General features: G+C 60.7%; 35 protein-coding genes, 2 tRNA genes and 1 pseudogene. 13 read left to right on the top strand and 25 right to left on the bottom strand.

All coding sequences use genetic code 11. From position 1 onward, the window contains the following. Positions 1 to 132: 132 nt before the first annotated feature. Together PMI26_RS15525 and PMI26_RS15530 are read right to left on the bottom strand one after the other, a co-directional pair. Positions 133 to 208 (bottom strand) — tRNA-Gly (locus PMI26_RS15525). Positions 209 to 210: 2 nt separating this feature from the next. After that, positions 211 to 286 (bottom strand) — tRNA-Glu (locus PMI26_RS15530). A 383-nt stretch (positions 287 to 669) separates the two neighbouring features. Here PMI26_RS15530 and PMI26_RS15535 point away from each other — a divergent pair. Then, positions 670 to 1,428 (top strand): hypothetical protein, encoded by a 759-nt coding sequence (locus tag PMI26_RS15535; protein ID WP_033047853.1) that lies wholly within the window; start codon positions 670 to 672, stop codon positions 1,426 to 1,428. A gap of 155 nt (positions 1,429 to 1,583) precedes the next feature. Here PMI26_RS15535 and PMI26_RS32355 read toward each other — a convergent pair whose 3' ends face one another. The 4 genes and pseudogenes from PMI26_RS32355 to PMI26_RS15550 form a co-directional block, all read right to left on the bottom strand. After that, positions 1,584 to 2,447, bottom strand: coding sequence for a methyl-accepting chemotaxis protein (locus tag PMI26_RS32355; RefSeq protein WP_371321749.1), 864 nt, complete (start codon positions 2,445 to 2,447; stop codon positions 1,584 to 1,586). Beyond that, a pseudogene (locus PMI26_RS32350) lies at positions 2,445 to 2,642 on the bottom strand (HAMP domain-containing protein); the annotation flags it as partial. The gene PMI26_RS32355 and the pseudogene PMI26_RS32350, both read right to left, overlap by 3 nt. 1,014 nt (positions 2,643 to 3,656) lie before the next feature. Beyond that, positions 3,657 to 5,042, bottom strand: coding sequence for an aminotransferase-like domain-containing protein (locus PMI26_RS15545; RefSeq protein ID WP_007974581.1), 1,386 nt, complete (start codon positions 5,040 to 5,042; stop codon positions 3,657 to 3,659). Positions 5,043 to 5,298: 256 nt separating this feature from the next. Further along, on the bottom strand, positions 5,299 to 6,060 hold the full coding sequence (locus tag PMI26_RS15550) for an SDR family oxidoreductase (protein ID WP_007974580.1): 762 nt from the start codon (positions 6,058 to 6,060) through the stop codon (positions 5,299 to 5,301). A 236-nt stretch (positions 6,061 to 6,296) separates the two neighbouring features. On the opposite strand from PMI26_RS15550, the gene PMI26_RS15555 reads away from it, so the two are divergent. Then, positions 6,297 to 7,301, top strand: a complete 1,005-nt coding sequence (locus PMI26_RS15555; protein ID WP_007974579.1) for an NADP-dependent oxidoreductase — start codon at positions 6,297 to 6,299, stop codon at positions 7,299 to 7,301. Between the two features lie 139 nt (positions 7,302 to 7,440). On the opposite strand, the gene pyrF is transcribed toward PMI26_RS15555, so the two are convergent. The 6 genes from pyrF to PMI26_RS15585 form a co-directional block, all read right to left on the bottom strand. Beyond that, a complete protein-coding gene (gene pyrF / locus PMI26_RS15560) occupies positions 7,441 to 8,139 on the bottom strand; it encodes an orotidine-5'-phosphate decarboxylase (RefSeq protein ID WP_007974578.1) in 699 nt (232 codons plus the stop codon). Positions 8,140 to 8,573: 434 nt separating this feature from the next. Further along, positions 8,574 to 9,629, bottom strand: a complete 1,056-nt coding sequence (locus PMI26_RS15565) for an AI-2E family transporter (RefSeq protein WP_007974577.1) — start codon at positions 9,627 to 9,629, stop codon at positions 8,574 to 8,576. A gap of 69 nt (positions 9,630 to 9,698) precedes the next feature. Next, complete coding sequence (locus tag PMI26_RS15570; protein ID WP_007974576.1) at positions 9,699 to 10,505, bottom strand: DUF4892 domain-containing protein; 807 nt, start codon at positions 10,503 to 10,505, stop codon at positions 9,699 to 9,701. An 8-nt stretch (positions 10,506 to 10,513) separates the two neighbouring features. Further along, positions 10,514 to 11,173 carry a glutathione S-transferase family protein gene (locus PMI26_RS15575; RefSeq protein WP_007974575.1) on the bottom strand — a complete coding sequence of 220 codons (660 nt, stop codon included), beginning with the start codon at positions 11,171 to 11,173 and terminating at the stop codon, positions 10,514 to 10,516. 50 nt (positions 11,174 to 11,223) lie between these two features. Beyond that, on the bottom strand, positions 11,224 to 12,078 hold the full coding sequence (locus tag PMI26_RS15580) for an alpha/beta hydrolase (RefSeq protein ID WP_007974574.1): 855 nt from the start codon (positions 12,076 to 12,078) through the stop codon (positions 11,224 to 11,226). After that, complete coding sequence (locus tag PMI26_RS15585; protein WP_007974572.1) at positions 12,075 to 12,881, bottom strand: alpha/beta fold hydrolase; 807 nt, start codon at positions 12,879 to 12,881, stop codon at positions 12,075 to 12,077. The genes PMI26_RS15580 and PMI26_RS15585 overlap by 4 nt, the downstream gene beginning before the upstream one ends. Positions 12,882 to 13,077: 196 nt before the next feature. On the opposite strand from PMI26_RS15585, the gene PMI26_RS15590 reads away from it, so the two are divergent. Continuing rightward, entirely contained in the window at positions 13,078 to 16,068 is a 2,991-nt protein-coding gene (locus tag PMI26_RS15590) for an RHS repeat-associated core domain-containing protein (protein ID WP_007974570.1), read from the top strand. On the opposite strand, the gene PMI26_RS15595 is transcribed toward PMI26_RS15590, so the two are convergent. From PMI26_RS15595 to PMI26_RS15615, 5 genes are all read right to left on the bottom strand, one after another. Further along, positions 16,065 to 16,508: a hotdog fold thioesterase gene (locus PMI26_RS15595; RefSeq protein WP_007974567.1), complete on the bottom strand. Its 444-nt coding sequence runs from the start codon at positions 16,506 to 16,508 to the stop codon at positions 16,065 to 16,067. The two genes, PMI26_RS15590 and PMI26_RS15595, sit on opposite strands and share 4 nt — an antisense overlap. Before the next feature lie 32 nt (positions 16,509 to 16,540). Continuing rightward, positions 16,541 to 18,208 (bottom strand): AMP-binding protein, encoded by a 1,668-nt coding sequence (locus PMI26_RS15600; RefSeq protein ID WP_007974565.1) that lies wholly within the window; start codon positions 18,206 to 18,208, stop codon positions 16,541 to 16,543. A 198-nt stretch (positions 18,209 to 18,406) separates the two neighbouring features. Continuing rightward, on the bottom strand, positions 18,407 to 18,862 hold the full coding sequence (gene sixA, locus PMI26_RS15605) for a phosphohistidine phosphatase SixA (protein WP_007974563.1): 456 nt from the start codon (positions 18,860 to 18,862) through the stop codon (positions 18,407 to 18,409). Further along, positions 18,859 to 19,206 carry a DUF4389 domain-containing protein gene (locus PMI26_RS15610; protein ID WP_007974561.1) on the bottom strand — a complete coding sequence of 116 codons (348 nt, stop codon included), beginning with the start codon at positions 19,204 to 19,206 and terminating at the stop codon, positions 18,859 to 18,861. The genes sixA and PMI26_RS15610 overlap by 4 nt, the downstream gene beginning before the upstream one ends. 31 nt (positions 19,207 to 19,237) lie before the next feature. Beyond that, positions 19,238 to 20,263: an NAD(P)H-dependent glycerol-3-phosphate dehydrogenase gene (locus tag PMI26_RS15615; protein WP_033047849.1), complete on the bottom strand. Its 1,026-nt coding sequence runs from the start codon at positions 20,261 to 20,263 to the stop codon at positions 19,238 to 19,240. A 194-nt stretch (positions 20,264 to 20,457) separates the two neighbouring features. On the opposite strand from PMI26_RS15615, the gene PMI26_RS31405 reads away from it, so the two are divergent. From PMI26_RS31405 to PMI26_RS15640, 6 genes are all read left to right on the top strand, one after another. Continuing rightward, positions 20,458 to 20,619: a hypothetical protein gene (locus tag PMI26_RS31405; RefSeq protein WP_007974557.1), complete on the top strand. Its 162-nt coding sequence runs from the start codon at positions 20,458 to 20,460 to the stop codon at positions 20,617 to 20,619. Between the two features lies 1 nt (position 20,620). Beyond that, a complete protein-coding gene (locus tag PMI26_RS15620) occupies positions 20,621 to 21,553 on the top strand; it encodes an ABC transporter substrate-binding protein (protein ID WP_007974555.1) in 933 nt (310 codons plus the stop codon). Further along, positions 21,550 to 23,451, top strand: coding sequence for an ATP-binding protein (locus PMI26_RS15625; RefSeq protein WP_007974553.1), 1,902 nt, complete (start codon positions 21,550 to 21,552; stop codon positions 23,449 to 23,451). The genes PMI26_RS15620 and PMI26_RS15625 overlap by 4 nt, the downstream gene beginning before the upstream one ends. A gap of 247 nt (positions 23,452 to 23,698) precedes the next feature. Further along, positions 23,699 to 24,214 carry a 3-hydroxyacyl-[acyl-carrier-protein] dehydratase FabA gene (gene fabA / locus PMI26_RS15630; protein WP_003227150.1) on the top strand — a complete coding sequence of 172 codons (516 nt, stop codon included), beginning with the start codon at positions 23,699 to 23,701 and terminating at the stop codon, positions 24,212 to 24,214. A gap of 11 nt (positions 24,215 to 24,225) precedes the next feature. Then, positions 24,226 to 25,446 (top strand): beta-ketoacyl-ACP synthase I, encoded by a 1,221-nt coding sequence (gene fabB / locus PMI26_RS15635; RefSeq protein ID WP_007974551.1) that lies wholly within the window; start codon positions 24,226 to 24,228, stop codon positions 25,444 to 25,446. Between the two features lie 400 nt (positions 25,447 to 25,846). Further along, positions 25,847 to 26,035 (top strand): hypothetical protein, encoded by a 189-nt coding sequence (locus PMI26_RS15640; protein WP_007974549.1) that lies wholly within the window; start codon positions 25,847 to 25,849, stop codon positions 26,033 to 26,035. A gap of 57 nt (positions 26,036 to 26,092) precedes the next feature. On the opposite strand, the gene PMI26_RS15645 is transcribed toward PMI26_RS15640, so the two are convergent. The 8 genes from PMI26_RS15645 to PMI26_RS15680 all read right to left on the bottom strand — a co-directional run bounded on the left by PMI26_RS15645 (position 26,093) and on the right by PMI26_RS15680 (position 35,736). Then, entirely contained in the window at positions 26,093 to 27,040 is a 948-nt protein-coding gene (locus tag PMI26_RS15645) for a hypothetical protein (protein WP_007974547.1), read from the bottom strand. A 186-nt stretch (positions 27,041 to 27,226) separates the two neighbouring features. After that, positions 27,227 to 27,769, bottom strand: a complete 543-nt coding sequence (locus PMI26_RS15650; RefSeq protein WP_007974544.1) for a DUF2058 domain-containing protein — start codon at positions 27,767 to 27,769, stop codon at positions 27,227 to 27,229. Positions 27,770 to 27,797: 28 nt separating this feature from the next. Next, complete coding sequence (gene mazG, locus PMI26_RS15655) at positions 27,798 to 28,631, bottom strand: nucleoside triphosphate pyrophosphohydrolase (protein ID WP_007974542.1); 834 nt, start codon at positions 28,629 to 28,631, stop codon at positions 27,798 to 27,800. A 129-nt stretch (positions 28,632 to 28,760) separates the two neighbouring features. Next, entirely contained in the window at positions 28,761 to 31,004 is a 2,244-nt protein-coding gene (gene relA, locus PMI26_RS15660; protein ID WP_007974540.1) for a GTP diphosphokinase, read from the bottom strand. 122 nt (positions 31,005 to 31,126) lie between these two features. After that, on the bottom strand, positions 31,127 to 32,479 hold the full coding sequence (rlmD, locus tag PMI26_RS15665; protein WP_007974539.1) for a 23S rRNA (uracil(1939)-C(5))-methyltransferase RlmD: 1,353 nt from the start codon (positions 32,477 to 32,479) through the stop codon (positions 31,127 to 31,129). Further along, positions 32,479 to 33,381 (bottom strand): cysteine synthase CysM, encoded by a 903-nt coding sequence (gene cysM / locus PMI26_RS15670; protein ID WP_007974537.1) that lies wholly within the window; start codon positions 33,379 to 33,381, stop codon positions 32,479 to 32,481. Before cysM ends, rlmD begins: the two co-directional genes overlap by 1 nt. Positions 33,382 to 33,605: 224 nt before the next feature. Further along, complete coding sequence (locus tag PMI26_RS15675) at positions 33,606 to 35,027, bottom strand: sensor histidine kinase (RefSeq protein WP_007974535.1); 1,422 nt, start codon at positions 35,025 to 35,027, stop codon at positions 33,606 to 33,608. Further along, a complete protein-coding gene (locus tag PMI26_RS15680) occupies positions 35,017 to 35,736 on the bottom strand; it encodes a response regulator transcription factor (RefSeq protein WP_007974534.1) in 720 nt (239 codons plus the stop codon). Before PMI26_RS15680 ends, PMI26_RS15675 begins: the two co-directional genes overlap by 11 nt. Positions 35,737 to 35,951: 215 nt before the next feature. Here PMI26_RS15680 and PMI26_RS15685 point away from each other — a divergent pair, with 215 nt between their 5' ends. The 4 genes from PMI26_RS15685 to PMI26_RS15700 all read left to right on the top strand — a co-directional run bounded on the left by PMI26_RS15685 (position 35,952) and on the right by PMI26_RS15700 (position 40,759). Then, a complete protein-coding gene (locus tag PMI26_RS15685) occupies positions 35,952 to 38,705 on the top strand; it encodes a response regulator (RefSeq protein ID WP_007974532.1) in 2,754 nt (917 codons plus the stop codon). A 145-nt stretch (positions 38,706 to 38,850) separates the two neighbouring features. Next, a complete protein-coding gene (locus tag PMI26_RS15690) occupies positions 38,851 to 39,843 on the top strand; it encodes a 2-hydroxyacid dehydrogenase (protein WP_007974530.1) in 993 nt (330 codons plus the stop codon). Between the two features lie 77 nt (positions 39,844 to 39,920). Then, complete coding sequence (locus PMI26_RS15695) at positions 39,921 to 40,355, top strand: hypothetical protein (protein ID WP_007974528.1); 435 nt, start codon at positions 39,921 to 39,923, stop codon at positions 40,353 to 40,355. After that, on the top strand, positions 40,355 to 40,759 hold the full coding sequence (locus PMI26_RS15700; protein ID WP_007974527.1) for an META domain-containing protein: 405 nt from the start codon (positions 40,355 to 40,357) through the stop codon (positions 40,757 to 40,759). Before PMI26_RS15695 ends, PMI26_RS15700 begins: the two co-directional genes overlap by 1 nt. The last annotated feature ends 24 nt before the right edge of the window (positions 40,760 to 40,783 follow it).

Here is a 40,783-nt window from a genome sequence, read left to right as displayed (position 1 = left end):
GTGTCCTAGGCCACTAGACGAAGGGGACACGCTGCCCGGAACACATGGTGTGTGTTTCGGTGCCCAGATCCGCATCCGAAGACTTGGTTCTGGTTTCACTCAGCCCTGCCCGAAAGCAACGCTGTTTAAAATTGGAGCGGGAAACGAGACTCGAACTCGCGACCCCGACCTTGGCAAGGTCGTGCTCTACCAACTGAGCTATTCCCGCATTGGCGTCCCCTAGGGGACTCGAACCCCTGTTACCGCCGTGAAAGGGCGGTGTCCTAGGCCACTAGACGAAGGGGACACACTACAACATTCACTCCCTGCTTCGTTTCGCTGTGTGCTTTACGCTGCAAGTGGCGCGCATTCTATGGATGGATTGAGAGGTCGTCAACCCCCTGATATAAATTTATTTAAATCAATGACTTCGCCCTGCTTTTGGACGCCATTGCGGTTTTTCCGCTGCCCGGTGTTTGACGCCTATATTCTGGCACCCGCCAAGACGTTATAGTCCTCCAGTGATGGCAATCTGTATATCGCGTGCCACCATTTATAGAAGCGAGGCTGCGGCCGATATAAGCGCAGGCATGTCCGATCCAACCCTTCATGCGGGCCCAGGCGCTCAAATGCCAAGCCACCAGACTCGCATGCGTACCCTAAAAAGAGGTCTTACCGGTGACGCCACTCATGATCACCCTGCTAGTTGTAGTCGGGATCGCCCTGTTGATCGCCATTGGCTACATGAACCATGTGGTGGAAAACAACAAGCTGGAAAAGGCCCGTACCAAGATTGAACTCAATGATCGTCTGCGTCGCTGCGGAGAAATCACCGAGACTTTCCCCGGCCAGTTGATGACCCCGGCACTCAAACTGTTGTTGGCCCGCCTGGAACTGAACGTCTGTCAGCGCCTGCTCAACCTGGAAAAATCCAGCGCCAACCTCAAGGCACGGATCGTCGAACTGGAGGCCCTTGTCGGCCAGGGTGAATCAATCCCGGTCAACAATCCGCCAGCCCCGATCCAGACCGAAGCCAAGGCCAAGGATGTACGTTTCCTGCTCGAAGCCCTGCACGGGCAAATCACCCGCGCGGCACAGGACGGCTTCCTGCCTCCCAGCGAAGCCAAGGGCTGGATTCGTGAAGTGCGCCACATCCTGGTGCTGCTGCACATCGAGTTCTTCAACAATCTCGGCCAGCACTCCCTGCAAAAGAACCAGCCCGGGCAGGCTCGCCTGGCATTCGAGCGCGGCGTGCAATACCTGCGCAAGCAACAGGACCCACAGGTCTACGCCGAGCAACTGGAATACCTGGAAAAACTCCTGGCCCGCGCCAATGACCAGGTCATGGATCGCATTGCACCGGTCGAAGGCGAGGTCAACCAGTTGACCGAAGGCCTCAAGGACGTCGAAGCTGACGCGGACTGGAAAAAGAAAGTGATCTATGACTGATCAGCGAAAACAGAAAAGCCACCGAGAGGTGGCTTTTTTTTGTTCTTCTGTAGGAGCAGCCCGTCGACGCTCGATTGCTCGCGATGGACTCCAGAACACCGCGCTCACCCAGTCAACGCGCGTTGTCTTTGCGGCCATCGCGAGCAAGCTCGCTCCTACAGCCTGAAATGCCCCACCATCCCCTTCAGCTCAACCCCCAGTTGCGCCAACTCGATGCTGGAGGCGGCATTGCCCTGCATCGCCAGCGATGATTGATCGGCACTGGCGCGAATACTGGTGACACTGCGGTTGATCTCTTCGGCCACCGAGCTCTGCTCCTCGGCCGCCGCGGCGATCTGCTGGTTCATCTGCTGGATCAACGATACCGCCGCTGCGATACTTCCCAGTGCGCTCTCGGTCTGCAAGGCATCGCTGACCGCCAGCTTCACCAACTCGCCACTGCTCTGGATCTGCTGCACCGACGACTGCGCCGCCGAGCGCAAAGCACTGACCAGGCGTTCGATTTCCTCGGTCGATTGCTGGGTTCGCCTGGCCAACGCACGCACTTCATCGGCCACCACCGCAAAGCCCCTGCCCTGCTCACCCGCCCGGGCCGCCTCGATCGCCGCGTTCAATGCCAGCAGGTTGGTCTGCTCCGCCACGCTTTTGATCACACTCAAGACCGTGCCGATGTTCTGGATTTCCGCGCTCAGGCTTTCAATGCTCGAACTGGCCGAGTTGGCCGAGTCCGCCAACTGCTCGATCCGCGCCATGCTCTGGCGCACCACCTGCTGACCACTTTCAACCTTGCCGTCAGCCGTTTGCGCCGCCAGGGCTGCTTCCTCGGCGTTGCGCGCGACATCATGCACCGTGGCCGTCATCTGATTCATCGCAGTGGCGACCTGTTCAGTTTCCTCTTTCTGCGTGCTGACTTCGAGATTGGTCTGTTCAGTCACTGCCGACAGCGATTGGGCCGAAGTGGCCAGCTGTTCGATTCCCGACTGCAAGCCGCTGACGATATGGCTGAGCCCCGCGCCCATTTGTTGCATGGCCTGCATCAACTGGCCAATTTCGTCACGACGGGTCACGTCGATGGTCGCACTCAAATCCCCTGAAGCAATCTGCTGCGCCACCTGGATCACACTGCGCAGCGGCGCCACGATCAACCGGGTGATGAACCACGCAGCAACCAGCCCGACCAGCAACGCCAGAGCGGAAGAGCCAAGAATCAGCATCGAGTTCTTTTTCAGTTCGGCCTGCATCGCCTGATCTTCAGCGACATAAGCCAGATCCACCCGTTCAACCACTTGGGCTGCGCGTTGGTGCAACTGTTGATAAACGGTTTTTTCCTGCTCCAGCAGACCGGTGTACTCGGCGAGCTTGTCACTGAAACCGGCGATATGACCCGTCACCTCATTGAGGACGGTCTGGTAACCCTCGTCCTTGACCGTGGTCTTGAGCTGCTCGGCCTGGGCCAATGCCTGGCTGGCCTGTTCGATCTTGCCCTGCCCGGCGCTGTCGTCGCCTTTGCGGCTTTGATCCAGGCGCACGCGCGCTTCATTCATGGCTTGCAGCATCAAGCGTGAAACCTGGCTGACCTGACCGGCCTGCTCGATGAATTGCGCACCGTCCTTGCCTTCGGAATCTTTCAGCGTATAAGCGCCGTCATCGGCGAGCCCGGATTGCAATACATCAAGATTATTGGCCACGCTGGACACCGACCAACTGGCCATTTCCAGCGCCAGGTCCTTGGCCTGGGTGAGCGAGACAAACTCGTCGAAAGCCTTGCGATAGGCACCCAAAGACTGTTCGACATCATTCATCACCGGCTCATTGGCCGCAGACGCGGCCTTGAGCTGGCCGGCCAGAGCGATCAAGCCATCGACGCCCTCGTGCAGGGCATCGACAGTTTTCGGATTGCCGTGCAAGGCGTACTCCTGCTCCAGCAGCCGGACCTTGAGCAAACCGCTGTTGAGCGATGACATTTGCTTGAGCCCGTCGAAGCGCTGGCTGATGGTTTGCAGGGACCACACGCCAATACCCGCCACCAGCGCAGTCAACAACAGCACCAGGACAAACCCGACACCCAGTTTTTTCGCCATACCGAGGTTGGCAAAACGTCCTTGCACGGCCGAATTCATTGCACTTAGTCCCCTGCCAAAGTCTGTAGACGCAGATTCGCAACGGGCCAGTGGCAACACAAGGCTCTGGCGCCGGAATAATGGCAAAAAGCTACGCCAACGTCGTTTTCAGAACGCTTGAGGTCGATCCCGAGCTGTGGCCTGAAAGAACGCACGGGCACGCGGATCGCAGGCATAGGCCACATTGATACGCTGCCAGTCACTGGCCCCACCCGAGGCGTTGAAGGCGTTCTTCGATGACAACACCACACCCAGACGCCTTGCCCGGGCCAGCACCTGATCGTAGTCGGACATTCGTGATCGCGCCCAGATAAACAGGCCTCCCGCCGGCTTGCCGAAGACTTCCCATTCGGCATCCTCGAGCATTTGCAACACCGCCAGCCGGTCGTTGTTCAAGCGTTGGCGCTGACGTTGCACCAGTTTGCCGTAGGCTCCGTTGGCCAACAGGCACGCCAGCACCGACTCGCAAAATCGGGAGACGCCCATGCCAGCGATCATCTTGACCTCGGCCAGACGCGTAATGACTGCGCAATCGGCCACTACGAAACCGACCCGCAAGGAACTGCTGAGGGTCTTGGAATAGCTGCCCACGTAGATCACGTTGTCGTCCAGCGCAGCCAGTCGCGTACCGCAACCGCTACGCAAATCCGCATAGACGTCGTCCTCGATCACCTGCACGCCAAAGGCCCTGGCCAGTTGCAGCACGCGACGCGCCACCCCGGGTGAAAGGTTGCTGCCAGTCGGGTTGTGAAAGAAGCTATTGATGAGCAATCCCTGAGGCCGGTGCTTGGCCAGCACCGATTCGAGCATGTCCACGTCCGGCCCGCGCGGTGTTCGCGGCACCTCGACCATGTGGATGCCGTGCAGCCTGAGCAGATCGAACAGCAGCGGATAACCGGGGCTCTCCACGACCACACAATCACCGGCCTTGAACAGTGTCCGTACAATCAGGTCGAGCCCCTGACTGGCACCCGCGGTGGTCATGATCCGGTTGTCCTGTACCGGTATGTCCAGCTGCCTGAGGCGCTTGAGTATCTGTTGCCGCAAGGCTGGCAAACCCAGCGGCGTGCTGTAGTTGAACAGACTGGCCGTATCGGTACGACTGACTTGCCGGATTGCGTAGATCAGATCGTCGGTCTCGCGCCAGCCTTCAGGCAGCCCGCCACAGCCCAGCCTCAACTCACCCGACCAAGGCCCGTACTCGGGTTCGGCCCCCTCAATCCACACAGGCTCATGCCTTGCGTTCGTGACCGATGCCGGGGCGGCGACTGTATAGCCAGCCCCATGACCTGAAACCAGCATCCCCTGCGTCACCAGGCGTTCACAGGCCTGAGCGACGCTGGACTGACTGAGCAAATTGATCCGCGCGATCTGTCGCACCGAAGGCAGGCGCGTACCGGGCGATACCCCGCTGGAATGGAGCCAGCCGGTCAGCGCGTCAACAATTTGCTGTACGACGGGCACCAGCGCCTGTCGGTCGATTCTCAACTCCATGAGCAAGCAAACTCCTGTTGATTTTGCGGGAAGCAGTTAATCACAGGAGGGTTCGAAGACATGTGCGACAACGCCGCCAAAACCATTCGATCTAATTATTTGAAACACATTGCCCACCCCGGAACCAAAAAACTGTGGGAGCGAGCCTGCTCGCGAAAGCGGTGTGTCAGCCGATATTAATTTCGACTGATACGCCCTCTTCGCGAGCAGGCTCGCTCCCACAGGTTCCGCATGTATTCAGTATCGGTGCGTCGTTTTAAAACGCGGTAACGCCACCGTCCACGGCCAATGAGTGCCCTGTGGTGAACGCCGCGCCATCGCTGCACAGATACAGCACGGCGCTGGCGATTTCTTCGACCTTGCCGATGCGACCGACCGGGTGCATGGCGTTGGCGAACTCGGCTTTTTTCGGGTCGGCTTCATAAGCGCGACGGAACATGTCGGTGTCGATCACCGCCGGGCACACGGCGTTGACCCGGATCTTTTTCTTGGCGTACTCAATGGCCGCCGACTTGGTCAGGCCGATCACCGCATGTTTGGAGGCTGCGTAGATGCTCATTTTCGGCGCTGCCCCCAGGCCCGCCACCGATGCCGTATTGACGATCGCGCCGCCCCCTTGCGCCAGCAGCAACGGCAACTGGTATTTCATGCACAGCCAGACGCCTTTGACGTTGACGCCCATGATCGCGTCGAACTCGTCGAGCGAACCGTCGGCCAGCTTGCCTTTCTCGATTTCGATGCCGGCATTGTTGAAGGCATAGTCAAGGCGACCGTAAGTATTGATCACCTCCTCCATCAGATGTTTCACATCGCTTTCCAGGGTGACGTTGCAGCGCACGAAGGTCGCCTCGCCACCGGCCGTACGAATCAGCGCCACCGTGCCCTCGCCGCCCGCCGTGTCCATATCGGCCACTACGACCTTAACGCCCTCGGCGGCAAATGCCTGGGCGGTCGCGCGGCCAATACCGGCCGCCCCGCCGGTCACCACAACCACCTGGCCGGAAAACGTCATGCTCATTGTTATGTCCTCGAAGAGAAGTAAGCGGGGAATCGCGCCGGACCAGTCTAGCCATGGAGGTGCTGAACGCGGCAGCACTATCAGGACTCCGGTTGGGCGCCCATGAGTTGCAGTGATGGAACTGCCGTACCAACTATCACTGCACTGGATCAACCTGCATTCGCCGCATCAGCCGAACTTGCGGCATCGGCGCTGACCGGCTATCAACAAAGCTTCATTCATCTTGAGTGCCTGTCATGACCTCCCAGACCAATCGCCAATTCCTGCTCGCCAAACGTCCGGTTGGCGCGGCGACCCGCGAGACATTCACCTATCAGGAAGTACCGGTCGGCGAGCCGGCGGCGGGCCAGATCCTGGTCGAAAACCAATACCTGTCCCTGGATCCGGCCATGCGCGGCTGGATGAACGAGGGCAAGTCCTACATCCCGCCGGTCGGGCTCGGCGAAGTCATGCGCGCCTTGGGTGTGGGCAAAGTCATTGCCTCGAACAATCCGGGCTTCGCGGTCGGGGACTACGTTAACGGCGCCCTCGGGGTTCAGGATTTTTTCCTCGGCGAGCCGCGAGGTTTCTACAAGGTCGATCCGAAACTGGCACCGCTGCCACGTTACCTGTCAGCACTGGGCATGACCGGGATGACGGCGTACTTCGCCCTGCTCGACGTCGGCGCGCCGAAGGCCGGTGACACCGTGGTGCTGTCGGGTGCGGCGGGCGCCGTGGGCAGCATTGCCGGGCAGATTGCCAAGATCAAAGGTTGCCGGGTGGTTGGCATCGCCGGCGGCGCGGACAAGTGCAAGTTCCTGATCGATGAACTGGGTTTCGACGGTGCTATCGACTACAAGAGCGAAGACGTCCTCGCCGGCCTCAAGCGCGAGTGCCCGAAAGGTGTCGACGTGTATTTCGATAATGTGGGTGGCGACATTCTCGACGCGGTGTTGAGCCGCCTGAACATGAAGGCGCGGGTGGTGATTTGCGGTGCCATCAGCCAGTACAACAACAAGGAAGCGGTCAAGGGGCCGGCCAATTACCTGTCGCTGCTGGTCAACCGCGCACGCATGGAAGGTTTTGTGGTGATGGACTACGCCGCCCAATACGCCAGCGCCGCCCAGGAAATGGCCGGCTGGATGGCCAAGGGGCAGCTCAAGAGCAAGGAAGACATCGTCGAAGGACTGGAGACATTCCCGGAGACGCTGATGAAATTGTTCAACGGCGAGAATTTCGGGAAGCTGGTGCTGAAGATTTGACCCAATATTTGAACTAACCCAAGAACCACTGTGGGAGCGGGCTTGCTCGCGAATACGGTGTGTCAGCCGACATATTTATTGACTGATCCACCGCATTCGCGAGCAAGCCCGCTCCCACATCTTGATTTTCGGTGTCGGGTTAAGCCAGTTCAGCCACGACCGAAGCCAACGCCTTCGCCGGATCCGCCGCCTGGCTGATCGGACGGCCGATCACCAGATAGTCGGAACCGGCATCCAGTGCCTGACGTGGCGTCAGGATGCGACGCTGATCATCCTGGGCACTGCCCGCCGGACGAATCCCCGGAGTCACCAGTTGCAGCGACGGATGTGCCGATTTCAGCGCCTGGGCTTCCAGGGCCGAGCACACCAGGCCGTCCATCCCGGCTTTTTCCGCCAGGGCGGCCAGGCGCAGGACCTGCTCTTGCGGCTCGATGTCCAGACCGATGCCTGCCAGATCTTCACGCTCCATGCTGGTCAACACGGTCACGCCGATCAGCAGTGGTTTGGGGCCGCTACGCTGATCCAGCACTTCACGGCACGCGGCCATCATGCGCAGGCCGCCGGAGCAATGCACGTTGACCATCCACACGCCCATTTCCGCAGCGGCCTTGACGGCCATCGCGGTGGTGTTCGGGATGTCGTGGAACTTGAGGTCCAGGAACACTTCGAAACCCTTGTCGCGCAGGGTGCCGACGATTTCCGAAGCGCAGCTGGTGAAGAGTTCCTTACCGACTTTGACCCGGCACAGCTTCGGGTCCAACTGATCGGCCAGCTTCAGTGCGGCGTCACGGGTAGGGAAATCCAGGGCGACGATGATAGGAGTCTGGCAGGCGGACATGAGTGGGCTCTCAGGCAAGTCGAAATCGGCGCGCATTGTAGCGGAACCAGCGCCGCTGCGGGACCCGATGATCGGTAAATCGTCGAGACGGCTCAAGCAAGACTAGCCCCCGAGGCCATTGTGTCGAGTCAGATACACACACGACACGCCCGCAACACCCGGGCCGGCTACCCTCGGCAACCGCAACAGGTCCCTGCAACAGCACTTCCCGCCTCAGGGCCGGACGCCTATGCTGGAACCACAACCTCGCAGCCTATCTTTGTGGTTGGCAACCCACCTGGCAGGTGTTGGCCTGACTGCAGTTATCCGTCTACCACGTATTTGAAAGCCACAATGACCCTTTGTGGGAGCGAGCCTGCTCGCGATGAGGCCCTGTACCGCAACAAAAAGCCCACTGACCCTCAGCGGCTCAGTGGGCTACGGATCCTGGAACTTCAGGGCAGGCGATCCTCAGCCCGTGACTGAGTCTTGCTCCAGTCGATCAACAGGCTATAGGCCACCGCCAGCAGTGTCGGACCGATGAACAGGCCGATGAAGCCAAAGGCAATCAACCCGCCAAACACCCCAAGCAGCACAATGACCAGCGGCAGGTTACCGCCACGGCTGATCAGGTACGGCTTGAGCACGTTGTCGACACCGCTGATGACGAATGTGCCCCAGATGCCGAGGAATATGGCCATTCCGTACTCGCCTTTCCAGGCCAGCCACGCGGTCGCCGGAATCCACACCAGCGGCGGCCCCATCGGGATCAGGCTGAGCATGAAGGTCACGATGCCAAGCACCAGCGCACCCGGTACGCCGGCAATCAGGAACCCGATCAGCGCCAGGATCGCCTGGGCCGCTGCTGTGCCGATCACACCGTTCACCACCCGCTGCACCGTGCCTGCCACCAGTTCGATGTAGTAGCCGGCCCGTTGACCGATCAGACGTTCCAGCAATGTGTGCACAAACGCCGCCAGGCGCGGTCCGTCACGATAGAAAAAGAACACGAAGACCATGCTCAGGGTCAGTTCGAGAATACCGCCGCCGATCTGCGCGCTGCGCGCCAGCAACCAGTTACCCACCTGTCCCAGATAAGGCTTGAGCGCCATCATCATCGCCGCGCCCTGCTCATCGATGCTGTTCCAGATCCCGACCAGCCGCTCGCCCACCAGGGGAATCGAACCCAGCCACACTGGTGCTTCGGGCAACCCCTCGACCTGCGCGTCCTTGATGAATGCGGTGGCATCACGCACATGATCGGCGAGGTTGAAACCCAGCCACACCAGCGGTGCCGCGACCAGCAACATCCAGCCCAGCGTCAGCAATGCCGCCGCCAGAGACTCGCGGCCGTTGAGCCAACGCGTCAGCAAGCGCATCAGCGGCCAACTGGCGAATGCCAGGACTGCGCCCCAGAACATCGCCGACCAGAACGGCGCCATCACCCAGAAGCTCGCGCCGAACAGCACGACGAGCAGGATCTGCACCAACAGGCGATCGTTATTGATCATCGAAAATCCCGAAAATATCAGTCAGCAAAAGAGTAGGCGAACGCAGCGTGCACGCTCGCCCGGTACAGCCTACCGCAATAGCTCGATGTGCAGGCCAGAGCCCTCGGCACTGCCGGTTTCCATTCGCGCGGCACGCACGCCTTGGGTAATCAGTGCCTGACGCCAGGCTTCGGCGTTCGCTCCGGAAATACTGACCCGCAAGGTGGTGTCCAGATTCAGTCCGCGGGAAATCAGGCGCAACCAAGTCTCGTCTGGTGCACTGTTCAACGTGGAAAAATCAAGTTCGCCGGTGCTCTTGAGCTCACGCAGCAAAGTCGCGGAGGTCGGCAACAACTCACCCAGCGGTGCCGAAGCGTCGAACTGCTCGACATGCAGGTAGGCCTTGCGATTACCACGAGTGATGCTGTACAGCGCGACGAGCGTGTTATCCCGCGGCGCGGCAAGTCGCAGCAGCAAATAGGCTTGTTGATCGTCGGCACCATACAGCTTGGCGTTGCCGAAGACTTCATTGGCCCAGAGGCTGCTTTCGCCGCAATCGCGCGCCTGGCACCAAAAGAGCAACCCGGCGTCCTGCTTTTGCAAAGCCTCGCGGGCAGCAGTGAACGCCTCGATGGATGAATGCTCCGCTGGCAACTCGTAGGTCACCGAAGTGACGTTGCCGCGGGCACTGACCTGGCCGTCGAAACGTAACTGGCCACTGATCTTGCGGATCGAGCCCAAGGGGTAGATCCGCTCCAATTCGACGGTGGGGCGATAGTCGACAATCTGGGCGTCGACCATGCGCGGCACTATCGGCAGGTCCTGACTGCCCGGAACATCGGCGGCGAACAACAAGGGACTGAAACTGCACAGCACCAGCAAACTGAATGAACGCATGGATAGACTCATCGGATCAGCATGGCCTGGGCGCCCTTGATGACACTGGCTTCATCGGCGCGTTGCGGTACCTGCAGACCACGTTGCACCGCCGGCCGGGCCTCCAGGGTTGCCATCCAGCGTTGCAACGCCGTCAAGCCCTCCACCGAGACGCCCGACCACTCGTAACCGCGCACCCATGGAAATGTGGCGATGTCGGCAATGCTGTACTCATCAGCAAGGAACTCCACGCTTTGCAAACGCGTGTCGAGCACTTCATAGAGGCGACGGGTCTCATGCTGATAGCGGTCGATGGCGCCCTGGAGTTTTTCCGGAAAGTAGCGGAAGAACACGTTGGCCTGCCCCTGCATCGGGCCGATGCCACCCATCTGGAACATCAGCCACTGCAACACCAGCGAACGCCCCTTCGGGTCGCTCGGCATCAGTTTGCCGGTCTGTTCTGCGAGGTAAATCAGGATGGCGCCGGACTCGAACACGGCGAAATCGCCGTTGGCGCGGTCGACAATCGCCGGAATCCGGCCATTGGGGTTGATCTTGAGGAAGTCCGCGGACTTCTGCTCCTTCTTGTCGAAACTCAAGGCATGCACCCTGTAGGGCAGGCCGAGTTCCTCGAGCACGATAGAGACCTTGTGGCCATTCGGGGTCGCAGCGGTGTAGAGATCTATCATGGTTGTCTCCCTTTTCAACCCGCCAAGCCTCGACAGTTGCCCGGCGCAAGTCAAGGAATGGCGAAGAACCGATTGAAACAGTCTGCGACAAGATCGGCACCGGACTCGTCATTCAGGTGCAAATGGTGCCCGCCTGGCAGCTGTTCCCGGCTAAAGGGTAGACGCTCCAGCAACTCGGGGTGTTTGGCGAGCATGCCGTCGGCAGCGACCACCAGCGTTGCAGGACACTTGATCCGCTGGACGAAGGCCATGGCCTGCTCGGTGGTCAGGCGCAGTGGCGATGGCAGCGTGAGGCGATTGTCGGTGCGCCAGGTATAACCACCCGATACCGGCATCAGACCACGCTGCGCCAACAGTTCCGCAGCCTCACGGCTGACCGCCACCAGGCCCTTCATGCGCGCTTCGATGGCACGGTCGAGGGTGTCGTAGACCGGTTTGCGCTTCTCCCGCAGATCGAGTTGCGCCTGCAGGGCCATGCCCATGCGCTCGGCAGCGTTTTCACCCTTGTCCGTAGGAGGAATGATGCCGTCGATCAATGCCAGGTGGGTGACCCGCTCGGGCATCGACCCGGCGATGATCAGCGAAGCGATGGCGCCCATCGAATGCCCCATTAGCGCAAATTTCTTCAATCCAAGCTGTTCGGCGACCTGCAGCACATCGTGGGCATAGTCCCACATGGCGTAACCGGCGCCCGGCGGGCGATGCCCGGAATGACCATGACCGGCCATGTCCAGCGCGATGATGCGCAGGCCTTTGAGTTTGGGGGCCAGACGGGCAAAGCTGTTGGCATTGTCCAGCCAGCCGTGCAGGGCAATGACCGGCAAACCATCTTCAGGACCGAACAGGTGCGCCGCCAGCTCGATGTGCGGCAGGCTCAGGCGGACTTCTTCGACGACGTGGCTCATGCGCAATCCTGTTGTCGACGGCCGCCCCAACGATGGAACAGGCCTTTGAGCATGTGGGCGGTATCAAGGGGACGTTCGAGCGGAAACATGTGGCCGCCAGGCATGGTCAACGACTCGCCCAACGGCAGGCGGTCGACCGAACTGGCGTGATGGCGCATCACCACGCGGCTGTTGTGCCCACGAACCACCGCCAGTGGCACTTGCAACTTGCGGGTGCTGCCCGGGCTGGTGTGTGGCACGCCGCGATAGATGCTGATTTCCGTGGCCGGATCGAACCGCAGGCGCAGTTTGTCGCCGACCTGGTGCAAGCCATGTTGCAGGTAGGCATCGAAGCATTCGGGGTCAAAACCGCGAAACAGGGTCTTGCCGGCAAAGTATTTGCGGGCACTTTCCAGGTCGGCGAACTCCTCACGGCGGCCCAGGGTACGGCCGGCCGGCGTCAGGCGGTCGATGAAACCGAAGCGTTTGGCCGCACGTATGACCCATTGATCGGCTCGGGTCAGCACGGGCGAGTCGAGCATCACCACCCCTCGATACAATTCGGGGCAGCGCAAGGCCGCATGCAGGTGCAACACCCCACCGAAGGAGTGACCGACGCCCCACACGGGCTCGGCCTGTTGTTGCAGGTGATGGATCAGCTCATCCACCAGGTTGTACCAGTTGTCGTCCGCCGGGTAACGCGGGTCGTGGGCGTGCTGCTCCAGATGCGTCACCTGAAACTCGGGTGCCAGCGCCGCAAACAACTTGCCGTAGGTCCCCGAAGGAAAACCATTGGCGTGGGCGAAAAAGATCTGTTGCGACATACCTGCAAATCCATAAGCGAGAACAGGCTTTGATTGTCCGCAAGACCACGTCTTGCAGCAATGACCGTAACTGCCAGGAATGATGACAGACCTGCCGTGGCTATGACGGCGCCACCTGTTATTTCTGACAGTTGACTGGCATTCGGCATCAAGCGGATAAGAAGGCCTGTTCCGCCAAGTCACGGGCACACTCAAAATGACCCACGCCAACACGCCGGCCATCCAAGCATTTGACCCACGCAGGCTGAGCGTGCGCAGTGTAGCCTATCACCGTCGCCAGAACGCGTCGGTTGCGCAGCCGTGCATCACTCAGCAGGAATATGACGGCGCTGGTCGCGCCGTTCTCAGTCGTGATCCACGCCTGTTCCGTTTACACCAGGACGGTCAGGCGACAGCCAATCAGCAAAACCTTTTCAGTTTATCGGGCGCTGTCGTTCTTTCGCACAACAGCGACGCCGGTTGGCGCCTGGGTTTGCTCGGCGCGCACGGACAAAGGGTTGAAGGCTGGGACCAGAAACTCAGCCAGAGCCGCGTGGACCATGACCCCCAGTGCCGCCCGGTCGCTATGTTCGAGCGCGCATGGCAAGGAGCCGAACGCTGCATCGCACGGTTCACCTATGCCGCTGACGACGCCGATGTCGGGCATAACCTGCGCGGTCATTTGATTCGGCAGGACGACACCGCCGGCACCCTGCTCTTTGACGGGTTCAGTCTGAACGGTACGCCGTTGCAGCACAGCAGAACTTTCATCGCCGACCCGCAATGGCCGGTGGACTGGCCCGAGTCAGTGCCTGAACGCGACGCCTTGCTGGAAATCGAACCTGCAATCACGCGCCTTCATTGCAACGCCGCCAGCGAGCCGGTCAGCCAGACCGATGCATTGGGCAACCGGCAGACGTTCATTCACACCTGTGCGGGCGAACTGCGTGAGGTTCGTTTGAAACTCGCCGGGCAGACCGAGGAAACCGCGCTGGTCCGAGACATTCAGTACAACGCCTTTGGTCATGTCGAACAACAGCGCGCTGGAAATGGCGTTATTTCCCGGGCGACTTTTCGGCCCGACGATGGCCGACTGGAACAGCTGAAAGCCTATGTAACAGGTCAGCCGGCGCTGCAAGACCTGACTTATGAATACGACGCGGTGGGCAATGTCACCTGCATCACCGATGCCGCGCAAGCGACTCACTTTCACCGCAACCAGCGCATCGAGCCCGTTAATCGCTACCGCTACGACAGCCTCTACCGCCTGATCGAGGCCAGTGGCCGTCAATTGCGCAATGCGCCAGGTGGGCCTCAGCTCCCGGACTTCCAAACCTCGATCGATCCCGGACAACTGGAAAATTACACGCGTCTCTACACCTATGATGAGGCCGGCAACCTGAAGGTCATGCAGCATCAGGCAGACAGCGCCTGCCGTACCGAACACACGGCAGTCGCCCGGTTCAGCAATCGCAGCCTCCCGGAAAAAACCAATGACGAGCTGCCTGACGAAGAGGAGATTGCCGCTGGTCATGACCTCAATGGCAACCGTACCGAGCTTCAACCGGGACAATCCCTGCAATGGGATCTGCGCAACCAACTGCGGCAGGTCGATCAGGTGGTGCGTGAAGAGGAGCCGGACGATTGTGAGTTTTATGTGTACGACGGGGCTGGCCAGCGTCAACGAAAAATCCGTCAGGCCTACACCGGCACACTGACCCGCACCCACGAAACCCGTTATTTGCCCGGCGTGGAAGTGCGTATTTCCGACAAGGAGACGCTCCACGTCGTGACGATCAAGGCCGGGCGCAGCACGGTGCAAGTCCTCCACTGGCCGACTGAACCGCCTGCCGGCATTACCCAAAACCAGCAACGCTATGGTTTTACCGATCATTTGGGCTCCAGCACCCTCGAACTGGACAAAGCGGCCTTGCTCATCTCCCTGGAAAGCTACTACCCCTACGGCGGTACCTGCTGGTGGGCCGGGTCCAACAAACTCGACGCCAGCTACAAGACGCGGCGCTATTGCGGCCAGGAACGGGATGCCACCGGGTTGTACTATTACGGGTTTCGCTACTACGTACCCTGGTGCCAACGCTGGCTGAACGCGGACCCGGCGGGAATTGCCGATGGGTTGAACCTGTATGCCATGGTGCATGGCAATCCGATCGGGCACCTGGATCTACAGGGGCTGATCACCGCTGGTGAAGTGCTCGGTGCGGCCGCCGCGACGATTGGCCGTGACGGTGTGAGTGCGTTGGCCGGTGGCGCCGTCCGCTTTCTTGCAGAACAGGGACTGGTTCAGTGGGCAAGCCCCCCCACGGATGATCCGCAGAACCAGACGGTCGACCCTGGCGCCAATCTGGCGCTGACCGTAACAGGTGCCGTGGTCGGGGCATTGGCGGGTGGATCCATGGGGATGGGCGCAGGCAGCAACATCGTTTCCCGATACAGCAACAACCGCGCTGCGCAGCGGATCGGGGCGGCCATGGGTGGGTTGGTCGGCGCAGCAGCCGGTGCCGCCACCCCGCTCTATTCCTACTTGAGTAACCCCGAAAGACTGAATGCGGTGGCCATCAGCCTCATCACCGGCGCGGCCGGCAGCCTGACAAGGGAAACAGGCCAACGCATCAGCACAGAACTGGGCCCCAGCCTTTCACTCCCGCCTTCAGGTGTCGCGACTGCCCTGCGCACGGGCGTCTATGGCGGATTGCTGTTTGCCGGCGGCATGATTCGCGAAGAGCTTCCGCCCTTGGCAGACGTCGCCATCAATGCTGCCGTCGAGGGTTTTGATGGCGCATCCATCGTCATTATCAACGCCTTGCGCGGAGGCACCTACAACCAGGGTACTAACGAGTTGACCAGACCCAAAGGCGTGGAAGTGCTGTATGGCTGGGCTACGCGCACGGCCGGGACCGGCTTGACCGCCTCCCTGACATTCATGTCCACCCCGCTGACCGACTCGATTGCGAACCCCAATCTGCAGGCGGGCGCCATTGCTGCAATGGCTACCCCCACAGAGGCCAGAACCTATTTGGGACAACATGTGCAGCGTGGCACCGCCCAGTTGTTCAAGTATGACGATGCGGACTTTTCGCTGGACCACTTCACCCAACCGAACAGGGAGTGGACGGGGCACCCGGACATGCCCACAAGCAGCGCCATTGAGATGAGGACGTTCAGATCCCGTGTTTCGAACTCGCCTTAACGCACTGGCGGCGTCTCACCCAACGGCACCACCGCCATGGTCAGCCGCGACACGCAACTGGCCTTGCCCTCATCGCTGGTCAGCCGAATGTCCCAGACATGGGTCGTGCGGCCGATGTGGATCGGCTTGGCCACCGCCGTCACCCGCCCGCTGCGCAGGCCGCGCAAATGGTTGGCGTTGATTTCCAGTCCCACGCAATAGAACTTGCTGGCATCGATGCACAGGTAGCTGGCCATCGAGCCGACCGATTCGGCCAGCACCACCGAGGCGCCGCCATGCAGCAAGCCGTAAGGCTGATGGGTGCGGTGATCGACGACCATGCTGGCGGTCAGGGACTCATCGTCGAAAGCCTCGAAACGGATGTCCAGCACTTCACCGATGGTGTTTTTCTGGATGGCGTTCAACTGCTCGATGTTGGGAGTGGTGCGCCACAGACTCATCGCGGGGTTTCCTTGTTGGTTTTGTTGGTGGATCAATCCTGCCACAGCACCGCTTCGCTGCGCTCGCTCCATTCTTCAAAACGCTCACCGTACGCCGCTTCGATCACGTTGCGCTTGATCTTCAGCGTCGGGGTGAGAAAGCCGTTTTCCACGGCCCAACTGTCCTTGACCACCACCAGGCGCCGCAGCCGTTCATGTTTGTCGAGGTCGCCGTTGACCTCTTCCAGCAGCTTTTCCAGGCTGGAATGCAAACCGGCGCGTGCGGCCCCGCCGGCATCCTGTTGGCCGACCGCCGACAACACGCACAAACCCAGCGGTGCACTCAAGCCATCGCCCACCACGCACACCTGTTCGATGCGAGAATGCACGGCCAGGCGATTTTCGATCGGTGCCGGCGCCACGTATTTGCCTTTGCTGGTCTTGAAGATTTCCTTCAGGCGCCCGGTCAGGCGCAGATTGCCTTCGGCATCCTCCTCGCCCTTGTCGCCGGTGCGCAGGAAGCCGTCCTCGGTAATGGTGTCAGCGGTTTTTTCCGGTTCCTTGAAATAGCCGAGCATGGTCGCGCCACTGCGTACCATGACCTCCCCCGTCTCGGCGATCCGCACTTCGACTTCCGGGCACGGCTTGCCGATCCAGCCCGGTTTGTTCTGGCCCGGCATGCCGATGTGGGAGTAACCGCAACTCTCGGTCATGCCGTAGACCTCCAACACGTCCAGTCCCAGTTTGCGGTACCACTGCAACAAGGTCTGCGGCACCGGAGCCGCGCCGGACAACGCGATGCGCAACGCATCCAGACCCAGCCCGACGAGGACTTTATGCCCGACCCGTTTGCCGATGATCGGCAGGCCGAGCAGGAAATCGAGGCGTTTTGCCGGGATCTTGCTGTACACGCCCATCTGGAACTTGGTCCAGATGCGCGGTACGCCAAACAGTGCGGTCGGGCGCGCACGTTGCAGGTCGGTGAGAAAGGTATCGAGGCTCTCGGCGAAAAATACCGTCTGGCCGGTATAGATCGACGCCAGTTCGACGAACATCCGTTCGGCAACGTGGCACAGCGGCAGGTAGGACAACAGTCGGTCCGACTCGTTGAGGCCAAACAACGCAGTGCCGCGTGTGGTGGCGAACCCCAGCGTGCCGAAGCTGTGCATCACGCCTTTGGGCATGCCCGTGGTGCCGGAGGTGTAAATGATGGTCGCCAGTTGATCGGCGGCAGGTTTCGGATCGTCCTGGATCGGCGAACTGCCTTGCAGGTCGGTCCAGCTGAAATCGAACGTACCCGGCGGATGCAGGGGCAGGCTGATGGTCGGCAGGTCCGGGCTGACGCCACGGGACATGCCAGGCCAATCATCGAGCTTGCCGATGAACGCCAGCGCCGCTTCCGAGTGTTCGAGCACCTGGGCAACTGACTCGGCGGTGAGGTTGGGGTACAAGGGCACCGACACATGCCCGGCCATCCAGATCGCCAGGTCGGCGATGATCCAGTGCGCGCAGTTCTTCGAAATCAGGGCGATATGGCTGCCCTGCGGCAACTCCCGCGCTCGCAACCAATGGGCCGCGCAACGGGCCTGATGACCGACGTCCGCCCAGGTCAAGGTCTCGACCTCGCCGCCTCCGACAGGCTGGACCAGGAAGCGCTGGCGGGGATGACGGGCCTCACGCTCGTAGAAAACGTCCAGCGGCAAACGAAAAGCAGCAGACATGACTCGCTCCTGTGTTTTTGTTCTGGAGCAAGCGTAGTCAACCAAGCAAGTGCTTGGTTGACTATTTCATACAAAATTTCCTGGGTGATGACATCCCTGTGGGAGCGTGGCTTGCCCGCGATGCAGGCTTCGCGGTTTATCAGGCATAACCGAGTCGATGCCTTCGCGGGCAAGCCACGCTCCCACAGAAAAGCGGCGCTAAGGATGCTTGATGTCGTTGAGCCTCATCGACCCGACCAACAACTCATTGCTCTCGAGCTCGGCCAGGCCGGCGGTGCTGACCCGCTCCGGTGGATGTCCCGCGCCATGTTGCAGGTAGCTCAACAAATTCCCCACCAGCGGATTGTGACTGACCAGCAGGACATCGCTCACCGCCACCATTTGCTCGGCGACCTTGTCCGGCTCGGTGTCCGGTGTCAGCCACTCGACAGTGCGGATTTCCGGCTCGAACCCCAGTGTTTCGCGCACCAGTTGCGCCGTCTGCTGCGCTCGCAGGTACGGACTTGCGTATATCGCCGTCAGCGGTTGCCCAATCAGTTGCGCGGCGCTGCGCAGCACCTCCTCACGACCGTGGTCCGTCAGTTCCCGCTCCGAATCATGGAGGCGGGAGCCGTGCGGTACAGCTTCACCATGACGCAATACCCAGAGTTTCATAGCTTGGGTTCCTCATCTCGAGCCGGATGCGGTGCCGGTGCCACAACATGCGGCGCTTCACCTTCCGGTGTACGCGGCGTCGGCCAATCGGCGAACGGCCAAGGCTTCTGGTCGCTGTGAAAGCTGCCGAAACGACCGATCTGCGCCAGAAACTGGCTCAGACTGTCGCCAAAGTTCATCAGGCTGGCGCTCGGGGCGCCATAGAACAAACGATAGATCAACTGCACCAGCACGACGGCGCCGAGGATGAACTGCGCGACTTGCCACACCAGCACGAAGACGATCATCCACAACACGCGCAGCAGGATGGATTCATACTTGGCTTCTACTTTTGGATCGTTCATGCGCAACTCCCTGCTTTTCTGGCAAGCGTGATTAATTGAAACCACTGGTGGAAATAAAGTCGACGTCGGTTTTCGGCTCGCCACGCATTAACAGACCGATGACCTGCTCCAGCGTGCGGCCTTCGAACAGGATCGCGTGCAGCCCGGCGACCAGCGGCATGTACACGCCAACCTCCTGGGACTTGGCCTTGAGTACCTTGAGGGTGTTGACCCCTTCGGCGACTTCACCCAGGCGCGTGACGGCCTCGTCCAGGCTCAGGCCCTGGCCGAGGGCAAAGCCGACCTGATAGTTGCGGCTCTTTGGCGAAGAACAGGTCACGATCAAGTCGCCCACGCCGGCCAGGCCCAGGAAGGTCATCGGGTTGGCGCCCTGATTCACCGCGAAGCGGGTCATTTCCGCCAGTGCCCGGGTGATCAGCATGCTCTTGGTGTTTTCCCCCATGCCCAGCGCCACCGCCATGCCGGCGATGATCGCGTAGACGTTTTTCAACGCCCCGCCCAGTTCCACGCCGAAACGGTCGGCGCTGGCATAAACCCGAAAGGTGCGGCCGTGCAACGCAGCCTGAACCTGTTGGCACAGTTCTTCGTCTTCACTGGCGACCACCGTGGCCGTCAGCGCATGTTCGGCGATTTCGCGGGCCAGGTTGGGGCCTGACAGGACGCCGATGCGTGCCTGCGGGGCGATCTCTTCGAGAATCTCGCTCATCAACTTGAACGTGTGGGCTTCGATGCCTTTGGTCAGGCTCACCAGCATTTTGCCGCTCAAGCGTTCGGCGTGCGGCACCAGCACCGAGCGCAGCGCGCTGGAGGGCAGTGCCACGAAACACAGGTCGCAGGCGTCCAGAGTGGCCTGCAGGTCGGTGACCGGGGTGACGCCGGGCAGAATCTTGATGCCTTTGAGGTAACGCGGGTTTTCGCGATTGACCCGAATGGCCTCGGCCTGTTCGGGGTCACGCATCCACTGAAGGACCTGATGTCCGTTCTCGGCCAGCAGATTAGCCACGGCGGTTCCAAAACTTCCGCCTCCCAGGACCGCAATCGGGCGCTGTTCAGTCATATGCAATCCGTTAATCCATACCAGTGGCGATGTCGGCATTATACGGGGCAGCCCATCGGCGGCCAGCCCCGACATCAAATACCTGCCCCCCTAGGAAGAAGACCAATAAAACCGAGGAAAATGCAGACATCGTGAATGGAAAAGTCATTCGGCTCAGTTAACATGCGCGCCATCAATCACTGACAGGATGTGTTGTGTCTCCGGGTGCTCCTTCACCGCGTTCACCTCTGGTACTGGCGCTGATTTTCAGCTCGCCGGTGCTGGCCGACGACCTGTTCCAGGACAGCGAACCGCTGCCGCAAAACCATTATGACCAGCGCCACGTGATGTATTTCAGTGCCGAGCTGGAACTTTAAGATGCCGTATCGTGCGGCCTGGAGAATACCGACCCTGGGCCGGTTGCTGGCGGTGCTTTGCCTGCTGTTCACCGGCGTGCTGGGCAGCCTGGCGAGCAATGCGGCCGACATTTTGCTCACGGGGGCCGAAGACAGCCCCGGTGTGCGGTCGTTTACCCGGGCCCTGAGCGAGTTGCGACCGAACGACAACGTGCGATTCCAGACGCTGACCAGTTTGCCGATACCGGGAAAACTGCCGGAAAACATCCGTTTGATTCTCCTCGACCTGCCCAGCCTCGACTGGCGCCTGCAGGACGCCCAGGGTCCGGCGACACTGGTGCTGCGCATCAGCCGCCTGCAAGCCCGGCAACGCTTGAGCAACTCGCTGCCGGGGCGCCTTTGCCTGCTGTGGAGCGATCCACCGCCGGACCGCCAATTACGCCTGACCCGCACCCTGTTGCCCCAAGCCAAACGCATTGGCGTGCTCTACGACAACCACAGTGAATTCCTGTTGGATGAGCTGCGTCAGGCCGCCCTCCCCCTGGGCCTTGAGGTGGTCACCCAACGCTGGGACAACATTCACGACAGCCGCCCGTTACAGACCTTGCTCAAGAACAGCGACGTGTTGCTGGGACTGGACGACGCCGACCTGTACAACCCGCAAACCGCAAAGAACCTGCTGCTGAGCAGCTACTCGCGGCAAATGGCACTGATCGGCCCCAACGCGGGCTTCGTCAAGGCCGGGAGCCTGGCCAGCACCTACAGCGATCAGAGCGACTGGCTGGCGGTCCTCGACGAATTGCTCGACCGGCCACCGGCCACCTGGCCACGCTCGCACTACCCCCACCGATTCAAGGTCGCGAGCAATCCCCAGGTGGCGCGTTCCCTCGGTATCGAACAGATAAACGAAGCGTCTGTCGCCACATTGCTGGCTGAAGGAGAACGCCGTCCATGAACCTGCGTCGTCGCTGGGACATCAACACCCGCACCCAACTCATCAGCCTCGGCCCTGCCCTGCTGCTGACATTGCTGCTGATCAGCTTCTTCACCTTCGTGCGTATCCAGGATCTGCGTCAGGAAATCTCCCACACCGGCCAGTTGATCGCCAACCAACTGGCCCCCGCCGCCGAGTACGGGGTGATTTCGGGCAACAGCGAAGTGCTTGAAACCTTGCTCAAGGCGACGCTGGCCACGCCCAACGTGAGCTTTCTGGAAGTCCAGGACAGCGCCAACCGGGTTCTGGTGTACGTCGAACAACCGAACGAACACCACAATCGCGCGCAACAGCTCGAAGTGTTCCAGGCCCCCATACGGCTCCAGCGAATCGCGTTGCACAATGACTTTTTCCAGAGCAGCAAAACCGCCACTGCTGCCCCCACCGAGGACTACCTCGGCCGGGTGATCGTCGGGCTGTCCAACGATGCCTTCAATCGGCGCCAGCAGGAAATCATGCTCAAGGCTGCCATTCTGGCGCTGTTTGCCCTGCTGTTTACCTTCCTCGTGGCCCGACGCCTGGCGGGCAGCCTGTCACAACCGATCCGTGATATCGGCAATGCCGTCAAGGCGATACAGGCCGGCGATTACAAAACACCGCTGCCGATTGTCGATGACACCGAGCTGGGGGCGCTGTCGCAACACATCAACAACCTCGCCAGCGGTCTCGAGCAGGCCAGCCGCGAACAGCACCAGGCCATGGCGCAGTTGATCCAGACCCGCGAAGAGGCGGAAAAGGCCAACAACGCCAAATCCGATTTCCTCGCCATGATGAGCCACGAACTGCGCACGCCGATGAATGGCGTACTGGGCATGCTGCAGTTGCTGGAAACCACCGACATGACCGAGGAACAGGTGGAGTACGCAGCGCTGGCCTCGGAATCCACCGAGCACTTGCTCAAGGTCATCAACGACATCCTGGATTTCTCGCGGATCGAACGTTCGGAGCTGGAACTGGAGCACATTCCTTTCAACCTCGCCGACCTGATCGGCAGTTGCGCCCAGTCGTTCCAGCACAGCGCCGCGCAACGCGGTCTCGACCTGCAATTGATGATCCCCGACGACATGCGCGGCCTGCAGGTCAAGGGCGACCCGACGCGTATCCGGCAGATACTGGTCAACCTGGTGGGCAACGCGCTGAAGTTCACCGAGCAGGGCCGCGTCACCCTCGAGGCGCAATGGCAGTCGCTGGATCACGAACTGCTTTGGTTCACCTGCACTGTGCGCGACAGCGGCATCGGCATCCCGGCCGAAAGCCTGGAATTGATGTTCAACGCTTTCCAGCAGGCCGACAGCTCCATTTCAAGACGCTACGGCGGCACCGGGCTGGGCCTGCCGATTGCCCGCACCCTCGCCGAACGCATGGGGGGTACCTTGCGCGCGCAGAGTGAGGAAGGCCGCGGTTCGGTGTTCACCCTGGAAATTCCCCTGGCCCTGCACCAGCAGACGCAGCCGCTGTTGCCCCACCGCACGCAAACCGGCGACAGCGACGGCGAAGGGCGCAATGTGCTTTTGGTCGAAGACAACCCGGTCAACCAGACGGTCATCGAAGCCATGTTGCGCAGTTTGGGCTTCAAGGTCAGTGTCGCCGCCGACGGCGCGCAGGCGGTACACAGTGCCGAGAGCCTGATTTTCGAAGCGATCCTGATGGATTGCCGCTTGCCGGTCATCGATGGCTATGAAGCCACCCGACAAATCCGCCAGTTACCCGGGTGCACCGACCTGCCGATCATCGCCCTGACCGCCAACGCCTTGCAGGGCGATCGCGAGGCCTGTCTGTCGGCAGGGATGAACGATTACCTGGCCAAGCCATTCAAACGGGCTGATCTGCAACAAATTCTGCAACGGTGGGTGCAGTAGTACAGGCCTTTCGACCATCTGCGACTGGCGTGAAAGGCGAAAGTGCGGCAGTCTTAGGCACCTCGACAAGCCCGAAAAGGGGCTTGAATAATAATTTCAGTGCACAAGTGTACATTCATGTCCTTGGTGCTGTGACTTTCACCACAACGCAATAGTCTATGAGTAGGCTGCCGGTTCGAGGCATGAACGCTTCGATCGGCCGGGAAGATTTGCCCCACCTGCCGCATGGGACTATTGAGGAGCTCGCATGACCAAACAAAACGCCTTTACCCGGGAAGACCTGCTGCGCTGCAGTCGCGGTGAGCTGTTCGGCCCTGGTAACGCGCAACTGCCCGCCCCGAACATGCTGATGGTTGATCGCATCACCCTGATCAGCGAAGAAGGTGGCAAGTACGGCAAAGGTGAATTGGTCGCCGAGCTGGATATCAATCCGGACCTGTGGTTCTTCGCCTGCCACTTCGAAGGCGATCCGGTGATGCCGGGCTGCCTGGGCCTCGACGCCATGTGGCAACTGGTCGGCTTCTTCCTGGGCTGGCAAGGCCTGCCGGGCCGTGGCCGTGCGCTGGGTTCGGGCGAAGTGAAATTCTTCGGACAGGTCCTGCCGACCGCCAAGAAAGTCACCTATAACATTCATATCAAGCGCGTCCTCAAGGGCAAGCTGAACCTGGCCATCGCCGACGGTTCGGTCACTGTCGACGGTCGCGAAATCTACACCGCCGAAGGCCTCCGGGTCGGCGTGTTCACCTCCACTGACAACTTCTAAGGGTTATCCGCATGCGCCGCGTCGTTATCACTGGTCTGGGCATCGTTTCTTGCCTGGGCAATGACAAAGAGACCGTCTCCGCTAACCTGCGTGCAAGCCGCCCTGGCATCCGGTTCAACCCGGAATATGCCGAAATGGGTCTGCGTAGCCAGGTTTCCGGCTCCATCGACCTCAACCTTGAAGAACTGATCGATCGCAAGATCTATCGCTTCGTCGGCCATGCGGCAGCTTATGCCTACCTGGCCATGAAAGACGCCATCACCGACTCGGGCCTGACCGAAGAGCAGGTTTCCAACCCGCGTACCGGCCTGATCGCCGGCTCCGGTGGCGCATCGACCCTGAACCAGATGGAAGCGCTGGACATCCTGCGCGAGAAAGGCGTCAAGCGCGTCGGCCCATACCGCGTCACGCGGACCATGAGCAGCACCGTTTCCGCTTGCCTGGCCACTCCGTTCAAGATCAAGGGCCTGAACTACTCCATCGCTTCTGCCTGCGCCACCAGTGCTCACTGCATCGGTACCGCCATGGAACAGATCCAGATGGGCAAGCAGGACATCGTCTTCGCCGGTGGCGGTGAAGAAGAGCACTGGAGCCAGTCGTTCCTGTTCGACGCCATGGGCGCCCTGTCCAGCAAGCGCAACGACACCCCCGAAAAAGCCTCCCGTGCCTACGACGCCGACCGTGACGGCTTCGTCATCGCCGGCGGTGGCGGCATGGTCGTGGTCGAAGAACTGGAACACGCTCTGGCCCGTGGCGCGAAGATCTACGCGGAAATCGTCGGCTACGGCGCGACTTCCGACGGCTACGACATGGTTGCCCCAAGTGGCGAAGGCGCGATCCGCTGCATGCAGCAGGCGCTGTCCACCGTCGACACCCCGATCGACTACCTGAACACCCACGGCACCTCGACTCCGGTCGGCGACGTAGCGGAAATGAAAGGCGTGCGTGAAGTGTTCGGCGACAAGGCTCCGGCCATCAGCTCCACCAAGAGCCTGTCGGGTCACTCCCTGGGCGCCGCCGGCGTTCACGAAGCGATCTACTGCATGCTGATGATGGAAGGCAACTTCATTGCCGGCTCCGCCAACATCGACGAGCTGGACCCTGAAGTGGCCGACCTGCCGGTGCTGACCAAGACCCGCGAAAACGCCACCATCAACACCGTGATGAGCAACAGCTTCGGTTTCGGTGGCACCAATGCCACGCTGGTACTGAAGCGCTGGGAAGGCAAGTGATTTCCCGCTGCTGAGCCGCACATGAAAACGCCCCGACTGGTTCGGGGCGTTTTTTTTTCGTCTGAAAATAGGGCAACACCACATCCTTGTGGGAGCGGGCTTGCTCGCGAAAGCGGTGAGTCAGCCGACATCCATGTTGAATGTTAAATCGCTTTCGCGAGCAAGCCCGCTCCCACAGGTTTTGCATTCAGCCTGCAGTTTCATCGTCACAAACATGAAACCTTTGTCATGAAACTCAATGGCCTGCGACCGAATGTCGCGTAGTTAGCGGGCTGCAGGACTGTTTCCGTTTTTGCAAAAAACCGTTACCAAACTCAACCATTTACTTAGCAAGCTACCAAACTCTATAACAGAGGCCTGCACACGCCTTGCTGCAGATAACAGAGATTGGAGCTAGCAGATGACTGTCAAAGTAACTGAACGCGACGATTCACATAAATCCCACGAGGGTGTGGCCGCCGGCATCCGGATCTGGGACGTACACCAACAAGACCTGCTGGTCGGTATGTTCCATTCCGAAGCCGACGCGCAAAACTACAGGGCCGAACTGGAAATGCTCGAGCGTAAACGCGAGCTCGCAACCGGTTGAAAACAGACTCGACCATGGTGCAGCCTGCCCTTTCCTGCCGGGCAGGCTGCATCCACATCAGACAACCTCGATCAGCGTCAAATGAAGGTCATCTTCGATCTTCACCGAAGGAACACTTTCAACAATCCAGCCCGCTTGAAGCCTGACCACCTCGACCTCGCCATTGCCCATTCCGTCATTGCGGATCGAAAACTGCAGCGATGAGGGGTGACGCTTGGAATAATTGAAAGGCAAGCCACAGGCAATCAGGAAATCGATTTTTGCTTCGGTCAACTCAACTTGAATGTCGCGCTCGCCTTCTTTCAGACTGTAGTAATCCAGGCACAAGTTGATTGCAAAAGGGCAGCCATTGACGAGGCTGTTGATGAACCGCCCCTCATAACCATCGAAATAACTGTGTTCAGCCCGCACGCTGCTTAGCTTCTTCACCTTGACTTCGATTTCCTCGGAAATCTTGAACAGCCAAAAGTCCCCCTCCGAAGCCAGGTGTTTACCGAAGTCGATACCTGATACATGGCGCTTCGGCCACATCGACATCAAAGGAATATCGACTTCATATTCTTTATTGGTGATCGCCAGCAAGTAATTAATAACGTCGTAATAACCCGACTCACCTTCTCCAACCTTGATGAGTGTTGCACAGCTTCCCGCCAGCAATACGACCTTTCCATAGCGCTCCACTGGCAGTTCGGTCATCAATAAAGCTATGCATGCTGGCACTTTCTCCAGGTAGGCAGAATTCAGCTCATGGAGTTCCTCCACATTGCGAACCTCGCGCCAGGGGATGTTCCAGAAGAACTCAGGCAGGGTAAAGAAAACACAAGCGGTCGCGCCATGATCTTCGCGAGCAGCTTTTGCAGCGATCTTGATTTTTCGGCGTACAAGCTCGGCACGAGCGACAAGTTCATCGTCCAGATAATCGCTAATGGATTGTCCGAGCGGTCGTGACTGTGAAAGCTGCGACTTGAAAGTGGGTTGGCGTAACGAAGCGATACTGACAAACATTTATCCCATCCTTGGATACTAAAGCTCATTTCACTTGCTTTCTCCTGACACAAATATCCTTGCAAAAAGATATTATTCCCTGCAAAAGAAAACCCGAAAGATCGTATCGACACAACCTTTCGGGCTCAATGAATTATTCATGCAAAGTACTAGCAAACATGTAAGCCTGCTAGAACATTGAATCTGTTACCACATCAGGTCATCAGGAATCTGATAGGCCGCATACGGATCGTCCTCGGCGATGACCTCTTCAGTCTGCACATTGAGCTGCACGATGCGCTGCGGGTCGCGCTCCTGAATCTTCAGCGCCGCCTCGCGCGGAATCACTTCGTAGCCACCAGCGTGATGCACGATAGCCAACGATCCACTGCTGAGCTTGTTGCGCATCAGGGTGTTGACGCAGATGCGCTTGACCTTCTTGTCGTCGACGAAGTTGTAGTAGTCCTCGGTCGTCAGCTTTGGCAGGCGCGAGACTTCGATCAGCTGCTTGACCTGCGCGGCACGAGCCTTGGCCTCGGCTTTCTCCTGCTGCTGGCGGTTGAGTTCCTGATCGCGCTTGACCTTCTCGGCCATGGCTTCCTGCGCTGCGCGCTGTTGGGAGTCATCCAGCTCGATCTGGCCTTTGTGGGCCAGGCGCTGTTGTTTCTGCTTGTCTTTGCTGACCTGCTTGGCCTGCTTCTGGTTGACCAGCCCTGCTTTGAGCAACTGGTCGCGAAGGGAAATGCTCATGGTGCTTATTACTCACTTGGGCCACGGCTCAACCGCAGCTGGGCAAATTCTTTTCCTGACGTTTGGCTTCGCCCCACAAGGCGTCCAACTCTTCGAGGGTGCAATCTTCTATGGGACGACGGGTATCGCGCAATGCCTGTTCGATAAAACGAAAGCGTCTTTCAAACTTGCCGTTGGCGCCACGCAGTGCGGTTTCCGGATCAACCTTGAGATGCCGCGCCAGATTGACCACGGAAAACAGCAGGTCGCCGATCTCGTCGGCCACGGCTTCGGGATCGTTTTCCGACATGGCTTCGAGCACTTCATCGAGTTCCTCACGCACTTTATCGAGCACCGGCAAGGCGTCCGGCCAGTCGAAGCCGACCTGCCCCGCGCGCTTCTGCAATTTTGCCGAACGCGACAGCGCCGGTAATGCAGCGGGGACGTCATCGAGCAACGACAACTGCTCGGGTGCCGAAGATTTCTCCGCACGCTCTTCGGCCTTGATCTCTTCCCAGCGCTGCTTGACCTGCTCCTCACTCAGGCGTGGGACATCCAGAGGCGCGTACAGATCACCGGTGGGGAACACGTGGGGATGACGGCGGATCAGTTTGCGGGTGATGCTGTCAACTACGCCGGCGAACTCAAAGCGCCCTTCCTCGCGAGCCAACTGGCTGTAATACACCACCTGGAACAGCAGATCGCCCAGCTCGCCCTGCAAGTGATCGAAGTCACCGCGTTCGATCGCGTCGGCGACTTCGTAGGCTTCCTCAAGGGTGTGCGGGACGATGGTGGCGTACGTTTGCTTGATGTCCCATGGGCAACCGTACTGCGGGTCGCGCAGGCGGTTCATGAGGTGTAGCAAATCTTCAAGTGAATACATCGATCAATCTCTACTGGACCCTGTGGGAGCGGGCTTGCTCGCGAAGAGGGAGTATCAGGCTACACAGATGTCGACTGACACACCGCTTTCGCGAGCAAGCCCGCTCCCACATTGGATCGGCGCTGTTCATCAAGGTGTGCGGTTACGCCGCGTTTCGATGATGTTCGGCAACTGGGAAATCCGCCCCAGCAACCGCCCCAATGCATCCAGCCCCGGAATCTCGATGGTCAGGGACATCAGCGCAGTGTTGTCCTCCTTGTTCGAGCGGGTGTTGACCGCCAGCACGTTGATCCGCTCGTTGAGCAGCACTTGCGACACGTCACGCAGCAAACCGGAACGGTCGTAGGCGCGGATGACGATGTCCACCGGATAGGTGAGCACCGGCACCGGCCCCCAACTGACCTGGATGATCCTCTCCGGCTCGCGCCCGGCCAGCTGCAGCACCGAGGCGCAGTCCTGGCGGTGAATGCTCACACCGCGCCCCTGGGTGATGTAGCCGACGATGGCATCGCCCGGCAATGGCTGGCAGCAGCCGGCCATCTGGGTCATCAAGTTGCCGACGCCCTGGATCTGGATATCACCGCGCTTGCCCGGTTTGTAGCCCGTGGCCTTGCGTGGAATCAGTTCCAGCTGTTCGTTGCCGCGCTCCGGCTCGACCAGTTGCTGCGCCAGGTTGACCAGTTGCGCCAGACGCAAGTCGCCGGCACCGAGGGCGGCGAACAGGTCTTCGGCGGTTTTCATGTTGGCCTTGTCGGCCAGCTTGTCGAAATCCACCGCAGGCAAGCCGAGGCGATTGAGCTCGCGCTCAAGCAGGGTTTTACCAGCCGCGACGTTCTGGTCGCGAGCCTGCAGCTTGAACCAGTGAACGATCTTCGCCCGTGCCCGCGACGTGGTGACGTAACCCAGGTTCGGGTTCAGCCAGTCGCGGCTCGGGGTGCCGTGCTTGCTGGTGATGATCTCGACCTGTTCACCGGTTTGCAGGCTGTAGTTGAGCGGCACGATGCGCCCGTTGATCTTGGCGCCACGGCAGTTATGACCGATTTCGGTGTGCACGCGGTAGGCGAAGTCCAGCGGCGTCGCGCCCTTCGGCAAGTCGATGGCATGACCGTCCGGGGTGAAGATATAGACCCGGTCGGGCTCGATATCGACCCGCAGCTGTTCGGCCAGACCACCGATGTCGCCCAGCTCCTCGTGCCATTCGAGCACCTGACGCAGCCAGGATATTTTCTCTTCGTAGTGATTGGAACCGGATTTGACGTCGGTGCCCTTGTAGCGCCAGTGCGCGCACACGCCGAGCTCGGCTTCCTCATGCATCGCGTGGGTGCGGATCTGCACTTCCAGCACCTTGCCCTCAGGGCCGATCACCGCCGTGTGCAGCGAGCGATAGCCGTTTTCCTTGGGGTTGGCGATGTAGTCGTCGAACTCTTTCGGGATGTGCCGCCACAGGGTGTGGACGATACCGAGCGCGGTGTAGCAGTCGCGCATTTCCGGCACCAGCACACGAACGGCACGCACGTCGTAGATCTGGCTGAACTCCAGACCCTTGCGCTGCATTTTGCGCCAGATCGAATAGATGTGTTTGGCCCGGCCGCTGATGTCGGCATCGACGCCGGTGGCCTGCAATTCGTTTTTCAGCTGGCTCATCACGTCGCTGATGAAGCGCTCGCGATCCAGTCGCCGCTCGTGGAGCAACTTGGCGATCTGCTTGTACTGGTCCGGCTCCAGGTAACGGAAGGACAAGTCTTCCAGTTCCCACTTGATGTGGCCGATACCCAGGCGGTGGGCCAGTGGCGCATAAATGTCGAAGACTTCACGGGCCACGCGGTTGCGCTTTTCGTCGTCGGCGGTTTTCACCGCACGGATGGCGCAGGTGCGTTCGGCCAGCTTGATCAGGGCGACGCGAACGTCGTCAACCATGGCCACCAGCATCTTGCGCAGGTTTTCCACCTGGCCCTGGGTGCCCAGCACCAAAGATTTTCGCGGACTCAGGCTGTCGCTGATCGCGGCCATGCGCTGCACGCCATCGATGAGTTTGGCTACCACCGGACCGAAGCGCTGGCTGACCGCCGGCAACTTGATCTGGCCTTCGCGTACGCCTCGATACAGGATCGCGGCGACCAAAGAGTCCTGGTCGAGTTTGAGATCGGCGAGGATCTCGGCGATCTCAAGTCCGGTACGGAAAGTCGAGTTACCTTCCGACCACAGATTCTGTGCCGCATTGGCTTGTTGTTCGGCCTCGCGAGCGTACTCGCAGGCTTCCTTCAAGGCTTCGCGATCCAGTGCCAGATCGACACTCACCGCGTGATCGAGCCAAGCCTCGAGATTGATACTGCCGTCGGTGTTGATCGGCTGGTGTGCTCTCACCTGTACCATCTTGCTTACCTTCCCTACGACGCAGATTCAATGCGTCAAATCGCTGACCTTCGTTGCCGGTGCGCCCACGTCGGGCTCGGTGCGCGGCTGCACGGGCGGGCCAGTCGGACCAGACGAGCATCCTAGCTCGCTTCAAATAACGCCATGGCCTCGACATGTGCCGTTTGAGGAAACATATCGAGAATCCCGGCACGTTTTAACCGGTAGCCCTGCTTGATCAATTCGACCGTGTCGCGCGCCAGCGTTGCCGGGTTGCATGACACATACACCAACCGCTCGGCGCCCAGGGTCTTGAGCTTGCGCACAACCTCGAAAGCACCGTCACGCGGTGGGTCCAAGAGTACCGCACAAAAGCCTTCGGCGGCCCATTCGGCGTCCGTCAAAGGCTGGGATAAATCGGCCTGAAAAAACCTCGCGTTATGCAGATTGTTGCTAGCGGCATTCGCCGCCGCCCGGTCGACCATCACCTGCACGCCTTCCACTGCCACCACTTCGCGAGCAGCCTTGGCCAGCGGCAAGGCAAAATTGCCCAGGCCGCAGAACAGATCGAGTACGCGCTCATCCGCCGTCGGCTTCAACCAATCCAGCGCCTGGGCGACCATCGCTTCGTTGACGCCGGCGTTGACCTGGATGAAATCTCCCGGCCGATACGCCAGTTCCAGGTCCCACTGCTCAAGACGATAGCCCAGCGACTGGTCAGCCTCGACCGGTTGCGGTTCACCGTCGCCATGCAGCCACAACTGGGCCTCATGGAACGCGCAGAAATCCTTGAGGATGGTCATGTCACTTTCAGACAACGGCGCCATGTGCCGCAGCAAGACCGCCAGCGTCGAGCCGCTGAACAACTCCACGTGCCCCAGTGCCTGGGGTTTGCTCAAGCGCCGCAACATTTCCGGCAAGCGGGCCATGATCGGTTGCAAGGGCTGTACCAGCACCGGGCAATCGTCGATGCCAACGATGTCCTGGCTGCCGGCGGCACGGAAACCGACTTCGAGCTTTTTCGCCTTCATGTCCCAGCGCACCGCCACGCGGGCGCGACGCCGGTAGGCGAATTCCGCACCGCTCAAAGGCGGCGCCCACTCTTCGGGTTCGACGCCCGCAACCTTCGACAACTGCTCGGCGAGCATGCGCTGTTTCAGGGCGAGTTGTTCGTTATGAGGCAGATGCTGCACGCTGCAACCGCCGCAGCGACCGGCATGGGCGCACGGTGCCGGGCGGCGCAATTCGCTGGCCTTGAACACCCGTTCGGTACGCGCCTCGACCACTTTGCCGTGGGCGCCGAGCACACGCGCTTCAATCTCCTCACCGGCCAACGCGCCGATGACGAACCAGGTGCGGCCTTCGAAAAACGCGATGCCGCGACCGTCATTGGCCAGGCGCTCGATGGTCAGGCGCTGCTTTTTGCCGGTCGGGATTTGCGGGGCCTTGCTGCCACCGGTGGGCTGGAAGCGCAGGCCTCTTTCATGCTTGGCCATCAGTTGGGCGCGTCGAAAATGCCGGTCGACAGGTAACGGTCGCCACGGTCGCAGATGATCGCGACGATCACCGCGTTTTCAACTTCTTTGGACAGGCGCAGCATTGCCGCCACGGCACCGCCCGAGGACACGCCACAGAAAATGCCTTCTTCGCGGGCCAGCCGACGGGTCACGTCTTCGGCTTCGCTTTGAGCCATGTCGACGATCCGGTCCACGCGTTCAGCCTGGTAGATCTTCGGCAGGTATTCCTGGGGCCAGCGGCGGATGCCCGGGATCGCCGAGCCTTCCATCGGTTGCAGGCCGATGATCTGCACGTTGTCGTTCTGCTCTTTCAAGTAGCGCGACACACCCATGATGGTCCCGGTGGTGCCCATGGAGCTGACGAAATGGGTGATGGTGCCCTCGGTCTGGCGCCAGATTTCCGGGCCGGTGGTGGTGTAGTGCGCTTCGGGGTTGTCACCGTTGGCGAACTGATCCAGAACCTTGCCGCGACCTTCGGCTTCCATCTTCTGTGCGAGGTCACGGGCGCCTTCCATGCCCTGTTCCTGGCTGACCAGGATCAGTTCGGCACCATAGGCGGTCATGGCCGCCTTTCGTTCGGCGCTGGAGTTGTCCGGCATGATCAGGATCATCTTGTAACCCTTGATCGCCGCGGCCATGGCCAGGGCGATCCCGGTGTTGCCCGAGGTCGCTTCGATCAGCGTATCGCCGGCATGGATCTGCCCGCGCAGTTCGGCACGGGTGATCATCGACAGCGCCGGACGGTCCTTGACCGAACCCGCCGGGTTGTTCCCTTCGAGCTTGAGCAAAAGGGTGTTGCTGGTGGCGCCGGGCAGGCGCTGCAAACGGACCAGCGGAGTGTTGCCGACGCAATCGGCGATAGTTGGGTACTGCAAGGTCATGGCGTATTCGCAATCCAGACTGCGGGGGCGCCTATCATACCGGCAAACCTCGGAAGGCCATATCACGCAAAGTGTGGTGCTTATGGTTTATGGGAATAAGCGGCAAGCCTTGAGCTGCAAGCGGCAAGTGGCGGTGCCACTCGGAGCATGAAAAACAGGGGTTGTTATGGTGGGAGTGAGGGCCTCTTCGCGGGCAAGCCCGCTCCCACAGGGGGCTGGGGTAATTACAGGTTTCGCGGTTCAAACACAGTCAGTGTGGGAGCGGGCTTGCCCGCGAAGGCGTCGGCACTGACGCTACTGACATCCGCCAACAGCCGCATATTCAAACGCAAACCGATCCCGGTGTTCTGCGCCCAAAGCTGTCCGCCCTGACGCTGCACCGCATTCCTGGCAATACTCAACCCCAACCCAAACCCGCCATCCCCCGGCCGCGAACCGTCGAGGCGTGTGAAGGGCAGGAAGATCCGCTCCAGATCAGATTCCGCCACACCGCCGCCCTGATCCTCCAGCCACAGATGCCAGTATTTACCCTCGCGCTGTCCGCCAAGGTGGACCATACCGCCCTCGGGCGAATGCCGAATCGCATTGCGCAGAATGTTTTCCAGGGCCTGGGCCAGGGTGTTGAGATGACCGCGCACCCAGCAGGATGCATCCACCGTGCATTGCAGCCGAGTATCAGGCCAACCGCTTTCATAGCAGGCATTCTCCGTGAGCATCTCCCACAGCGCCTGGATCTGGATCGCTTCGTCGGGCAAGCGGGTGCGCTCGGTGTCCAGCCAGGCCAGCTGTAGCGTGTCTTCCACCAGGCGCTGCATGCCATCGACCTCCCGGCCGATGCGCTCGCGCAATAGCTCCAGCCCCTGCTCGCTTTCACTGGCCACCCGCAAGCGGCTCAAGGGCGTACGCAGTTCGTGGGACAAGTCGCGCAGCAGTTGCTGCTGCAAGGCCACGGTACTTTGCAGGCGTTCAGACATGTGATCGAACGCCCTGCCCAGCTCGCCCAGTTCATCCGAACGAATGGTGGTCCGGCTCGAAAGCCGTACGTTCAGTTGATCGGCACGCCAGGCATTGGCCTGCTCACGCAAGTGGTTGAGTGGCACCACCAGCAAACGGTAGAGCCCGACGCACAGCAGCAAAGTGAAAAGCCCCGGAATCACGCCGTTGGTGATCACCCGCCAGAACACCCGGTATTGCCCAGGCAGAAAGCGTTCGGGCAACTCGATCACCAGGCTGCCGGCGGACGAGTCACCGGGAAACGGTATGCGCATCCATGGCCGGCCTTTCTTGTGGATGGGCCAATCGAGGCCGCGTAAAAAAGTCAGGCGTTCGACTTCCTTGTCCGTCAGCGACTGATTGCTCAAGGACTGCAAATCACCGTCGATGACACCGACCCAGCCTTTTTCCCGCTGATGCATGCTCTGCAGCCAGTCATCGACACCGGCGCTCTGGCGCTGCTGCCATGCCTGCTCGGCCTCGGCAGCGTAGCGCGTCAGGGTGCCGCGGGCCTCATCGGAGAGGAACTGGTTGCGCTGTTCCATGTAACGGCCCCAGGACCAACTCAACCAGATCATCAGCAGACAGAATGCGACCAATAGGCAAGCAAGCTTCCAGAACAGCGAATGCCTGCCCGGCAAGTTACATTTCATCGGCGGCGCTCAGGATGTAACCCTTGCCCCAGACCGTGCGCACTTCGCGCTCGGTGTAGCCAATGGCCTTGAGCTTGCGGCGGATCTGGCTGATGTGCATGTCCAGGCTGCGGTCATGGGCCGCGTAACCCCGCTGCAACACCTGCTGATAAAGGAAGGCTTTGCTCAAGACTTCGTCGGCGCTGCGGTGCAGTGTCTCCAGCAATCGATACTCGCTGCGGGTCAGGCCGCCGGCCCGTTCGCCATAAAACACCTCGAAGCTGTCATCGTCGAAACGCAGGCTGTCCATCGAAGGGGCTGGCACTGCGGGGACGGGGCGGCGGTCGAGGGCCACCCGCCGCAGGATGGCTTCGATGCGCACCCGCAACTCCACCATGCTGAAGGGCTTTGGCAGGTAATCGTCGGCCCCCAGGCGAAAGCCGCTGATGCGGTCGGCCTCGGCACCGAGAGCCGACATCAGCAACACCGGGGTGGAATGGCTCTGACGCAATTGGGTCAGCACCGCCAGACCGTCCATGCCCGGCAGCAGAATATCCATCAGCACCACATCGAAAGGTTGCCGTCGGGCCATGTCCAGGCCTTCCTGGCCGTTCTGGCACCAGGTCACCTGGAAGCCGCTGCGGTCCAGATGCTCATGCACGTAGGCGCCCAGCACGAGGTCGTCTTCAATGGACAGGATTCGGGGGAGGCTGGCAGTGATGGGAGTCATGACTATCTGCAAACAATTCTCAGTTCAGCGATTATTCAAGATTGCCTCGCCAGGGGCAACCCACCGCTTGGCTGTAGCACCAATGAACTGAGCAGGCCGACGAATGGCAGCCGCATTTTTACGAAGATTGCCCGCGAGCAAATCGCTACACTGCGCAAGTGCTGCATGGCGGATATTCGTGCAGGTCTATGAATAGCGGGATGCAGGAGAGATGCGTGCTCAAGAAACTGGGAATCAAAGGCCGCGTGCTGTTGCTGACCCTGTTGCCGACCAGCCTGATGGCGTTGGTGCTGGGAGGGTATTTTACCTGGATGCAACAGGCTGACCTGCAAACCCAACTCATGCAGCGCGGCGAAATGATCGCCGAGCAGTTGGCTCCCCTGGCGGCGCCGGCCATGGGCCATCAGGACAACGAACTGCTCGAACGCATCGCCACCCAGGCCCTGGAACAAACCGACGTACGGGCCGTGACCTTCCTGTCTCCCGACCGCACGCTGCTGGCCCACGCCGGCCCGACCATGCTCAACCAGAAGCCTTCCGGCAGTGGCACGCAGATGCTGCGCCGCAGCGGTAACGATGCGACCCGCTATCTGCTGCCGGTATTCGGCAAACACCGCAACCTGGCCGGGGAAGTGATTCCCGAAGAAGCCGACCGCCTGCTGGGCTGGGTCGAACTGGAGCTGTCCCATAACAGCATGCTGTTGCGCGGTTACCGCAGCCTGTTCGCCAGCCTGATGCTGATCGCAGCCGGGCTGATCGGTGCGGCACTGCTGGCCCTGCGCATGGGTCGCACGATCAACCGGCCGCTCAGCCAGATCAAGCAGGCCGTGGCCCAACTCAAGGACGGCCATCTGGAAACCCGCTTGCCGCCCCTCGGCAGCCAGGAGCTGGACGAACTGGCCTCCGGCATCAATCGCATGGCCGGCACCCTGCAAAATGCCCAGGAAGAATTGCAGCACAGCATCGACCAGGCCACCGAAGACGTACGCCAGAACCTGGAAACCATCGAGATCCAGAACATCGAGCTGGACCTGGCGCGCAAGGAGGCCCTGGAAGCAAGCCGGATCAAGTCCGAGTTCCTGGCCAACATGAGCCATGAAATCCGCACGCCGCTCAACGGCATTCTCGGCTTCACCCACCTGTTGCAAAAAAGCGAGCTCACCCCACGCCAGCTCGACTACCTGGGTACCATCGAAAAGTCCGCCGACAGCCTGCTGGGCATCATCAACGAGATTCTCGACTTCTCGAAAATCGAGGCCGGCAAGCTGGTGCTCGACCATATTCCGTTCAACCTGCGCGACCTGCTGCAGGACACCCTGACCATTCTCGCCCCCGCCGCCCACGCCAAGCAGCTGGAACTGGTGAGCCTGGTGTACCGGGACACGCCGCTGTCCCTGGTCGGCGACCCGCTGCGGCTCAAGCAGATCCTGACGAACCTGGTGAGCAACGCAATCAAGTTCACTCGCGAAGGCACCATCGTCGCCCGCGCCATGCTCGAAGAAGAGCACGAAGACACCGTGCAACTGCGCATCAGCATTCAGGACACCGGCATCGGTCTGTCCAACCAGGACGTGCGCGCCCTGTTCCAGGCTTTCAGCCAGGCCGACAACTCGCTGTCGCGGCAACCTGGCGGCACGGGCCTGGGCCTGGTGATTTCCAAGCGCCTGATCGAACAGATGGGCGGCGAGATCGGCGTCGACAGCACACCCGGGGAAGGCTCGGAATTCTGGATCAGCCTGAGCCTGCCAAAAGCCCGCGACGATGCCGAAGACCTGCCCGCCGCGCCCTTGCTCGGGCGTCGGGTGGCGGTCCTGGAAAACCACGAACTGGCCCGACAGGCCTTGCAGCATCAACTGGAAGACTGCGGCCTGAGTACCACGCCGTTCAATACCCTGGAAAGCCTGACCAATGGCGTCACCGCCGCCCACCAGACCGATCAGGCGATCGACCTTGCCGTGCTCGGCATCACCAGCAACGACATGCCGCCGGAACGCCTCAACCAGTACATCTGGGACCTCGAACACCTTGGCTGCAAAGTGCTGGTGCTGTGCCCGACCACGGAACAGACGCTGTTCCACCTTTCCGTGCCTAACCCCCACAGCCAGCTCCAGGCGAAACCGGCCTGTACCCGCAAGCTGCGACGCTCCCTGTCTGACCTGGTCAGCCCGCGCCCGATGCGCAGCGAGCCGGGCGAACCGGTGTCCAGCCGTGCACCAAAGGTGCTGTGCGTCGATGACAACCCGGCCAACCTGATGCTGGTGCAGACCCTGCTCGAAGACATGGGCGCCAAGGTGCTCGCGGTGGAAAGCGGTTATGCCGCGGTCAAGGCGGTACAAAACGAGACATTCGACCTGGTATTGATGGACGTGCAGATGCCCGGCATGGACGGCCGCCAGAGCACCGAGGCGATTCGCCAGTGGGAAAGCGAGCGGCATTGCACGCCATTGCCTATCGTGGCCCTCACCGCCCACGCCATGGCCAACGAAAAACGCGCACTGCTGCAAAGCGGCATGGACGACTACCTGACCAAACCGATCAGTGAACGACAATTGGCCCAGGTGGTGCTGAAGTGGAGCGGCCTGGCGTTGCGCAATCACAGCCCGGAGCGCTCCGGCGATGGGCACGGCAGCGCCCATGACCTGTTGGTGCTCGACCACGAGGAAGGATTGCGCCTGGCCGCCGGCAAGGCGGATCTGGCCGCAGACATGCTGGCGATGCTGTTGGCATCCCTGGAGGCTGACCGCGAAGCCATCCGTCTGGCTCAGCAGAGCAATGACCACAACGCCTTGATCGAACGGGTCCATCGCTTGCATGGCGCGACACGCTACTGCGGCGTACCGCAATTGCGTGCGGCCTGCCAACGCAGCGAAACCCTGCTCAAGCAACAGGATCCGAAAGCCAGCGTGGCACTGGACGAACTCGACCGGGCGATCAATCGCCTGGCAGCCCACGCGCGAATGAACGCTTGATGCAGCGCAATCGCGGGAATCAAATATCAGCGTAAGCTCTGTGGGAGCTGGCTTGCCTGCGATGGCGGCCTCAAGGACAACGTAGAGTTTGATCCCCTCATCGCCGGCAAGCCAGCGCCTACAGGAACGAGGCAAAGAGGAAATCATGCGCACGATTCTTTTCAGCAGCCAGAACTACGACATCGACAGTTTTCTCGCGGCCGGGCGACCGGCCGGCATCGAGCTGCAATTTCAGCCTGCGCGCCTGAGCCTCGACACGGTCGCGCTCGCCCAAGGGTATGAAGCGGTCTGCGCGTTCATCAATGATGACCTCGGCGCGGCAGTACTCGAGCGCCTGGCCGCTGGAGGCACCCGCCTGATCGCCCTGCGCTCGGCGGGTTACAACCACGTCGACTTGCCAACGGCAAAACGTCTGGGACTGGCCATCGTGCGCGTCCCGGCCTATTCGCCCCACGCCGTGGCCGAACACGCAGTGGCGCTGATCCTCGCACTCAACCGCCGCTTGCCCCGTGCCTACAACCGCACCCGCGAAGGGGATTTCAGGCTTCAGGGGCTGACCGGTTTCGACCTGGTGGGCAAGACGGTCGGCGTGGTCGGCACCGGGCAAATCGGCGCCACCTTCGCCAAAATCATGAACGGTTTTGGCTGCCGGTTACTGGCCTATGACCCCTACCCCAACCCGCAGGTCGAAGCCTTGGGCGCGCGCTACCTGGGCCTGCCGCAACTGCTGGCCGAATCGCAGATCATCAGCCTGCACTGCCCGCTCAACGAACAGAGCAAGCACTTGATCAACCGTGAATCACTGGCGCACATGCAGCCGGGCGCGATGCTGATCAATACCGGACGTGGCGGCCTGGTGGACACCCCGGCGCTGATCGACGCATTGAAAGACGGTCGCCTCGGCTATCTGGGGCTGGACGTGTATGAGGAGGAGGCGCAACTGTTCTTCGAGGACCGTTCCGACTTGCCGTTGCAAGACGATGTGCTGGCCCGGTTGCTGACCTTTCCCAACGTGATCGTCACCGCACACCAGGCCTTTCTGACCCACGAAGCGCTGGATGCGATTGCCGCCACCACGTTGCGCAACATCGCCGTCTGGATGGCGGGCACGCCGGAAAACCTGGTCACGGGTGACTGAAACGGATCGAAGGTCATCGGCCTGCGCGATGCGGCATGCAAGCCCGTGCTAGCATATCGCGCATATTTGGAGGACCCATGGTCGAACACGATTTCCGCTACAGCCTGATGAACCCGCAACACACCCTCACCGAATGCCGCGCCCTGGTGCCGGGGCGCTATCAGGTCACCGGCAACGGTGGCTCGATTCGCAACAACGACGTGCTGGTCGTGACCCTCAAGGGCGCCAAGGACTTGTCCATGCGCCTGACCGTCGAAACGGTTCGCCACCTGATCAATCCGCCCGGCCAATGGGTCGCGGTGGCCAGCGGCCCGGTGTTCGGCGAACTGGCGATCCATACCTGGCAAGTGAACTGCGACAGCTGCGCCAAAGCGCTGAACTTCGAGTTCGCCGTCGACGCCAAGCTGGGCAACAAGGCCGAAAAACCTGCCGCCACCGCGCGCATTGCCGAGCTGGGCTGGACCACCGTCGGCGAGAAACACCTGTGCCCGAAATGCCAGGAGCCTGCGTGATGAAACGCCTCGCTCTGAGCGCGATGACCGGTGCCAGCCTGCTGGGCTGCGCCGCCGAGCCGGTGCAGCTTGAACACAATCGCAGCTACATCCTGGAGTGGATCGGCGAGCGGCCGCTGATGGACTACAGCCACCTGACCATCACGCTCGGTGAAGATGGCCGGGCCTACGGCAATGGCGGCTGCAACCACTGGTTCGCGCCGTACACCCTGGAGGGCGACAAACTGACCTTCGGCAAAATCGGCAGCACCCGCAAACTGTGCGCGCCGGCGCTGATGGAGCAGGAAAAACGCTTCCTGCAGGCCCTGGAAAACGTCCAGCGCTGGGACGTCTCCCCGATCGAGCAGATCCGCTTCTGGCCAGCCGAAGGCAAGCCGTTGCGCTGGTGGCTTGAAGAGGGTTGATCCACAAAAAAGATCGCAGCCTGC

The sequence above is a fragment of the Pseudomonas sp. GM33 genome, assembly GCF_000282295.1.
Classification (GTDB): domain Bacteria; phylum Pseudomonadota; class Gammaproteobacteria; order Pseudomonadales; family Pseudomonadaceae; genus Aquipseudomonas; species Aquipseudomonas laurylsulfatiphila.
This window is presented reverse-complemented; position numbering and strand designations above follow the sequence as displayed.

Coding starts and splice junctions, on each gene's coding strand:
- mazG (WP_007974542.1), bottom strand. CDS start 28,631: ATGTATTCACTTGAAGATTTGCTACACCTCATGAACCGCCTGCGCGAC.
- PMI26_RS15680 (WP_007974534.1), bottom strand. CDS start 35,736: ATGACTCCCATCACTGCCAGCCTCCCCCGAATCCTGTCCATTGAAGAC.
- pyrF (WP_007974578.1), bottom strand. CDS start 8,139: ATGTCCGCCTGCCAGACTCCTATCATCGTCGCCCTGGATTTCCCTACC.
- cysM (WP_007974537.1), bottom strand. CDS start 33,381: ATGACCTTGCAGTACCCAACTATCGCCGATTGCGTCGGCAACACTCCG.
- fabA (WP_003227150.1), top strand. CDS start 23,699: ATGACCAAACAAAACGCCTTTACCCGGGAAGACCTGCTGCGCTGCAGT.
- PMI26_RS15610 (WP_007974561.1), bottom strand. CDS start 19,206: ATGAACGATCCAAAAGTAGAAGCCAAGTATGAATCCATCCTGCTGCGC.
- PMI26_RS15675 (WP_007974535.1), bottom strand. CDS start 35,027: ATGAAATGTAACTTGCCGGGCAGGCATTCGCTGTTCTGGAAGCTTGCT.
- PMI26_RS15690 (WP_007974530.1), top strand. CDS start 38,851: ATGCGCACGATTCTTTTCAGCAGCCAGAACTACGACATCGACAGTTTT.
- PMI26_RS15640 (WP_007974549.1), top strand. CDS start 25,847: ATGACTGTCAAAGTAACTGAACGCGACGATTCACATAAATCCCACGAG.
- PMI26_RS15620 (WP_007974555.1), top strand. CDS start 20,621: ATGCCGTATCGTGCGGCCTGGAGAATACCGACCCTGGGCCGGTTGCTG.
- rlmD (WP_007974539.1), bottom strand. CDS start 32,479: ATGGCCAAGCATGAAAGAGGCCTGCGCTTCCAGCCCACCGGTGGCAGC.
- PMI26_RS15695 (WP_007974528.1), top strand. CDS start 39,921: ATGGTCGAACACGATTTCCGCTACAGCCTGATGAACCCGCAACACACC.
- PMI26_RS15580 (WP_007974574.1), bottom strand. CDS start 12,078: ATGAGCCACGTCGTCGAAGAAGTCCGCCTGAGCCTGCCGCACATCGAG.
- PMI26_RS15555 (WP_007974579.1), top strand. CDS start 6,297: ATGACCTCCCAGACCAATCGCCAATTCCTGCTCGCCAAACGTCCGGTT.
- PMI26_RS15585 (WP_007974572.1), bottom strand. CDS start 12,881: ATGTCGCAACAGATCTTTTTCGCCCACGCCAATGGTTTTCCTTCGGGG.
- PMI26_RS15645 (WP_007974547.1), bottom strand. CDS start 27,040: ATGTTTGTCAGTATCGCTTCGTTACGCCAACCCACTTTCAAGTCGCAG.
- PMI26_RS15550 (WP_007974580.1), bottom strand. CDS start 6,060: ATGAGCATGACGTTTTCCGGCCAGGTGGTTGTGGTGACCGGCGGGGCG.
- PMI26_RS15575 (WP_007974575.1), bottom strand. CDS start 11,173: ATGATAGATCTCTACACCGCTGCGACCCCGAATGGCCACAAGGTCTCT.
- PMI26_RS32355 (WP_371321749.1), bottom strand. CDS start 2,447: ATGGGCGCGGGGCTCAGCCATATCGTCAGCGGCTTGCAGTCGGGAATC.
- PMI26_RS15600 (WP_007974565.1), bottom strand. CDS start 18,208: ATGTCTGCTGCTTTTCGTTTGCCGCTGGACGTTTTCTACGAGCGTGAG.
- PMI26_RS15565 (WP_007974577.1), bottom strand. CDS start 9,629: ATGATCAATAACGATCGCCTGTTGGTGCAGATCCTGCTCGTCGTGCTG.
- sixA (WP_007974563.1), bottom strand. CDS start 18,862: ATGAAACTCTGGGTATTGCGTCATGGTGAAGCTGTACCGCACGGCTCC.
- PMI26_RS15625 (WP_007974553.1), top strand. CDS start 21,550: ATGAACCTGCGTCGTCGCTGGGACATCAACACCCGCACCCAACTCATC.
- PMI26_RS15570 (WP_007974576.1), bottom strand. CDS start 10,505: ATGCGTTCATTCAGTTTGCTGGTGCTGTGCAGTTTCAGTCCCTTGTTG.
- PMI26_RS15590 (WP_007974570.1), top strand. CDS start 13,078: ATGACCCACGCCAACACGCCGGCCATCCAAGCATTTGACCCACGCAGG.
- PMI26_RS15615 (WP_033047849.1), bottom strand. CDS start 20,263: ATGACTGAACAGCGCCCGATTGCGGTCCTGGGAGGCGGAAGTTTTGGA.
- PMI26_RS15700 (WP_007974527.1), top strand. CDS start 40,355: ATGAAACGCCTCGCTCTGAGCGCGATGACCGGTGCCAGCCTGCTGGGC.
- PMI26_RS15595 (WP_007974567.1), bottom strand. CDS start 16,508: ATGAGTCTGTGGCGCACCACTCCCAACATCGAGCAGTTGAACGCCATC.
- PMI26_RS15535 (WP_033047853.1), top strand. CDS start 670: ATGATCACCCTGCTAGTTGTAGTCGGGATCGCCCTGTTGATCGCCATT.
- fabB (WP_007974551.1), top strand. CDS start 24,226: ATGCGCCGCGTCGTTATCACTGGTCTGGGCATCGTTTCTTGCCTGGGC.
- PMI26_RS15545 (WP_007974581.1), bottom strand. CDS start 5,042: ATGGAGTTGAGAATCGACCGACAGGCGCTGGTGCCCGTCGTACAGCAA.
- relA (WP_007974540.1), bottom strand. CDS start 31,004: ATGGTACAGGTGAGAGCACACCAGCCGATCAACACCGACGGCAGTATC.
- PMI26_RS15650 (WP_007974544.1), bottom strand. CDS start 27,769: ATGAGCATTTCCCTTCGCGACCAGTTGCTCAAAGCAGGGCTGGTCAAC.